The following is a 57,671-nucleotide window of genomic DNA, read 5'->3' on the forward strand; positions in this document are numbered from 1 at the left end:
GCGCCGCGGGGCGGGTCGGTGCGAGCGTCGCGGGGGGGCCCCGGGGGGGGGGGGGGGGGGGGGGGGGGGGGGGGTGGGGGGGGGGGGGGGGGGGGGGGGGCGGGGCGCGCCCCCCCCCCCCCGGGACCCGTGAGCGCACGAAAGGCATTTGGCAGGGGGCGCTGACCAGATCTTTCGACGCAAGGGGTGCTAGAGCGACATGACAACCACCGACTACTCGACTCCCGTCGCCTATCGAGAGGTGACGGACCACAACGGCCGTGTGTACCGCGTCGGCGAGTCCGACGTCGACATCATGGGGCGCAAACGCGCGTGGATGGTCTTCCTGCCCTGGGCGGGCATGCTGGGCATCAGCTCCGCCGAGTACGCGTTCACCTCGGCGGAGGACACGCTCCACAAGGCCCACCTGTGGAGCAGCGGACACATCTTCTGGCTGATGGGCGTCTGGGTCTTCTTCCAGGCGGCCGTGGCCTTCCCCGCCGGGCAGCTCCGCGAGAGCGGCAGGCTCCCGGCCCGTACGGCGATGCTGCTGGGCGCCCTGGGCACCCTGCTCGGCTATGTGGCGCTGGCGTTCGCCCCGCACGTGATCGTCGCCTATCTCGGCTTCGGCATGTGCAGCGGCATCGGAGCGGGCCTCGTCTACGCGACCTGCGTGAACATGGTCGGCAAGTGGTATCCGGAACGCAAGGGCGGCAAGACGGGCTTCGTCAACGGCGGTTTCGCCTACGGCTCCGTGCCCTTCGTCTTCCTGTTCACCTCGTACATGGACCTGGGCAACTACAAGGGCGTCCTGGTGGGCGTCGGTCTCCTCTGCTGCGCGGTGGTCGCCACGGCCGGCTGGTTCTTCAAGGACCCGCCGAAGGGGTGGTGGCCGGCGAACGTCGACCCGCTGAAGGTGTCCGACGACCCGAAGGTCCGGCGGGCGCTGGAGAAGAACCCGCCGGCTGCGAAGCAGTACACCCCCAAGGAGGCCTCGCGTACCCCTGTCCTGTGGATGATGTGGTTCTGTCTGCTGTGCACGGCCGGGATCAACATCTTCGGCATCGCCTTCCAGGTGCCGTTCGGCAAGGACATGGGCTTCGCCGGCGGGATCGTGGCCACGGCCATGTCCCTGAAGGCCATCGTCAACGGCACCGGGCGCGGTGTCATCGGCTGGATCTCCGACAAGTTCGGACGGCGCAACACGCTGATCATCGTGTGCCTGGTGCTCGGGACCGCGCAGTTCGGCGTCCTGATCTCCGGCCAGATGGGCAGCATGCCGTTCTTCCTGTTCTGCTCCATGGTCTCCGGCTTCGGCGGCGGCGCGATCTTCCCGCTGTTCGCGGCCATGACGGCGGACTACTTCGGTGAGAACAACAACGCCTCCAACTACGGCATGGTCTACAGCTCGAAGCTGATCTCGGGCCTGCTGGGCTCCGGCATGGGAGCGGTCGTCGTCGGCGCGTGGGACTACGAGGGGGCCTTCGTGCTCGCCGGGTGCATCGGCCTGGCGTCCGCCGTACTGGCCCTGTTCCTCAAGTCACCGGGCCGGCCGGGGGCCCGGACCGTCGTCCCCAATCCGCAGCCGCTGGGCGAGGAGATGGCGTGACCCGCGGTTGACGACCGCGAGCGCGTGGCGAACGTCCCGGCCGTACGAGGGAGCCCTCCCCGCGAATCAACGGGGAGGGCTCCCTCGTGTGCCGTGCCCTGCCGTGCGGCGGAGCGTCGGTCAGTCGTTGCCGCCGAACGCCGCGTCGAAGGAGGCCGACGGGGGTTCGAAGTCGTACCTCTTGAGGAACTTCAGGGCCTCGGGCGCGCCCTGGAGCCGGTCCATTCCGGCGTCCTCCCACTCGACCGAGATCGGGCCCGCGTAGTCGATGGAGCGGAGCATGCGGAAGACGTCCTCCCAGGGGACGTCGCCGTGGCCCGCGGACACGAAGTCCCAGCCGCGGCGCGGGTCGCCCCAGGGCAGGTGGGAGCCGAGCCTGCCGTTGCGGCCGTCGAGGCGCTTGCGGGCCTCCTTGCAGTCGACGTGGTAGATGCGGTCGCGGAAGTCGTGGAGGAAGCCGACCGGGTCGAGGTCCTGCCAGACGAAGTGGGACGGGTCGAAGTTGAGACCGAAGGCCGGACGGTGGCCGACCGCCGCCAGGGCCCGGTGTGTCGTCCAGTAGTCGTACGCGATCTCGCTCGGGTGGACCTCGTGCGCGAACCGGACGCCCTCGGCGTCGAAGACGTCCAGGATCGGGTTCCAGCGGGTCGCGAAGTCCTCGTAGCCGCGCTCGATCATCGACTCGGGAGCGGGCGGGAACATCGCGACGAGGTGCCAGATCGCCGAGCCGGTGAACCCGACGACGGTGTCGACGCCGAAGGCGGCCGCGGCGCGCGCGGTGTCGGCGATCTCGGCGGCGGCGCGGCGCCGCACCCCCTCGGCCTCGCCGTCGCCCCAGATGCGGGCGGGCAGGATGGCCCGGTGGCGTTCGTCGATGATGGCGTCGCACACGGCCTGGCCGACCAGATGGTTGGAGACGGCCCAGCACTTGAGGCCGTACTTGTCGAGGAGGGAACGGCGGGAGTCGACGTACGACGGATCGGCGAGCGCCTTGTCGACCTCGAAGTGGTCTCCCCAGCAGGCGAGTTCGAGACCGTCGTAGCCCCAGTCGCGGGCCAGGCGGCAGACCTCCTCGAGGGGCAGGTCGGCCCACTGGCCGGTGAAGAGCGTGAAGTTGCGCGGCATGACGGGCCTCCTCAGACCGCTATGGGGGTGTATACGGAGTTCTTGGCGGCGCTCTCCTCGACGGCGGCGAGGACGCGCTGCACCTGAAGTCCGTCGGCGAAGGACGGCGTGGGCGGCCGGCCGTCCGCGATGGCCCGGACGAGGTCGCGGGCCTGGTGGGCGAAGGTGTGCTCGTAGCCGAGGCCGTGTCCCGGCGGCCACCAGGCGTCGAGGTAGGGGTGGTCGGGCTCGGTGACGAGGATGCGGCGGAAGCCCGCGTGCGTGGCGGGCTGGGTGTGGTCGTGGTACTCGAGTTCGTTGAGGCGCTCCAGGTCGAAGGCCAACGAGCCGCGTTCGCCGTTGAGTTCGACGCGCAGGGAGTTCTTGCGCCCGGTGGCGAAGCGGGAGGCCTCGAAGGAGGCCAGGGCTCCCGAGGTGAAGCGGCCGGTGAACAGGGCCGCGTCGTCGACGGTGACGGGACCCGAACCGGGCCCGTCCCCCTCGACCGGCTCGCCGGCCCGCGGGGCGGCCGACAGCCCGCTGGACGTCCGCGCGGGCAACGGCCGTTGCCGTACGAAGGTCTCGGTGAGGGCGGAGACCCCGCCGAGCGGCTCCCCCGTCAGATACTGGGCGAGGTCGATGATGTGGGCCCCCAGATCACCGAGGGCTCCCGAGCCGGCGCTCTCCCTGCGGAGCCGCCAGGTGAGCGGGAACTCCGGGTCCACCAGCCAGTCCTGAAGGTACGTCACCCGCACGTGCCGCAGCGTTCCGAGGCGTCCCTCGGCGACCATGGAACGGGCCAGTGCCGTGGCGGGGAGCCTGCGGTAGTTGAAGCCGACCATCGCCATCTGGCCGCGCCCGGCGGCTTCGGCCGCCGCCGCCGTCATCGCCTCGGCCTCCTCTACCGAGTTCGCGAGGGGCTTCTCGCACAGCACGTGCTTGCCCGCGGCCAGCGCGGCGACGGCGATCTCGGCGTGGCTGTCGCCGGGTGTGCAGATGTCGACGAGGTCGATGTCGTCCCGGGCGATCAGCGCGCGCCAGTCGGTCTCGACGGCCCCCCAGCCGTGCCGGTCGGCCATCGCCCGCACCGCCTGTCCGTCCCTGCCGCAGACGGCGGCGAGGACCGGGCGGCGCGGCAGGTCGAAGACGTGGCCCACGGTGCGCCAGCCCTGTGAGTGGGCGGCGCCCATGAACGCGTAGCCGACCATGCCCACGCGCAAGGGCGGCTTCGCGGCCTCTTCGCCCTGGTCCGACTCTCCCATGCGGATGTCCTCCTCGTCGTCGTGGCTCGGTGGGGATGGGGCCCGGCCCCCCGAACCGGGCCCCTGGAACCGGCGGCTCACTTGAAGCCGGTGGCCATGTACTGCTCGACGTTGTCCTTGTCGACGACGGCCGAGTAGAGCGTGAGCGACGCGGGGATCTCGAACTCGGCGAGTCCCCCGACGCCCTTGCCCTGCCCGAGCGCGCGGGCGAGGTCGATCGCGGAGGCGGCCATGGTCGGCGGGTACAGGACGGTCGCCTTCAGGACGCTGTCGTCGGCGTCGATGGCCTGGAAGGCGGAGAGCGCACCGGCCCCGCCGACCATCAGGAAGTCGTCGCGTCCGGCCTGCTTGATCGCCCGCAGCGCTCCGACTCCCTGGTCGTCGTCGTGGTTCCACAGGGCGTCGAACTTCGACTGCGCCTGGAGGAGCTGGGACATCTTGGCCTGGCCGGACTCGACGGTGAACTCGGCCGCCTGGCGGGCGACCTTCTTGATGTTCGGATAGTTCTTCAGGGCCGCGTCGAAGCCCTCGGTGCGCTGCTTGGTGAGTTCCAGGTTGTCGAGTCCGGCGAGCTCGATGACCCGGGCGTTCTTCTTGTCCTTGAGCTTCTCGCCGATGTAGTGGCCGGCGCTCAGTCCCATCCCGTAGTTGTCACCGCCGATCCAGCAGCGGTACGCCTGGGGCGAGTTGAAGATCCGGTCGAGGTTGATGACGGGAATGCCCGCACGCATCGCCTTGAGGCCGACCTGGGTGAGGGCCTTCCCGTCGGCCGGCAGCACGACCAGGACGTCGACCTTCTTGTTGATCAGCGTCTCGATCTGGCCGATCTGCGCGGCGGTGTCGTTGGAGCCTTCGGTGATCTCCAGGCTGACGTCGGAGTACTTCTTCGCGCGGCTCTTCGCGTTGTCGTTGATGGCGTTGAGCCAGCCGTGGTCGGCCTGCGGTCCGGCGAATCCGATGGTGACGTGCTTGCCGGGCTTGTCGTCGGCGGCCGACTGATCGTTCGCGGCCGGCTTGTCGTCCTTGGTCTCGTTGCTGGTACAACCGACGAGGAAGGCACCGGCCGATACGGCGGCGGTCCCGAAGAGCAGTCCTCTGCGGCTGGTCAGGCTCATGGGTTCTGGCATGGCGGTGGGCCTTTCCCGTGTCAGGTCGTACTTGCGGTGCGCCGCTGGACCAGGACCGCGGCGACGATGATCGCGCCCTTGGCGATCTGCTGGACGTCGCTCTGGAGGTTGTTCAGCGCGAATATGTTGGTGATCGTCGTGAAGATCAGGACGCCGAGGACCGAGCCGGTGATGGTGCCGCGGCCCCCGCTGAGCAGGGTTCCGCCGATGATCGCGGCCGCGATGGCGTCGAGTTCGTAGAGGTTGCCGTTGGTGTTCTGGCCGGAGCCGGACAGGATGATCAGCAGGAAGGCGGCGATGCCGCAGCACAGTCCGGAGAACAGGTAGAGGTACAGCCGCTGACGTCGTACGTCGATGCCGGCGAGCCGTGCGGCCTCCGCGTTGCCGCCGACAGCGACGGTGCGGCGGCCGAAGGTGGTGCGGTTGAGGGCCAGCCAGCCGATGACGGTGACGACGGCGAAGACCAGGACGAGCGGCGGGACGCCGAGCACGTAGGAGTCGCGCTCGCCCAGCTTGAGGAGGCTGTCCACCGACACGATCTGGGTCCTGCCGTCGGTGATCTGGAGGGCCAGGCCGCGGGCCGAGGCGAGCATCGCGAGCGTCGCGATGAACGGGACCATCCCGCCGTACGCGATGAGCAGTCCGTTGACCAGACCGCAGGCCAGGCCGACGAGCACGGCGGTGAAGAGGATGCCCGCGAAGCCGTACTCCTGGGTGGCGACCGTCGTCGCCCAGACGGAGGCGAGCGCGACGATCGCGCCCACCGACAGGTCGATGCCGCCGGAGGTGATGACGAAGGTCATGCCGACGGTGACGACACCGATCACCGAGGCCTGGGTCAGCACGAGTTGGAGGTTGCGGGTGTCGAGGAACTCGTCGGGCCTGGTGACGCCGCCGATCACGATCAGGGCGGCGAGGACGCCGAGGAGCGAGAGGGTGCGGACGTCCGCGCGGGCCACGACCGTGCGCCACCCGGGGAGTTCACCCGTCGAGGGCATCTTGTCGGTGCTGTCCCGGGGCGGGGACACGTGCTGCGTCATGACGCGGGGCTCCCTTCACTGGCCACAGGGCTTCCTTCCATGACGAGGTCGAGTACGCGGTGTTCGTCGAGTTCCCGGGCGGGTGCGGTGTGCACGACGCGCCCCTCGCGCAGCACCAGGACGCGGTCGGCGAGCCCGAGCACCTCGGGCACTTCACTGGAGACCAGCAGGACGGCGAGCCCTTCGTCGGCGAGCCGTCGGATCACCGCGTACAGCTCGGCGCGGGCTCCGACGTCGACGCCTCGGGTGGGTTCGTCGAGGAGCAGGACGCGGCAGCCGCGCAGCAGCCAGCGCGCCAGCACGGCCTTCTGCTGGTTCCCGCCGGACAGGGTCCTGACCGGCGCCGCGGGGTTGTCGGGGCGCAGGGACAGCTCGCGGGTGGCCGCCCGTGCCGCGTCGCGTTCGGACCGCCGGTCGATCCAACCCCCGTAGGCGAAGCGGGACATGGAGGACACCGAGACGTTGCGGGTGACCGACTCCAGCATCAGCAGGGCCTGCGCCTTGCGTTCCTCCGGAGCCAGTCCGAGTCCGGCGCGTACGGCGGTCCGTACGCTGCCGGTTCGCAGCGGCCGTCCGTCCACGCTGACCCGGCCGGTCGTCGGTCTGCGCGCCCCGTAGATCGTCTCCAGGATCTCGGAGCGGCCCGAGCCGACGAGTCCGGCCAGCCCGACGATCTCACCGGGCCGTAGTTCTAGGTCGAGTTCCGCGAACTCCCCTTGCCGGGACAGTCCTTGCACCGCGAGAACGGGGTCGCCCGACGCCGGTTCGCGGGGCCGGTCGGGGAAGACGTACTCGACGTTGCGCCCCGTCATCAGCGCCACCACCTCGCGGGTGGGCGTCGACCGGGCCGGCAGCCCGCCCGCCACGGCGCGCCCGTCCTTGAGGACGGTGACCCGGTCGCCGATGCGCCGGATCTCCTCCAGGCGGTGCGAGATGTAGACGACGGCGACGCCGTCCGCGGTCAGGTCGCCGACGATGCGGAAGAGGTTGTCGACCTCGTCGGGGTCGAGGGCGGCCGAGGGCTCGTCCATGACGATGAGGCGTACCTCGTGGGAGAGGGCTCGCGCCATGGAGACGATCTGCTGCTGGGCCGCCGACAGGTCGCCGACGAGCCGTGCCGGGTCGATCTCCGGATGGCCGAGCCGCTTGAGCAGCAGGGCGGTCGCCGCCTTGGCCGCCTTGCCCCGGACGACGAATCCGGCGGCGGTGGGTTCATGTCCGAGGTGGACGTTCTCGGCGACCGACAGTCCCTCCACCAGGTCGAGTTCCTGGTAGATGGTGGCGATGCCGAGGCGCATGGCGGCGATCGGGGACTTGAGGGTGACGGGTTCGCCGCGCCAGGTGATGGTGCCGTCGTCGGGTTGGTGGGCGCCGGCCAGGACCTTGATGAGCGTGGACTTCCCGGCGCCGTTCTGGCCGAGCAGGCAGTGCACTTCGCCGGTCCTGACGTCGAGGTCGACGCCGTCGAGGGCCCGGACTCCCGGGAACGACTTGGTGATGCCGGACATGGTGAGCAGGGGTGGTTCTGGTGCCATGGCGGTTCCTCTGGCAGGCGTGCGGGCCGGTTGCCGGGCGGTGCGTGTACGGGGCGAGCGTTTTCGGGCACGGCGGAGCCGGGGCTCGGCGCCGGTGGTGCGATCGCCGGTGGTGCGATCGCCGGTGGTGCCTTACGCGGTCGAGAAGAGGTGGTCGCTGATCAGCCGGGCCCCGCCGATGACTCCGGCGTTCGGTCCCAGCTCCCCGAGGACGATGGGCAGATTGCCGGTCGCGAGCGGAAGCGACTGGCGGTAGACCTGTGTGCGGATCGCGGCGAGCAGGGTGTGGCCGAGTCCGGTCACACCACCGCCGATCACCACCAGGCCGGGATTGAAGAAGCTCACGAGTGCGGCGATGACCTGGCCGGTCCGGTTGCCGCCCTCCCTGATCAGGTCGAGCGCGGTGGCGTCGCCGGCGGCGGCCGCCGCGGCGACGTCGACGGCACTCAGCCCGCCGTTCGCCTCCAGCATCGAGGCGAGTTCGGCCGACAGTCCCTGGCGGGCCGCCTCCTCGGCGTCCCGCGCGAGCGCGGCACCGCTGAAGTGGGCTTCCAGGCAGCCCCGGTTGCCGCAGGCGCACGGTCGCCCGTCGGGAACCGCCTGGATGTGCCCGATGTCGCCGGCGCTGCCCGTCGCCCCGCGATGGACCTCGCCGCCGACGACGATGCCGCAGCCGATACCGGTGCCGATCTTGACGCAGAGGAAGTCGTTCACGGAGCGGGCCACGCCCGCGTGCTGCTCCCCCATGGCCATCAGGTTCACGTCGTTGTCGACCATGACCGGGCAGCCGAGTTCCTGACTGAGTGCCTCGCGGACCGGGAAGCCGTCCCAGCCGGGCATGATCGGCGGGGCGACCGGGACGCCCTCAGGGAACCGGACGGGTCCCGGGACGCCGATGCCCGCGCCGTCGAAACCCTCGGCGAATCCCGACGCCTTCAACTTCGCGGCCATGGACAGTACTTGCTCGAACACCGCGATCGGGCCCTCGCGTACGTCCATGGGCTGGTTGATGTGGCCGAGGATGTCCAGCTCCGCGTTGGTGACGGCCACGTCGATCGAGGTCGCTCCGATGTCCACGCCCAGGAAGCGCAGTGTCGGCGCGAGCCGGATGTTGTGGGACCGGCGCCCGCCCCGCGAGGCGGCGAGTCCGTCGGCCACCACGAGCCCGGTCTCCATCAGCCGGTCCACCTCGACGGCCAGTTTCGACCGTGAGAGGTCGACCTGATCACCGAGCTGGGCACGGGAGTTGGGGCCACCGTCACGCAACAGCCTGAGCAGTCGCGTCTGATGTGCGTTAGCGGGTCGCGCCGTCATACGTCTCACGAACCCCTCCCCGCCTCGATCGGCTTGCAACCGTCACGTTCCGGCCACCCGCACCGGTCGTGCTTTCGGGGGGAACGTAGCAGTGGCTGCCCGGACTTGGAAGAAGTCGTGCAGGAATTTCTCTCCACTTTCCCCACTCCCAGGACAAAGGGCGATCGACGACCGGAGAACCGGGCGCCGGACGGGACGGCCGCATACGATCTCCGGCATCGGGCCGTCACGGGGGGACACATGAGCGGAGCAAGGAACGAAGCGGGCCGCACGCGGGGCGACGAACCGGCGGTGCCGACCGCGCGGAGGATGCCGAGGCCCCTCCCGACCGGGGTCCCGGCTGAACACCCGGGCGGACATACGGGCGGCCGTCCGGGCGTGCCCGCCGGTGAGGACATGGGCGGGGACCCGGGCGGGGCGGGGCGCAGGGTCAGCACCCTGGAGCTCTTCTTCGACCTGGTCTTCGTCTTCACCCTCACCCAGCTGACCGTGCTGCTCGCCTCGGACCTGTCGTTCGCGACGGCGGCGCGCGTGGCGCTGATCTTCGTCGTGCTGTTCTGGATGTACGGCGCGTACGCGTACCTCACCAACCAGGTTCCGCCCGACCGGCCTTCACGGCGCCTCCTGCTGCTGCTGGGGATGGGCGGCTTCCTGGTGTGCGCGCTGGCCATCCCGCGCGCCTTCGACGACGGCGGGGTGGTCTTCGGCCTCGGATTCCTCGCTGTCGTCCTCGTGCACAGCGCGCTCTACACCCGCGGCCACGGTCGCGACGTCGTCTGGTACGCGGTGCCGAACGCGCTGGCCGCGCTGGCGGTCACGGCGGCCGGGCTGTTCGACGGCCCGCGCGCCGACGCGCTGTGGCTGCTGGCGCTGGCGCTGCAGTTCGTCACACCGTTCCTCGCCGAGCACGGTCCCCGGCGCCGCAACGGACGCGAAGCCGCGGCGCTGCGCGCCCAGTTGGGAGCGTTGGACCCGGCCCACTTCGTCGAGCGGCACGGACTGCTGCTCATCGTCGCGTTCGGCGAGTCCGTCATCGCGATCGGCATCGGCATCGGGAACCTGCCGCTCACCGCGGACCTGTTCGTCGGCGCCTTCCTCGCTCTCGCGCTGGCCGGCGCCCTGTGGTGGACGTATTTCGTGCGTGACGAGCACGGAGCGGAGGCGGCGTTCACGGCGGCGCCGCCCGACCGGCGCTGGCGCCTGGCGATGAACGCGTACTACTACGCCTTCCTGCCCATGCTGCTCGGCATCGCCTACTGCGCGGCGGGGGTCAAGAAGACGCTCGGGCACCTCACCGAGCACCTGCACACCGGACCGGCCCTGGCACTGGCGGGCGGGGTCGCGCTGTTCCTGGCCGGGGACGTGGCGTTCCGCGCGGTGCTGCGACTGTGGCCGGTGACCTTCCGCGCCGCCGCGGTACCCGTCGCGGCGGCCACCGCGCTGCTCGGCATCCATCTGTCCGCGGTCACCGAACTGCTCGCCCTCGTCGCGGTGTTGGTGGTGATGCTCGGCGCGGAGGCGCGCTGGGCGCCGTCGGGCAGCGCACCGCGCCACACCGCGGGAAGCCGGGACCTCGCCGCCGGAACCGCCCCGGATCCGGACCCGGATTCCGACTCGGACTCTGCCCTTGCTTCCGGCTCCGGCTCCGGCTCCGGCTCCGGCTCCGGCTCCGGCTCCGGCTCCGGCTCCGGCTCCGGCTCCGGCGAAGTCTCCGTCGGCTGACTACTTCTCGCGCTCGTGGTACATCTTCCGCGTGTGCTCCGTGTGGGCCCGCATGACCGCGGTGGCGCGCTGTTCGTCCCGGTCGGCGATCGCGGCGATCAGTTCGCGGTGTTCCGTCCAGGACTGCAGGCCGCGCTGCCGGGCCACCGGTGTGTAGTACCAGCGGACCCGGCGGTCGACCTGTGCCGCGAGTTCGGCGAGGACCGTGTTGCCGGCGAGTTCCATCACCTTGGCGTGCAGCCGCGCGTTCGTCGCGACCGCGCCGTCGACGTCGTCCGCGGCGACCGCCCGCTCGCCCTCGGCGCACAGGCCTTCGAGCGCCGTGATGGCGGCGGCGCCCGCGTTGGCCGCGGCGAGCCGGGCGGCCTCGGCCTCCAGGAGTGTGCGGACCGTGAGCAGCTGGTCCGCCTCCTCCTCGGTCGGCTCGTGCACGAACGCGCCCTGGGCGGGCCGCAGATCGACCCAGCCCTCGGTGCTCAGCCGCTGCAGGGCCTCACGCACCGGCTGCCGCGACACCCCGAGATGACCGGCGAGTTCGCTCTCGACGAGATGTTGGCCGGGCTGCAGGGCGCGGGTGGTGATGAGCTCCAGCAGCGCCTCGTAGACACGGTCACGCAGCGGCCCGGGCCGCTCGAGCCTGGGTACCGCTCCCTGAGGCAGTCCTGTCGACAACATCACGGTCCCTCCTGGGCAGCGCCGTCGCCGCGATAGGAAAGTCGATTGTCAATTGTCTTTCGCCTACAGTCTACGGCGCACAAACGCCTACAGGCACAGGGAGTTGGGCTTGTCACACCCGGGTGCGCGAGGGCCGGACGGGCAGCTCAGGGCGCCTCACGGGCAGCGGACGACCTGGCCCGCGTACGACAGGTTGCCGCCGAAGCCGAACAGCAGGACGGGGTCCCCGGTGGAGATCTCGCCGCGTTCGACGAGCTTGGAGAAGGCGAGCGGGATGCTCGCTGCGGAGGTGTTCCCGGAGTCGACGACGTCCCGTGCGACGACGGCGTTGACCGCGCCGATCTTCGTGGCGAGGGGTTCGATGATGCGCAGGTTGGCCTGGTGCAGGACGACTCCGGCGAGGTCCTCGGGCGCGAGACCGGCCCGCTCACAGGCCTGCCGGGCGATCGGCGGCAGCTTGGTGGTGGCCCAGCGGTAGACGCTCTGGCCCTCCTGGGCGAACCGCGAGGGGGTGCCCTCGATGCGTACCGCGTGCCCCATCTCGGGCACCGAGCCCCACAGCACCGGCCCGATGCCGGGCTCCTCGCCGGCGGGACAGGCCTCGACGACCGCGGCTCCCGCGCCGTCCCCGACCAGGACGCAGGTCGTGCGGTCGGTCCAGTCCGTCACGTCGGTCATCTTGTCGGCACCGATGACCAGCGCGCGGGTCGCGGCACCGGCGCGCACGGTGTGGTCGGCGGTGGCGAGGGCGTGGGTGAAGCCGGCGCAGACGACGTTGATGTCCATGGCCGCCGGCGAGGGGATGCCGAGCCGGGCGGCGACCCGGGCGGCCATGTTCGGGGAGCGGTCGACGGCCGTGGACGTGGCGACGAGCACCAGGTCGATGTCGGCCGGCGTGAGGCCCGCGGCGGCGAGCGCCTTGGCGGCGGCGTGCGCGGCCAGCTCGTCGACCGGTTCGTCGGGCCCGGCGATGTGGCGCGTCCGGATGCCCACCCGGCTCCTGATCCACTCGTCGCTGGTGTCGACCAGGCCCGCCAGGTCCTCGTTGGTGAGTACCTTGGCGGGCTGGTAATGGCCTACGGCGGCGATCCGAGAGCCGTTCATGAGTGGTCCCCCTCGTGTTTCGGTAGCGGGATCCTCCAGTCTGATCAATGACTCACGAGTACGACGGCAGGTGATGCCACAGGATTGGGACGCCAGGCTTGTCGGCTTCTGTCAGCCCCTTGGGTGCCCGAACGGTTACGCTTTGAACAGTTGTGTCGCTTTCTGGATCAGCTCGTAGAGGCCGTAGCCCAGCGGGGCTCCCACCCACAACCAGGCGAGGGCGATCAGCGGTCGGCGGTCAGGCGGACTCGGGCTGCTGTCGTGCGACATCTACGGCCTCCCTCGGTGCGGGGATGTGGTGGCGGGCGTGGACGGGCCGGACGAACTCGTTCGCGACGAAGCCGACGGCGAGCAGCCCGATCATGATCAGGAACGACATGCCGTACAGGGACGAGCCGTGTCGGCCCGCCGCCTCCTGGTGGTCCGCGATCCGGTTGACGATCAGCGGGCCGAGGACTCCGGCGGTGGACCAGGCGGTGAGCAGCCTGCCGTGGATGGCGCCGACCTGGTAGGTGCCGAAGAGGTCCTTCAGGTACGCCGGGATGGTGGCGAAGCCTCCTCCGTAGAAGGAGAGGATCACCAGCGCGCTCAGGATGAACAGCGGTTTGGAGGAGTCCCCCAGCCACGCGATGAGCGCGTACATCAGCGCCCCCACCCCGAGGTAGACCCGGTAGATGTTCTTGCGCCCGATCACGTCGGAGGTCGAGGACCAGCCGATCCGGCCCGCCATGTTGGCCGCGGACAGCAGGGCGACGAACCCGGCGGCCGCGGACACGGAGACCGGCGTGGAGGTGTCCGCGAAGAAGTCCGTGATCATCGGCGCGGCCTTCTCCAGGATGCCGATGCCCGCGGTCACGTTCATGCAGAGCACGATCCACAGGCACCAGAACTGCGGAGTGCGTACGGCGTTCCGCGCGGAGACCTGGACGCCTTCGAGCGCGCTCGGCCCGGCCGCCTGCGGCTTCTCACCGCGCGGCACCCGCACCAGCAGCACCCCGAGGGTCATGAACACGGCATACGTCAGCCCGTGCACGAGGAAGGCGAGCGCGATGCCCGAGGAGTCGGAACCGAACGACTTCAGCATCTGGGCGGACCAGGGCGAGGCGATCAGCGCGCCGCCGCCGAAGCCCATGATCGCGATGCCGGTGGCCATGCCGGGCCGGTCCGGGAACCACTTGATCAGGGTGGAGACGGGGGAGATGTAGCCGATGCCGAGGCCCGTCCCGCCGACGAAGCCGTAGCCGAACACGATCAGCCAGTACTGCTCGGTGGCCGCGCCGAGCGCCGCGAGGAGGAAGCCGGAGGAGAAGCAGACGAGGGCGACGGTCATCGCCCAGCGGGGTCCGTTGCGCTCGACGAGCGTGCCGCCGAACGCGGCCGACAGGCCGAGCATCACGATGGCGACCTGGAAGGGCAGCGCGCTCTGCGTGCCGCTGAGATCGAGCGCGGATTCGAGCGGCGGCTTGAAGACGCTCCAGGCGTAGGCCTGGCCGATGGACAGGTGGACCGACAGGGCGGCGGGCGGGACGAGCCAGCGGCTCCAACCCGGCGGTGCGACAGGAGGGCTCATGATCGGGACGATAGGAAGCGGTTGCCCGGCTGTGAACCCGCGCGGCGGGAACTCGTCGACCGTGTGCGATGAGCGGTCACCCTGACGCGACGAACGGTCGCCTCGGGCACGTACGGCCGGTCGCGCGGACAGCTCCGACCGACCTCGCCGTCCGACCCGGCGGGCTCCCCGATCCGACCCGGCGGGCTCCCCGATCCGGCCCCGCGCGCCTCACGGCCGGGTGCCGCCGCCTCCGCGCCGCGCACGCGTGTGGCCCGGTCCCGGTCCCGCCCCAGCCCCCGCACCGCACCGCACCCGCACTCCCCGTCACCATCACGGTGGCCGTCACCATCGCCGTGGCCGTGGCCGTCGCCGTAGCCGGGACTCTTGCCCTCACTCATTCCATCCTGTAGACAATATTTCGTCGACAGAATTGGAAGTTCCTCGGTACCCTCGACCGAACGGAGCGCCACCCAGTGAGAGTCGCAGTTCTCGGCGCCGGCGCGATCGGCGCCTACGTCGGCGCCGCGCTGCACCGCGCCGGCGCCGACGCGCACCTCGTCGCCCGTGGACCGCATCTCGCGGCCATGAGGCAGCACGGCGTCCAAGTCATCAGCCCGCGCGGGGACTTCACCGCGCACGTCCACGCCACCGACGACCCGGCGGACATCGGCCCGGTCGACTACGTCTTCCTGGGCCTGAAGGCCAACTCGTACGCGGCGTGCGGGCCGCTCATCGAGCCGCTGCTGCACGGCACCACGGCGGTGATCGCCGCCCAGAACGGCATTCCCTGGTGGTACTTCCACCGGCACGGCGGACCCCACGACGGCCACCGGGTGGAGAGCGTGGACCCGGGCGGCGCCGTCAGCGCGGTGCTGGCACCGGAACGGGCCATCGGGTGCGTCGTGTACGCCGCGACCGAACTGGAGGGACCCGGCGTCGTACGCCACCTCGAAGGCACCCGGTTCTCGATCGGCGAGCCCGACCGGTCGGTCTCGGCCCGCTGCCGGGCCTTCGGCGAGGCCATGCGGGAGGGCGGGCTGAAGTGCCCGGTCGAGCCGGACCTGCGCAATGACATCTGGCTCAAACTGCTCGGCAACATCTCCTTCAACCCGATCAGCGCGCTCGCGCGGGCCACGATGCGACAGATGTGTCTGCACGGCGGGACGCGCAAGGTCATCGAGATCATGATGACCGAGACCCTGAGGGTCGCCGAGGCCCTCGGCTGCGAGGTGGGCGTGTCCATCGAGCGGCGGCTCGCGGGGGCCGAGCGCGTCGGCGACCACCGCACCTCCACGCTCCAGGACCTGGAGCGCGGCAAGCCGCTGGAGCTCGACGTGCTGCTCGCGGCCGTCGTGGAACTGGCGGAGATCACGGAGGTGCCGGTACCGACGCTGCGTACCGTGCACGCCATCTCGGACCTGCTCGCCCTGCGGACCGCGGCATGACCCGCGGAGCGGGCCGCCCGCCTCCGCGCCATGCGGCCCGCTCCGCGCATGCAGGACAATGAGCACGTGAAGGTCACCTCCCCCACGACGCCCGGTGACCCGCACGGCGACAGCCGATCGAAGGGCCGCTCCGGCCAGCCGCACGTAAAGAACCGGGACTGATCAGGACATGGGACGAGTCACGGAACGACGCAGGGTGATCCGTATCCGGGACGGAGCCGAGAGCACCCGTCCCGACACGCTCGTCGCCGAGGAACCGCTGGAGATCCGCCTGAACGGGAAGCCCCTGGCGATCACCATGCGCACCCCGGGCGACGACTTCGCGCTCGCCGCGGGCTTCCTGGTGAGCGAGGGGGTGCTGGGCCGTGCCGACGAACTCCAGAACATCGTGTACTGCGCGGGGGCCACGGTGGACGGCTCCAACTCCTACAACGTCGTCGACGTGCGGACGGCGCCCGGCGTCGTCATCCCCGACATCACGCTCGAACGCAACGTGTACACGACGTCCTCCTGCGGGCTGTGCGGCAAGGCGAGCCTGGACGCGGTCCGTACGACGGCCCGCTGGGCGGTCGACGACACGGAGGGCGGCACCACTCCCCCGGTGCGGCTGGAGCCCGGGCTGCTCGCGGAGCTCCCCGACCGGCTGCGCGCCGCCCAGCGGGTCTTCGACCGGACCGGGGGCCTGCACGCGGCGGCGCTGTTCACGGAGGAGGGGGAGCTGGTCGACGTCCGCGAGGACGTGGGCCGGCACAACGCGGTCGACAAGCTGGTCGGTCGCGCCCTGCAGAGCGGCTCGCTCCCGCTCTCCCGGACGGTCCTGCTGGTGTCCGGCCGGGCCTCCTTCGAGCTGGCGCAGAAGGCGGTGATGGCGGGCATCCCGGTGCTCGCGGCGGTCTCCGCCCCGTCGTCCCTGGCCGTCGACCTGGCCGTGGAGACCGGCCTGACCCTGGTCGGCTTCCTGCGCGGCGCCAACATGAACGTGTACGCGGGCGAGCACCGCATCGCTCTGCGGGCCGCGGCCGCCCAGGGCTGACACCGGCTCCCCGCTGCACGGCGGCGGGGTCCCGGACGGCGGGGAGCGCCCCCTGCGCCGGACGGGCCCCGCCTCAGCCTCGGGCCCCCGCCACCTGGGCGAACGCCGCCGACCCGGCCGACGCACCGGTCAGAGGCGCGCGGCGGCCCGTCGTTCCGGAGCGGGTGGCGCAACCACCTGTTCCGCCCCGGACGAGACCGGGGCCGGCTCCGCGGCTCACCGGACCGGACCGGGGCAGGGGCCGCTCCGCCGTCAGCGGCTCACCCGGTCGGGAGACCCGTCCCGCGCGGAGTCCCGCCCCGAAACACCCGTCGCGGCTCATCCCGCGACGAAGCACACCTCCGCCGCCGACACCACCGTGCCGAGGCGCGGGAAGTCCAGGCGGACGGAGGCCTCGTGCTCGGGGGCGGTGAACGCGGCCATGGCGTCCTGGACGAAGACGAGGTCGTAGCCGAGGTCGCCGGCGGCGCGCGCGGTCGACTCGACCCCCAGGTTGGTGGCGATGCCCCCGAACACCAACGTGGAGACACCGCGTTCACGCAGCCGCTCGTCGAGGCCGGTGCCCTGGAACCCGCCGATGGTCCGCTTCACGATCTCCACATCACCGTCCGCGACGAGCCCGGGGACGAGTCCGCTTCCGGGCGGCTGCTCGGGGACCCCGGACCGCTCGACCCGGACGAGCACGACGGGAGCCCCCGCCTTCCGGAAGGAGGCCGCCAACTCCTGCGAGGTGGCGAGGACTTCGGTCCCCTTGTACGGCGCCAGGGGCAACGCCACGATGCGCTCCATCAGATCGACGAGCACAAGGGCCGTGCGGGTCGGGTCGAGGGCGAGGCGGGGTTCGGCTTCGGGTGCGGTCATGACGGAACGTTAGCCCGCATCAGCCGTCCGTACCGGAAATCCGGATCAACAAGCCCGTGAACTGCTTTCGTTCGGCCGCGCCCCGGCGGCACGGTCGGCGTGTCGCGGACCCGAACGAACCGGCGGGACGCCGCCTCGCCCCTCTCCAGCTCCAGCTCCAGCTCCAGCTCCAGCTCCAGCTCCAGCGGAGGGTTCCTGCGACCCACGTGCCGTACGGCCCCTCACGCACGGGCGAAAGCTGGCGTGAACACGACCGGTGCTGACTTCTTGTGAGCTGTCTGAGGGCCAAGTAGCGTCTGGGCGCGAACGTTGGACGTGGGATGTCCGGAGCATCCGGATTGCCCAGCCGTACGAAGGGCAGGTCGCACCATGCCGTTACGCCTCCGCACCCGTCCGAGATCCGCGTCGGCCGCCCGGCCGGGGCCCGGCACCGGCCCGCAGAGAGGACGGCCGTCACCCACCCGGCCGAGCCCCCGCACCCGGCTCAATGCCACCCTGACCGTCGTTCTCAGCATCGCCGCGCTGCTCGCGCTCCCCGGTACCGCTCGCGCCGAACCCGCGGCCGCGAACGCCGTGTTCGAGCAACAGGTTTTGTTCAAGGCCTCCCGGGATCCCGGCTACGCCTGCTTCCGCATCCCGTCCGTCGTGCGGACGACCGAGGGAACCCTGCTGGCGTTCGCCGAGGGACGGGTCCTCAACTGCGGCGACGCGGCCGACATCGACATCGTGGTGAAGCGCTCCACCGACGGCGGGCGCACCTGGAGCCCTCTCCAGGTCGTCAACGAGGGCGGCGGGGACACCCACGGCAATCCCGCCCCGGTCGTGGACCGTGCCACCGGCCGGATCGTGCTGGCGGAGACGTACAACACCGGCCGTACGGACAGCGCGAGTTGCTCGGTCCCGTGCGACCGCACCCCGCATCTGCAGTACAGCGACGACGACGGTCTCACGTGGTCCGAGCCGCGTGACCTGAGCGACGAGATCCTGCCCCCGGACTGGAACTCCTGGTACGCCACCGGCCCGGTGCACGGCATCCAGCTCACCCGCGGACGGCACGCGGGACGACTCGTCCTCTCCGTCAACACCGAGACCTGGAACGGCGGTCGGGTCACGGCCGACAACGCCGCGCTCGTCACCAGCGACGACGGCGGCGACCACTGGGACATCGGTGCGACCGACTCCTGGCCGATCGCGGACGACGGCACGTTCCGGCAGAAGCCGTCCGAGATGACGCTCACCGAACGCGCCGACGGTGCCGTCCTGGTCAGCGGCCGCGAGCAGGACGGCACCGACCTGGGGCACCGCACCCAGGCCATCAGCCGGGACGGCGGCGACAGCTTCGCCTCCTCCTTCCGTGACCTCCCGGACCTCTACGCGCCCCAGGTGCAGGGCTCCACCCTGCGCGTCGGCGACCGGATCCTGCTGTCCTGCCCGGGCGACCCGGACCGCCGCAGGACCATGATGATCCGCTCCTCCTACGACGGCGGCCGCACGTGGGACAGCGTGGACCGCGGCACGGTCGTCACCTCCGACTGGTCCGGCTACTCCGACCTGGTGCGGATCGACACGGACGCCGTGGGCCTGATGTACGAGGGCGGCGCGGTCGACGCGCGCGACGAGATCCGCTTCGCCCGTTTCACCGAGGACTGGCTCCGGCCGCGCCGGGGCCCGGACCCGACGACGGCCGACCTCGCTCCGCACACCCGGCGGGCGACGGTCCTCGGCGGGCCGACGCCGACGGCGGGCGTCCTCGGCGGCGCGCTGGAGTTCGACGGCGCCGACGACGCCGTACGACTTCCTTACCAGGACCGGCTTCCGCTCGGGACGAAGGACTTCACCGCGTCCCTGTGGTTCCGCTACACGGCCACCAGCGGTGAGCAGCCGCTGCTGTGGATGGGCGGGATCGGTACGACGCAGCCCCAGGTGTGGCTGCGCGCCGAACCCGCGTCCGGCCGGATCACCGGGCTCGTCACCACCAGGAACGGCGCCGCCGCACCGAAAACGGCGTCCGTGCGTACCGCGGGCTCCTACAACGACGGCCGGTGGCACCACCTGGCGCTGCGCCGCGGCGGAGGACGGCTCTCGCTGTTCGTCGACGGGACGACCGTCGGCGCGGCGGACGTGCCCGGATCGGTGAGCCGGAACTCGCCGTTCGGGGTGCACGTCGGCCAACGGATGGACAGCCGGGCGTATTTCACCGGCGCGATCGACGACGTACGTGTCTACGAAAGGGTGTTGAGCGACGAGGAACTGTCGGCGGCGCCCGCGCGGCAGGTGACCCGGGACACCGTGCTGTGGCTGCCCCTGGACCGGGTGAGCGGGCACCACTGACCTCGCGTCCACGCCCCGGGACGCACGAGCGCTCCGGCGGAACGGAACCGGGTCCGGCGGCGTGCCGGCCTGGTCCCGGAGACCTGCCGCTCGCCTCTCAGCGGGAGGGCGATGGAGCAGGCTCCCGCGGGTGGGTTCGGCTCAGCCGGAACGGGTCGCCGTAGGGACCGCGACGGGTGACGCGACGGCCGGGGAGACCCGGGGCGTGGTGGGGCCGCCGGAACCGCCCGCGCCGCCGGCCTTCCGTGCCGTGCCGGCCGTCCCCCCTGTCCCGGACGGCCGGACCGGACCGGCGGGACCGGTCGCCTCGGGGTCGCGGGCGCGACGCTTGGCGATCACCGCGCACACCATCAACTGCATCTGGTGGAAGAGCATCAGCGGAAGCACGGCGAGCGAGGCGTGCGCGCCGAACAGGACGCCGGCCATGGGGAGTCCGGAGGCGAGCGACTTCTTGGAGCCGGCGAACTGGATGGCGATCCGGTCCGCCCTGCCGAACCGCAGAGCCTTGGCTCCGTACCAGGTCAGGGCGAGCATCACCCCGAGCAACAGCGCCTCGACGACGAGGAGGCCGGCGAGCCGGACGGCGCTCACCTGGTGCCAGATGCCCTGCACCATGCCCTCGCTGAACGCGGTGTACACGACGAGCAGGATCGAGCCGCGGTCGACGTGGCCGAGCACCTTCTTGTGCCGTGCGATGAAGGCGCCGATCCAGGGACGCAGCAACTGCCCCGCCACGAACGGCACCAGGAGCTGGAGCACGATCCTGACCAGCGAGTCGGCGGAGAACCCGCCGCCGCTGTTGCCGAGGAGGGCCGCCGCGAGCAGCGGGGTGAGCACGATGCCCGCCAGCGACGAGAAGGAGCCCGCGCAGATCGCGGCGGGCACGTTGCCGCGGGCCATCGAGGTGAAGGCGATCGACGACTGGATCGTCGACGGGACGAGCGTGAGGAAGAGGAGGCCGGTGTAGAGGTCGTGCGTCAGCAGCGCCGGCTCCAGGGCGCGGGCCGCGAGCCCGAGCAGCGGGAACACCACGAAGGTGCAGACCAGCACCGTGCCGTGCAGACGCCAGTGCTTGAGGCCCTCCATCGCCTCACGGGTGGAGAGGCGGGCGCCGTACAGGAAGAAGAGGAACGCGATCGCGGCCGTGGCCGCACCGGAGGCGACGTCCGCTCCCTTACCGCTCGCCGGGAACAGCGCGGCGAGGCCCACGGTCCCGAGCAACAGCAGGATGTACGGGTCGATCGGCATCCAGCTCGGCCACTGCAGGCGTTTCACGGTGCTCCACTGCTCGTTCGGTGCGCTTGCCCGGTGCGGTCGTTCGTGGTGCTCGTTCGCCGTACCCGTTCGGTGCGCCTGCTCGATGTCGTCGTGCGTCGTTCGTCGTGCGTCGTGCTCGTTCGCTTCGGTTCGCGGGCCGTTCGGTCCGACCCGTTCGGGACGGACCTCGCGTACGGCGCTGCCGTCGCGCGCGGGCGGCTCGTGCCCTCTCCATCGTCCTCTTCCGGGCCCCGATCGGGAATCCGTCATACCGTTCTGACTGTCATCACGTTTCGCGATAGCGAGGTCCCATGTACGACCCGTCCCAGTTGCGTACGTTCCTGGCAGTGGCCCAGACGCTGAGCTTCACGCAGGCCGCCCGGCGGCTGGGGGTCCGCCAGTCCACGGTCAGCCAGCACGTGCGGCGGCTGGAGGACGCGGCCGGGCGCCAGCTGTTCTCGCGCGACACGCACTCCGTCGAGCTCACCGAGGACGGCGAGGCGATGCTCGGGTTCGCCCGCCGGATCCTGGAGGTGCAGGAGCAGGCGGCGGCGTTCTTCACCGGGACGCGGCTGCGCGGCCGGCTGCGCTTCGGCGCCTCCGAGGACTTCGTGCTGACCCGCCTGCCGGAGATCCTGGAGGGCTTCCGCTCCGACCATCCCGAGGTGGACCTGGAGCTGACGGTCGAGCTCTCGGGCACCCTCCACGAACAGCTCGCCGCGGGACATCTCGACCTGGTGCTGGCGAAGCGGCGGCCGCAGGACCCACGCGGCGAGCTGGTCTGGCACGACCGCCTCGTGTGGATCGGCGCCCAGCGTCTGAGACTGGACCCGGACCGCCCCGTCCCTCTGATCGTCTACCCTCCCCCGGGCATCACCCGCGCACTCGCCCTCGAAGCCCTGGAACGCCAGGGCCGGCCGTGGCGCATCGCGTGCACCAGCGGCAGCCTCAACGGCCTCCTCGCGGCGGCCCGAGCGGGTCTGGGCGTGATGGCCCATTCGCAGGGGCTGGTGCCGCCGGGGCTGGTCAGGGTGACGGAGCGGGCGGGACTCCCGGAACTGGGCGAGGTGGACTTCGTCCTGGTGCACGGGCGTCGGCGGCAGTCCGCGCAAGGGGCCGCGGACGCGCTCGCGGCGGCGATCCTCGCGGGCGGGGACCGGCTGCACCGGGGACGACGGGGGTAGGGACACCGGGTGGCGACGAGTGCCCGCGCGGCCGTCGGCCTCGGGACGGCGGAGTTCGGATCCGGTGCGGAAGACGTCCGGGCCGGCCCCGGAATCAAATGTTCCGAATCGGCCTCCCGCGGCGCCCGAGCACCCGCTCGGGGTCGTACAGATTCCGTGGAGATTACCGACACGAAGCCTACGGAACCTACGGAACCGTAAGGAATTCTGTCCGACCTCTCCCCTTGTGAGGGCATTTCCCCGACTGACCAGTGGTGACGCGGGGCCGGTCGACGGGTCGAAGCCCCTCCCGCCCGGTCGAACGGTGGGGTAGCTTTCACGGCGCTGTACGGAGGGCACGAGGAGCGGTATTGCGCGAGTTCACCAACCCCCCCTTGGCGTCGGCGCCGCCGGTGGGCGGCCTGGCCGACGTCGTGTTCGAGTATGCCCACATAGATCCGCTCCACATCGCGCTCGGCCGCAAGGACGAGCGGGGAGAGTGGCGCGACGTCACCTCGGCCGAGTTCCGCGACGAGGTCCTGGCTCTCGCCAAGGGTCTGCTCTCCCAGGGCATCCGTTTCGGCGACCGGGTCGCCATCATGTGCCCCACGCGCTACGAGTGGACGCTCTTCGACTTCGCCCTGTGGACGATCGGCGCCCAGGTCGTGCCCATCTACCCCACCTCCTCCGCGGAGCAGGTCTTCTGGATGCTGCACGACGCCCAGGTGTCGGCGGTCATGGTGGAGCACGAGGACCACGCGATGACCATCGCCACGGTCGTCGACCGGCTGCCCCAGCTGCACAAGCTGTGGCAGCTCGACGTGGGCGCCGTGCACGAGCTGTACGAAGCGGGCGCGCACCTCGACGACGAGGTGGTCCACCGGCACCGGCGGGCGGTCACGCCCGAATCGACCGCGACGATCATCTACACCTCCGGCACGACCGGCCGCCCCAAGGGCTGTGTCATCTCGCACGCGAACTTCATGTTCGAGGCGGACACCGTCATCCAGCGCTGGGAGCCCGTCTTCCACTCCAAGCGCGGGGACGAGTCGTCGACCCTGCTGTTCCTGCCGCTCGCGCACGTCTTCGGACGGATGGTGCAGATCGCGGCGTTCCGCGGGAAGGTCAAGTTCGGGCACCAGCCGCAGCTGAACGCGGCCGCGCTGCTGCCGGACCTGGCCGCCTTCCGGCCCACGTTCTTCCTGGCCGTGCCGTACATCTTCGAGAAGGTCTTCAACGCCGCCCGCCGCAAGGCCGAGAAGGAGGGCAGGTCGGGACCCTTCGAGAAGGCGGTCGACGCCGCCGTGCGCTACGCGGACGCCATCGAGGCCAAGGCCTGGGGCACCGGCCCCGGCCCCTCGGCGAGCCTGCGCATGCAGCACCAGGTCTTCGACAAGCTCGTCTACTCCAAGGTGCGGGCCGCGATGGGCGGCCGGGTCAGACACGCGATGTCGGGCGGCTCGGCGATGGACCGGCGGCTCGGGCTGTTCTTCGCGGGCGCGGGCGTCACCATCTACGAGGGGTACGGGCTCACCGAGTCCACCGCCGCGGCGACCGCCAACCCGCCCGAGCTCACCCGGTTCGGCACGGTCGGCCAGGCGATCCCCGGCACCACGGTGCACATCGCGGACGACGGGGAGATCTGGCTGCACGGTGGCAACGTGTTCCAGGGCTATCTCAACAACGACAAGGCCACCGACGCCACCCTGCACGACGGCTGGCTGGCCACCGGCGACCTCGGTTCCCTGGACGAGGACGGCTACCTCACGATCACCGGGCGCAAGAAGGAGATCCTGGTGACCTCCGGCGGCAAGAGCGTCTCGCCGGGCGTACTGGAGGAGCGGGTGCGCGACCATCCGCTGGTCGCCCAGTGCATCGTGGTCGGCAACGACCGCCCGTACATCGCCGCGCTCGTCACCCTCGACGCCGAGGCCGTCGAGCACTGGCTCCAGATGCGCGGCAAGGCACACCTGCCCGCCGGTGATCTGGTGCGCGACCCCGATCTGGAGACCGAGGTGCGGCGCGCGGTGGTCGCCGCGAACACGCTGGTCTCGCAGGCCGAGTCGATCCGCACGTTCCGGATACTGGCCAACCAGTTCTCCGAGGAGCACGGCCTGCTGACACCGTCGCTGAAACTGAAGCGCAAGGCGATCGAGAAGGCGTACTCGACCGAGGTCGAGGCGCTCTACCAGACGTAGCCGCGGGCGGGGTCCGGCACCGGCCCAGGCCGGGTGCGCAGGCCCGACCCGGTCCTGAGCGGCGGGCACGCAGACCGGGCCCCTCCGAGGAGACGTACGGCGGGCGGCACACCGCACGCCCCGCTCCCGAGTCCGCCGATGCGCCGCTCCCGGGCAACGATCCGTCCGGCTCCGGATCGACGGGCGGATCGAAGGCCGTGACTACGGCCGGATCAAACGGCCAGGCACGAGCGAACGGACCCTTTTCGGCCAATCCGCGATTCCTCGTACCGGGGGCCCGGTCAGGAATGCTTCACGGCCCGTGATCGTTGACGATGTGAGAATCACCCGACGACTGAAGGATCGAGAGCTCGTGAGCAAGGTCCCCCCGATCATCCTGAACAACGGCGTCGAGATGCCGCAGCTGGGCTTCGGCGTCTGGCAGGTGCCGGACGACGAGGCGGAGCGGGCGGTCGCCACGGCGCTGGAGTCCGGGTACCGCAGCGTCGACACCGCGGCGATCTACGGCAACGAAGAGGGCACGGGCAAGGCCATCGGCGCCTCCGGCATCGCCCGCGAGGAGCTCTTCGTCACCACCAAGCTCTGGAATAGCGACCAGGGGTTCGACTCCACCCTGCGCGCCTTCGACACCTCGCTGGAGAAGCTCGGCCTGGACTACGTCGACCTGTACCTGATCCACTGGCCGACGCCGGCCCGGGGCACGTACGTCGACACGTACAAGGCCCTCGAGAAGATCCACGCGGACGGCCGCGCCAAGGCCATCGGCACGTCCAACTTCCTCCCGGAGCACCTGGCGGAACTGATCGACGCGACGTCCGTCATCCCGGCCGTCAACCAGATCGAGCTGCACCCGCACCTCCAGCAGCGCGCGGCCCGCGAGTTCCACGCGGAGCAGGGCATCGCGACCGAGGCCTGGTCGCCGCTGGGCCAGGGCAAGGGCCTCCTCGAGGTCCCGGCGATCGTCGCCATCGCCCAGAAGCACGGCCGGACCCCGGCGCAGATCGTCCTGCGCTGGCACCTCCAGCTGGGCAACGTCGTGATCCCGAAGTCCGTGACCCCGTCGCGGATCAAGGAGAACATCGCCGTCTTCGACTTCGCCCTGGACGCGGAGGACATCGCGGCGATCTCGGCACTGAACGAGGACCGCCGGCTGGGCCCGGACCCGGCCACGTTCGACATCGGCTGACCGACCGCCCCCTCGCAGGACCCGCATATCACCGTCATCACTCGCATCACCCGCCGGCCCGGACGCTCACCGCGTCCGGGCCGGCGGCGTTTTCGCGTCCTTGGACCGGACCAACCCCGCACAAGGTCTTGACGCGGCCATGCAAGCAGGGCCAGTTTGTACGGGAACCCGGTAAGGAAAGTTTCCTAACAGAAGGGTCCCCCACAGTGCGCACTCGAACACTGACCCTGTCCGCGGCATCCTGCGCGGCCTTGCTCGCCGCCCTGACGCTCCCGGCCCACGCCTCGGGCACCGTCGAACCCCGCTCGGCACAGGAGGGTTCGGTCAGCGCGGCCGCCCTGCTCGCCAAGGTGACGTCCTGTTCACAGATATCGAACGGCAAGTACCGGACGGACGAGGAGACTTCGGCCACCGTTCCCGTCTGCGGCAAGAACGGCGCCGTGTTCTGGAAGGCCGACATGGACATCGACTGCGACGGCCAGGTCACCGCCAGGTGCAACGGCGACACCGACCCCTGGTTCCAGGACGACACCGCGTTCCACCAGTCCAACGGCCAGGCACTGCGCGCCGATTCGCTGCCGTACGTCGTGGTGCCGAGCACCAGCGGCATCTGGAAGTACACGAGTTCGGGCATCAAGGGCGGTGGCGTCGTCGCCGTCGTCTACAACGGCAAGGTCGAGTACGCGGTGGTGGGTGACACCGGGCCGACGGCGATCATCGGCGAGGCGTCGTACGCCACCGCGACCGCGCTCGGCATCGACCCCGACCCGGAGACGGGCGGGACCGATGCCGGCGTGACGTACATCCTGTTCAAGAACTCGCAGGTGTCCCCCATCGAGAGCCACAGCGCGGCCGTGTCCCTCGGGGACTCGCTGGCCAAGCAGTTCCTCCAGAACAACTGAGAGGGACACGACCGGCGGAAGGTCCGGTGCCCCCGGCGCGGGACACGGATCGGACGGGCCGGCCGGGCGGGCGGACGACCACGGTGTTCACGTCGACGCCCGTCGGCCGGTCGATCGCCCGGACGATCGAGTCGGCAAGCTGCTCCGCCGTCAGGAGCTGCCCCGGGGGCAGGCTGCCGCAGCTGTCCCAGAACGGGGTCTCCACCCGGCCGGGCGAGATCAGGGTCACTCCCCCGCCGTACTCGGTGACCTGGCGCCTGGTCGTACTCGGCCGCGCGGCCGATGACCGTCAACAGCTCCTCGGGATCGCCTAGTTCCTCGGCGAAACCGCGCAGCCGCTCCGCACCGCGACCGGTGACGGCCACCCGCCGCCCGGCACCGAGCAGCTGGCGGGCGACCGCCGCACCGATGCCGCTTCCGCCTCCGGTGATCAGCGCGACAGGAGAGGCGGTCATGGTGTGCCCCCAGGACTGTCCGGCCCGGATCGGGCCAAGTATGCGACGAACTAAGGGAGTTCATCACTCGGAGCACACTCGACGTCAAGGTCCGTCGCGCGCCCGCGGGGCCGCGCAGTGGTCGTCCCGCGGCGCGCGTCACTCCGGCTTGACGCCCACGTACAACGTCATCGCCGTCAGGAGGAACACGTCCGTGCGGTGGTGCACGCCGGCCTTGTCCTCCGGGTCGAGAAGCCGGTCGAGGGTGGCGAGGTCCTCCGGGTCGAGCCCTTCGGCGAGACCGTTCCTCCGGTGGGTGAGAGAGGTGACGACGAAGGCGCGGGCCTCGTCCGAGAGCGGGGCCGGAAGGTCGACGAGGAACGTGCGGGTCGCCGCGTGGCGCAGGCCGACGGCGTCGAGAAGCGCGGGCCAGTCCTCCGTCTCCGCCACCGATCCGGGCAGCTCGGACCTCATCCGGGTGAACCACTCGTCGTGCACCGCGTCGACGCGGGCCTGGAGGCCGGGCCGGCCGATGCCGATGTCACGCGGGAGGAACCGGGTGGGCAGGCCGCCTTCGAGGAGGGCGAGGGTGCCGCCGGGCGCCAGGCCCCGGACGAAACCGGCGAGGGCGGCGCGCTGGTCACCGACGTGGTGCAGCGACCTGCTGGCCCACACCAGGTCGGCGGGGTACTCGACGTCGCCGATGCCGTCGGAGAGCTCGGCCTCGACCGTACCGAACCGGTCGGCGAACCCGAGCCGCTCGGCGCGCGCCCGGGCCTCCGCGAGCAGGGGCTCCACGCCGTCCACGGCGACGACCCGAGCGCCGGGGAACCTCTCGGCCAGCAGGCAGGAGATGACACCGGGGCCGCTGCCCGCGTCCACGATCAGGCCCGGCTCGGGCTGCCGCTCCCGCAGCCAGTCGGCCGCCGCGACGTACGCCGGGGTGAACAGCTCCGCCTCCTGCACCAGCATGGGCAGCATCTGGGCGAAGTCCATCTGGGTGTGGTCGTGCCCGTGCCCCTGCGTGGGGCCGTGGTCCTGGGCCGGGCCGTGGTGGTGGTCGTGGTGGTGGTCCTGTGCCATGGGACAAGCCTCTCTCGGGGATGGGGACAGCGTGCGCCGGCACTCCCGGAAACGGCCAGTCGTGTTGCTCGAACGGCAAAAAAGCACGGCGGGCGGAGGGGGGACCGGCGGCGTCACGGAGCGACGCGGCCGGTCCTCCTCCCGCGGGTGCGGTCGGTGGTGGAGTGCGCGGTCCGCCAGGGGCCTGGGAAGGGCGGGGAAGCCTGCCCCCGGCGGGCCACGCGCGGTCAGCCGGTCACAGTGCCGGGTACGCGTTCTTCATGAGCTCCTGGAACTGGGCGGAGAACCAGTGTCCGGAGAGCGGGGCGTTCGGCAGCGCGCCGGAGAGGCTGTTGCCGTTGCGGGCGTTGCCCGTGTAGGTGGGGTCGCACATCCGGTCGAAGCCCTTGCCCTCGTCGTTCGCGATCGCCGAGCTGGAACCGTCGGACTCGCCCGGCGGCTTCATCCACACGTAGGCGTCGATGCCGGTGGCCGGTGCCGCCTTCGGACGTTCACCGAGGCCCGCTCCCGACTGGTTGCACCAGTTGCCCATGTGGATACGACGGTCGTAGCGCCCGCCGTCGACGTACGTGTCGACGCTGGTCGTCGCGCCGGGACCGGCCGGCCGCGCGGTACCGCCCCAGCCGTTCCTGGAGGTGTCGATCAGCATGCCGATACCGGAGTTGAAGCCGACCGAGACGAGCTGGGTGCGGAAGCCCTGGGCGTAGGACAGCTCGTCGACGTACCGGTTCCAGTCGACCCACTTGGACTGGCGCACGGAGGTGCCGTTCACCGTGTCGTTGATGGTGAAGTTGTTCTCCTTCAGGGCGCTGTAGTTCGCCGTGTTGGTGATGAACCCGTGCACGTCGTCGACGGTCGCGCCCTCGCTGGTCGCGGCCTGCTTGAATAGGGTGGCCGAGGGGGCGAAGTTGTCGTCCCAGCCGAGCCAGCCGTGGTGACCGGCGTCGATGTAGTTGTAGACGTTGGGGATCGCGCCGAGCTTGGCCAGGGCGTAGCCGACGCCCTTCACGTAGTTGCCGTTGGCGAGCATGGTGTCGCAGGCGGGGGTGGCGGTGGCGCGGCTGCCGGTGTTGGTGACGAGGTTCGGCAGCGAGTCGATCTCGATGGTCGTGACGATCCGCAGCCCGGCGTACTTGCTGTCCGCGAGGATCGCCGCGATCGGGTCGATGAACTGTGTCTTGTACTTGCCGATCTCCGTCGGGCCGAGTTCGCCGTTGGAGGCGAGTGCGGCGCAGTCGCGTCCGGGCAGGTCGTAGACCACGAGCTGGACGACCTCTTCACCGCTGCCCTTCTGGGCGAGCGCCGCGTCGAGGTGGGCTCGCAGGCCCATGCTGGTGGACGAGCCGTTGATCGCCGCGATCCGGTCGAGCCAGACGCCGGTGGGCTGGCTGGAGATCCGGCTGCCGCCGGTCTCCGCGGCGGCCTTCGCCGACCATTCCGGGTTCACGTAGACCTTGGCGCCGGAGTACGGGTTGTCGACCTTGCCCGAGGGGTCGGGATCGGGATCGGTGCCTCCGCCGCCACTGCCGTCGTCGACGTTGCAGGTCACACCGTCGAGGGTGAAGGAAGTGGGCAGCGCGTTGGTGCCGCTGTAGGAGCCGTTGAAGCCGAAGCTGGTCGAACTCCCGGTTCCCAGCGTTCCGTTGTACGACTCATTGGCGGCGGTGACGGCGGCGCCGCTCTGGGTGATCTTCGCGTTCCAGCCGGAGGTGACCTTCTGGTTCCCGGCGTACGACCACTTGACCGCCCAGGAGGACTTGGCGGCTCCGTTGTTGGTGATGGTCACGGCGGCGGTGAAGCCGGTGTCCCACTGGCTCTGCACCTTGTAGTCGACGGTGCAGGGGATCGCGGCGACGGCCTCGGCGGGGACGGCGGCGGCGGCTCCTCCCGACCCCGCTGCGATCAGGGCGAGCGCCCCGAGAATGGCTGTTCTTGCACGGCTCATGTGCGGGTTCCTTATCCGTTGAGGGCGCGCAGGTGGTCGCGCAGCCCGATGCCGTAGGAGGTCGGAGTTCCGTCGTAGTTCGAGATCAGCGACGGACCGGAGGAACAGTCCCAGGTGTTCCAGGTCCAGCCGAGGTAGGAGAGCCCCCGGTCGTCGAACCACTTCATGACGGTGTCGACGAAGGAGTGGGAACAGGTGTTCTCCCCGATCTCCCCTGCCACCAGAGGTACTTGGGCGGCCACGGGGGCGAGCGTCGAGTTCCAGCAGCTCTCGCTCGCGCAGGTGTTGAAGTTGTAGACGTGGTACGCGGCGACGAGATTGCCCGTCGGGTCACTGGGCTTGTACGTCAGCCACTGGCTCAGGTCGTTGGAGTACGCGAGCCCGCCGGCCAGGATCAGGTTCTTGGCGCCGGTGCCGCGTACCGCGTCGACCAGGTCCTGCATTCCGGCGACCTCGTAGGAGATGCCGGGACAGGTGCCGCCGTCGCGCCAGCAGGTCCACGCCTGGGTGGTCGTGGAGGTCGCGCGGTCCGGGTAGGGCTCGTTGAACAGGTCGAACGCGACGGCCGGATCGTCCTTGAAGGTGTTCGCGACCGAGGCCCAGAAGGACGGGGTGTACTGCGCGTCGGGCATCGGCTTCTGGCAGGTGGCGTGCACGTCGGAGCAGCCCGCCGAGTTGCCGGTGTACTGGCCGTAGGTCCAGTGCAGTTCGACCAGCGGGGTCATGCCGTGCGCCTCGACCTTGGCCACCAGGCTCTTGACCGCGGCGACGTAGTTGGCGCCGGAGTACTCCGGTTTGATGTTGGCCAGGCCCAGCCAGCACTCCTCGTTGAGCGGGATGCGGACCGTGTTCACCTTCCAGTCGGCGATCGCCTGGACCGAGGCGTCGTCGACGGGACCGTCGAAGAAGCCGTAGCCCTGGACGCACATGAACTCGCCGCCGGAGCGGTTGACCCCGAGCATCCTGCGGGTGGCTCCGGCGGAGTCGACCAGCTTGTTGCCCGAGACGTGCAGCTTCGGCGCCTCACCGCCGGTCGGCGGCGGGTCGGTCGGGGTGGGCGTGGGCGTCGGATCGACGTCCACGTTGCAGGGGGTGCCGTTGAGCTTGAAGGCCGACGGCACCGCGTTGCTTCCCGACCAGGAGGCGAGGAAGCCGGCGCTGACGCTCGCGCCGGTGGCCAGCGAGCCGTTCCAGCTCTCGTTGGCCGCGGTCACCGTCGTACCGGACTGGGACCACTTGGCGTTCCAGCCCTGGGTGACTTTCTGGCCGTTGGAGAAGCCGAAGCCGAGGCTCCAACTGCTCAGTGCCGCCATGTTGTTGGTGATCTTCACGGCGCCCTGGAAGCCGGTGTCCCACTGGCCGGTGACCGAGTACTCCACCGTGCACGCGGGGGTGGCTCCGGAAGCCGTGACGACCGGCGCGACCGCGGTGCCCACGAGGGCGACCGCGGCGCCGATGACTAAAAGAGACAGACGCGGGGGGTGACGCATGAAGCGACTCCTTGCAGATCTGGCGCGCCGTTACGGACGCGTCGACTGATGGAACCGCTCCCACTGGTGCGGATGAAGCTAGCGCCAAGTTCCGCCGTTGGACAGAGGAGCCGCACAGTTGATCAATCGAATCATTTCGACTCTTCAAGCACCTTGACCACTCACACCCCTCTCCCCAAGATGGGAGCGCTCCCACTGGTTCAAGGCTTGTTGCTCCTCCCCCCATTCTCCGAGCCGCAAGGAGGAACCAGCACCATGCACTCCAGCCCACGATGGATACGTCTTCGCAGGTCAAGGCGCCTGTGGACGGCTGTGGTCGCCGCCCTCGCCCTCCCGCTCACGACTCTGGCGACCGGTACGACTCCCGCACACGCGGCCACGGTTCAGTGCAGTGTCGACTACAAGACCAACGACTGGGGCTCCGGTTTCACCGCGGATCTGACGATCACCAACCGGGGCACCGACGCCATCAACGGCTGGACCCTGACCTACGCCTACACCGGCAACCAGACCCTCACCAACGGCTGGAACGGGACCTGGTCCCAGTCCGGCAAGACGGTGACCGCGAAGAACGCCGGGTGGAACGGGACCATCGCCGCCGGAGCCGCCGTGACCGCCGGCGCGCAGTTCACCTACAGCGGCACCAACACCGCTCCCACCTCCTACGCGGTCAACGGCACGACCTGTGCCGGGGCGCACCAGCCGCCGGTCACGGTGCTGACCAGTCCCGCCGCGGGCGCCGTCTACACCCAGGGCGACGCGGTACCGCTGGCCGCGACCGCGGCGGCGGCCGACAACGCGACGATCAGCAAGGTCGAGTTCTACGACGACACGACCCTGCTCGGCACCGACACCAGCTCGCCGTTCACCCTGTCGGCCTCCACGCTGGCCGTGGGCAGTCACTCACTGCTCGCGAAGGCGTACGACAGCCTGGGCGCGTCGGCGGACTCCACGCCGGTCGGCATCACCGTCGCCTCGGGTCCCGCGGTGGTCGCCTCTCCGACCCAACTCGGCGTGCAGCAGACCAAGTCGGGGACGTTCGGGGTGAAGCTCTCGACGCAACCGAGCGCGAACGTGACGGTGGCCGTGGCCCGCACGGGCGGCAACACCGGCCTGTCCGTCACCGGCGGTTCCAGTCTCACGTTCACGCCGTCCAACTGGAACACGGCCCAGAACGTGACCGTCACCGCCGACGCCTCGGGCACGGGATCCGCGACCTTCACGGCCTCGGCGACCGGGCACGCCAAGGCCACCGTCACCGTGACGGAACTGGCCGCCTCGAAGGCGTACGACGCCCGGTTCCTGGACCTCTACGGCAAGATCACCAACCCGGCGAACGGCTACTTCTCCCCCGAGGGCATCCCTTACCACTCGGTGGAGACGCTGATCGTCGAGGCGCCGGACCAGGGACACGAGACGACGTCGGAGGCGTACAGCTATCTGATCTGGCTCCAGGCGATGTACGGGAAGGTCACCGGCGACTGGTCGAAGTTCAACGCCGCGTGGACGACCATGGAGACGTACATGATCCCCACGCACGCCGACCAGCCGACGAACTCCTTCTACAACGCCTCCAAGCCGGCCACCTACGCGCCCGAGCTGGACACTCCGAACGAGTACCCGGCCAAGCTCGACACCGGTGTCCCGGTCGGTTCGGACCCGATCGCGTCCGAGCTGAAGAGCGCGTACGGCACGGACGACGTGTACGGCATGCACTGGCTCCAGGACGTGGACAACACCTACGGCTTCGGCAACGAGCCCGGCAAGTGCGAGGCGGGTCCGACCGCCACCGGTCCGTCGTACATCAACACCTTCCAGCGCGGGGTGCAGGAATCGGTGTGGGAGACGGTGCCGCAGCCGACCTGTGACGCCTTCAAGTACGGCGGCAAGAACGGGTACCTGGACCTCTTCACCGGCGACTCCTCGTACGCGAAGCAGTGGAAGTTCACGAACGCTCCGGACGCCGACGCACGCGCGGTGCAGGCCGCGTACTGGGCCGACGTCTGGGCCAAGGCCCAGGGCAAGAGCGGTGACGTGTCGGCCACGGTCGGCAAGGCGGCGAAGATGGGCGACTATCTCCGCTACGCCATGTACGACAAGTACTTCAAGAAAATAGGCAGTTGCGTCGGCCCCTCGACGTGCCCGGCGGGCACCGGCAAGGACGCCTCGCACTATCTGCTCTCCTGGTACTACGCCTGGGGCGGCGCGACCGACTCCTCGGCGGGCTGGGCCTGGCGCATCGGCTCCAGCCACACCCACGGCGGCTACCAGAACCCGCTGGCCGCCTACGCGCTCAGCAGCAACGCCGACCTGAAGCCCAAGTCGGCCACGGGCGCATCTGACTGGGCCACCTCGCTGACCCGGCAGCTGGAGTTCTACCGCTGGCTCCAGTCGAGCGAGGGCGCCATCGCCGGCGGCGCCACCAACAGCTGGGCGGGCCGCTACGCGACACCTCCCACCGGGACGCCGACCTTCTACGGCATGTACTACGACCAGCAGCCGGTGTACCACGACCCGCCGTCCAACCAGTGGTTCGGCTTCCAGGCGTGGTCCATGGAACGGGTCGCCGAGTACTACCAGCAGACGGGGAACGCGAGCGCCAAGGCGGTCCTCGACAAGTGGGTCGCGTGGGCGCTGTCCAAGACCACGATCAACCCGGACGGCACCTACCAGATCCCCTCCACGCTCCAGTGGTCCGGTGCGCCGGACACCTGGAACGCGTCGAGTCCCGGCGCCAACACGGGACTTCACGTCACCGTCGCCGACTACACGAACGACGTCGGGGTCGCCGCCGCGTACGCCAAGACCCTGTCGTACTACGCCGCCAGGTCCGGCAACACCCAGGCGAAGACGACGGCGAAGGCGCTGCTCGACGGCATGTGGGCCAACTACCAGGACGGCCTGGGCATCGCCGTCCCGGAGACCCGCGCCGACTACAACCGCTTCGACGACAGCGTGTACGTGCCGAGCACCTTCACCGGCACGATGCCGAACGGCGACGCGGTCAACTCCTCCTCGACCTTCGCCTCGCTGCGGTCCTTCTACAAGAACGACCCGGCCTGGTCGAAGATCGAGAGCTATCTGGCGGGCGGCGCCGCGCCCTCCTTCACGTACCACCGGTTCTGGGCGCAGGCGGACATCGCCCTCGCCATGGGCTCGTACGCGGAGCTTCTCGAATAGTCCCCGCTATGACTCCGCGTACGCGGCCCTGTCCCTGACGGCAGGGCCACCGGCCGGGCGGTCCCTCACCTGCACCGAGGGCCGCCCGGCCATCACGGCCACCGGTCACCCGCTCACTCCCCCTCGCAGGCCCGAGCCCCGAACTCCCCCGGAATCCCTCGCACTTCCCCGTACTCCCCGCTCTCTCCGATCTCCCCCGCCCCGCCCACCACCACGACGACGTGCTCCCTCTTCCTTCCCCCCTTCGTTCCAGGAGAGGACCCCACCGTGCGAAGAGCCCGCATCCTCACGGCCGTACTCGCCCTCGCCGCCGGACTGCTGGCCGGCACCCCGCCCGCGGTGGCCGCGAGCACTCCCGAGGCGGCCACCACGGCGGTCGCGGCCGACACGTACACCTGGAAGAACGCCCGCGTCGACGGCGGCGGCTTCGTCCCCGGCATCGTCTTCAACCGCTCCGAGAAGAACCTCGCCTACGCCCGTACGGACATCGGCGGCGCCTATCGCTGGGTGCAGGCCTCCAAGAGCTGGACCCCGCTGCTCGACTCGGTCGGCTGGAACGAGTGGGGCCACACCGGCGTCGTCAGCCTCGCCTCCGACGCCGTCGACCCGGACAAGGTGTACGCGGCGGTCGGCACGTACACCAACAGCTGGGACCCGACGAACGGGGCCGTCCTGCGCTCCGCCGACCGCGGCGCCAGCTGGCGGAAGGCCGACCTGCCCTTCAAGCTGGGCGGCAACATGCCAGGACGCGGCATGGGCGAGCGGCTGGCCGTCGACCCGAACCGGAACAGCGTGCTGTACCTCGGCGCGCCCAGCGGCAAGGGCCTGTGGCGGTCCACCGACTCCGGGGCGAGCTGGTCGCAGGTCACCGCCTTCCCGAACGTCGGCACCTACGTGCAGGACCCGACCGACACCAGCGGCTACGCCTCCGACAACCAGGGCATCGTCTGGGTCACCTTCGACGAGTCGACCGGCATCTCCAAAAGCCCCACGCAGACCATCTACGTGGGGGTCGCCGACAAGGACAACGCGGTCTACCGCTCGACCGACGGCGGCGCGACCTGGTCCAGGCTCGCCGGCCAGCCGACCGGCTACCTCGCCCACAAGGGGGTCCTCGACGCGGCGAACGGCTACCTCTATCTCGCCTACAGCGACAAGGGCGGACCGTACGACGGCGGCAAGGGGCGGCTGTGGCGGTACGCGACCCGGACCGGGACGTGGACGGACATCAGCCCGGTGGCGGAGGCCGACACCTACTACGGCTTCAGCGGGCTGACCGTCGACCGGCAGCACCCCGGCACCGTGATGGCGACGGCGTACAGCTCGTGGTGGCCGGACACCCAGATCTTCCGGTCCACGGACAGCGGCGGCACCTGGACGAAGGCCTGGGACTACACGTCGTACCCGAACCGCTCGAACCGCTACACGACGGACGTCTCCTCGGTGCCCTGGCTGACCTTCGGCGCGACCCCCTCACCGCCCGAGCAGACCCCCAAACTGGGCTGGATGACCGAGGCGTTGGAGATCGACCCGTTCGACTCCGCCCGGATGATGTACGGCACGGGCGCCACGATCTACGGGACCAAGAACCTCACCGACTGGGACGGCGGAACCCAGTTCACCGTCAAGCCCATGGTCCAGGGCCTGGAGGAGACGGCGGTCAACGACCTCGCCTCTCCCCCGTCGGGCGCTCCGCTGCTCAGCGCGCTCGGTGACATCGGGGGCTTCCGGCACACGGACCTCACCAAGGTCCCCTCCATGATGTACACCTCACCGAACCTCACCACCACGACCAGCCTCGACTACGCCGAGAGCAACCCGGACACCGTGGTCCGCGTCGGCGATCTCGACTCCGGTCCGCACATCGGCTTCTCGACGGACAACGGCGCCAACTGGTTCTCGGGCAGCGACCCTTCGGGGGTCACCGGCGGGGGCACGGTCGCCGCGGCGGCGGACGGCAGCCGCTTCGTGTGGAGCCCGGCGGGCGCCGGTGTGCAGTACACGACCGGCTTCGGCACGTCGTGGTCCGCGTCGAGCGGTATCCCGGCCGGTGCGGTCGTCGAGTCGGACCGGGTCGACCCGAAGACGTTCTACGGCTTCAAGTCCGGCAAGTTCTACGTAAGTTCGGACGGCGGCGCGACCTTCACGGCGTCCTCGGCCGCCGGTCTGCCCAGCGGGGACAGCGTGCGCTTCAAGGCACTGCCCGGCACCGAGGGGGACGTGTGGCTCGCGGGCGGCGCGAGCGACGGCGCGTACGGTCTGTGGCACTCGACGGACGGCGGCGCGACCTTCACCAAGCTGTCGAACATCGAGCAGGCCGACACCATCGGCTTCGGCAAGGCCGCGCCCGGCGCCTCGTACCAGACGCTGTTCACCAGCGCGAAGATCGGGGGCGTCCGGGGGATCTTCCGCTCGACGGACGAGGGGGCGACCTGGACGCGCATCAACGACGACGCGCACCAGTGGGGCTGGACGGGCGGGGCCATCACCGGGGACCCGCGGATCTACGGGCGGGTGTACGTCTCGACCAACGGGCGCGGGATCGTCTACGGAGACAGTCCGGGCACCGGGGACGGAGGGGGCGGCGGTACGGATCCGACACCCCCGCCGACGGGAGCCTGCACCGTGAACTACCGGATCACGAACCAGTGGTCGGGAGGTTTCCAGGCCGACGTGTCGCTCGCCAACACCGGCTCGGCCGCCTGGCACGGCTGGACGCTGGGCTGGACCTTCCCGGACGGCCAGAAGATCACCCAGCTCTGGAACGCCGACCACAGCCAGTCCGGCGCGGCCGTCACGGCGAAGAACCTGACCTGGAACGCGAACGTGGCCCCGGGGTCCTCGGTGAGCTTCGGCTTCACCGGGAGCTGGACGGGGGCGAACACGAAACCGGCGGCGTTCAAGCTGGGAAGCGAGAGTTGCGCGGTGAGTTGACCTCTCCGCGGTTCTCCCGAAGGGACGCGTGGCCGGTCGGGTGCGCGCCCCTTCGCCGGCCCCGGCCCTGTCCTCCTCACCGTCACCCTCACCGTCCCCGGGCGGCACCGCGCCGTAAGCCCACCGCGCGGCGGGCTTACGGCCGCCGGGGGGCGAGCGTGGTGATGCGGGTGACGGCCTCGAGGGTGAGGGCGCGGTCGTGGGGTTCCGTGTCCAGCGCGCGGTGCAGGGTCAACCCTTCGATGAGGGCGTCGAGTTGGCGGGCGGTGTCCGGGTCGAAGTGCCGCTCCAGATGGCTCCGGCTGCGGGCCATCCAGGTGTGGGTGAGTTGCCGGTAGGCGGGCCGGCGGGCGGCGAGGGTGTACAGCTCCTGGGTGAGGACGAGGTCGCGCGGGCTGCCGTCGGACAGGGCGTGGATCAGGTCGGTCACCGCCGCTCTCGCCTGGTCGGGATCGGCCGGGGCGGCGAGGTGCTCGTCGAACAGCTCGACGAACCCGTCGGTGAAGTGGCGGAACGCCTCCCGCAGCACTTCGTCGATGCCGTCGAAGTGGTAGGTCATCGACCCCAGGGGCACGCCGGCCCGCGTGGCGATCTTCCGGTGCGAGACGCCGGCGACGCCTTCCTCGGCGATGAGGTCGAGGGTCGCCGCGATGATCCGTTCGCGGCGCTGTGGATCGGTGTGTCCGGTAGCCATGGCCGGGCCTTCAGAGAGTGCGGACGGGACGGGCGGGGTTGCCGACGACGACCACACCCGGGGGTACGTCCTTGGTGACGACGGATCCGGCGCCGATCACCGAGTCGTCCCCGACGGTCACACCGGGCAGCACGATCGCGCCTCCGCCGATCCACACGTTGTCGCCGATGGTGATCGGCTTCGCGGCCTCGAGCTTGTCGCGCCGGGGCCCGGGTTCCAACGGATGCGTCGGGGTGAGCAGTTGCACGTTGGGCCCGATCTGGCAGTCCTCCCCGATGGTGATCGCGGCGACGTCCAGAGCGGTCAGGTTGTAGTTGACGAACGTGCGCGCGCCGATCGTGATGTTGCTGCCGTAGTCGACGTACAGCGGCGGCCTCACCTCGACCTCCTCCCCCACCGAGCCGAGGAGTTCGGCGAGGACGGGTCGCGCCGTGTCCGCGTCCTCGGTGTGGGCGGCCTGGTAGCGGGCGGCCAGCCGCACGGCCCGCCGCTGCCGGTGGACGATCTCGGGATCGTCGGCGATGTAGAGGTCACCCGCCTCCATGCGCTCGAGGTTGGTGCGGGGGTCGTTCGCGAAGTAGTCGGTCGGCATGGGGACGAGCCTACTCCGACGAGCGTACGATCGTACGCTCCCCGCTCCCCGCGCGGCGGGCGGCGGGCGGCGGGCGGCGGCTCGCCGAAGCGGCGTTGGAGGGAGGGGTGGTGGGCCGAGGCGGGCGACCGAGCCTGTGCTCACGGCCTCCGCGCCGCTGTTCGCGGGGCCGAACACCCCAGGGCTGGTCCCGCCCCGCGAACAGCGGCGCGGGGACAGCCCTTGACGGTCGGAGGCGGGGGGTGGATGCACGGCATGACATCTCCAGGCCCGAGCCGGCCGCCGGGGCCTGTCCGACCCACCCCCCGTGGCCGCGAGTCCCTCACGATCTCCGTCCGGCCCATCGACGCGCACACCGTATCCCGCGCCACGACAACGCGACCGGCCGTGGGCGCGCGCTCAGCGGCGGCGGGCCTGGAGCACTCCCGACAGGAGGACCGTGAGGACTCCGGCGAGGGGGATCACCAGCAGGCCGACGCGGAGGCCCGCCGTGTCGGCGACGAGCCCGACGACCGGCGGGGAGACCAGGAAGCCCAGGCGCATGAGCCAGGAGACGATCGTCAGCCCCGAGCCGGGCTTGAGGCCGGGCAGGGCGTCGGCTTCGTCCATGGCGGCGGGCACCAGCGTCGCGACCCCGAATCCGGCGGCGGCGAAGCCGAGGACGGTTCCGGGCAGCGTGGGAACGGCCAGCGCCAGCCCCATGCCCGCCGCGGCGATCAGACCGCCGGTACGGGCCACCGTCCGCTGCCCGAATCGGTCGACGAGCCGGTCGCCGATGATCCGGCCGATGAACTGGGCGCCCACCAGGGCGATGTAGCCGGTCGCGGCGAGCGCCGCGGAGGCGTGCAGGGAGTCGGAGAGGTACAGGGCGGCCCAGGAGTTTCCGGCGTCCTCCACGAGCGTGCCGGCGGTCGCGATGAGCACGAGGGCGGCCAGTACGTACGCCGTACGGCGAGAGGGGCCCGCGCGGTGAACCGGTTCTGCCTCCCCGGACCCGACCTCGGCCTCGACGTCGGGTCCGGGGAGGCAGAACCGCAGCGCGACACAAGCGGCGACGGCGAAGACGGCCGCCGAGATCGTCAGATGGACACCCCGCGTCAGATGCAGCGCCATGGCTCCGGCGGCCATGACGCCCCCGGTGACGGCGCCGATCGACCAGATCGCGTGGAAGGAGTTGATGATGGACCGCCCGTAACGGCGCTGCACGCGCAGGCCGTGCGCGTTCTGCGCGACGTCGGTGAGCGCGTCCATCGCTCCCGCGAGGAACAGCGCCGCCGCGAACAGCGGCACCGAGCCGGCGAGACCGGCGGCGAGGACGCCCACGCCGGTCAGCAAGGTGCCGACGACCGCCACGCGCGCGGAGCCGAACCTGCGGACGAGCGCTCCGGCCGCCGGCCCGGCGACCATCGCGCCGGTCGGGAACGCCGCCACGGCCAGGCCGTAGACGGCGTTGCCCATCCCCAGATCGCCCTTGATCTGCGGATACCGCGGCAGCAGGTTGGCGAACAGGGCCCCGTTCGTGAGGAACAGCACGGCGACGGCCGCACGGGCCCGACGCTCGGCCACGGAGGGCCGGACGGATATGTCGACAGTCATGCGCGTGACCTTACATTTGAAGTGTACGAACGTACACTCCTGGTGGGGCGGGATTCTCGGACCGCGAGGAGAAGGCGGGGAAGCCCGGAGGGAGTCCGGAGGGAGTCCGGAGGGAGTCCGGGAGAAGTTGCCCCCAGAGGAGGGCGCCCACGAAAGGTCACGGACCTCCACGCCGGCCGCGAAAAGGAATCGATCGCCGCATTCGCCCGATCCGCACGATCACGAATGCACCACCACCCCCACCTTCCGCTCACATTTCCTTCACAACTCCCGCTAGGGTCACCCCACCACGAACTTCCCTGGGGGGACCATGTCGTACAACCAACCGCCGCCACCGCCGGGATACGGGCCGGGATCCATGCCGCCCGCCCCCGCACCGCGGCCGGCCGGACGGTGGGCGCGGAAGCGCTTCGTGCTCCCCGCGATCGGTTTCGCCTTCTTCCTCGGTCTCGGCGCCGGCGGCAGCGACAACAGCGACACCGTCGGCAAGACCGGCGACACGACGAAGGTCGCGGCCGACAAGGCTCGGCCCACCCCCACCGTGACCGTCACCACGACGGCCACCGCGACGGCCACCGCGAAGCCGGAACCGGCCCCCACGGTGACCGCGACGAAGACGGCCAAGGTGAAGGTGACCGTCACCGCGAGAGCCGCACCGGCCGGCGGCAGCAGCGGTGGCGGTGACGGTGGCGCGGACACCACCGGGACCTGCTCGATCGTGTCCAGCTCCGGCAACTGCTACGCGGCGGGCCAGTTCTGCCGCAACAGCGACCACGGAGCCAGTACGACCAACGCGAGCGGCACCAGGATCACTTGCTCGTACCGCTCCAACGCGTGGCGCTGGACCTACAGCTGACGGCGGCGCCCGGCGACCACACCCGACGACCCGTGCCCCCTGGCGGCAGCGGGCCCCGCACCGGGCATCACTCCGGGCGGGGCCACAGCAGCATCCCCGACTTGGTCGGAACGGATGCTTGCCGGACCAGCGTATCGACCGGCACCGACAACGGCGGCGGGTCGCCCGCGGGAGCAGGCGACCCGAGGGGCCGGCATGGCGCGGGCACCAGCCGCAACTCGTCAACGGGCAACACGGGCCACTACGTTGAGCGCGAAACCACTCCGAGCAGCAGGGACGAAGCACCTCATGACACACCAAGAGGCTCTCGCACAGTCCGTCCGGGCCCTCGGCGGCACCTGGGACACGCAACGGGCGGTGACCGCGCTCCGTGACGCCGGGGTCGGTGAAGGGGACCGGATACAGCTGGAGAAGCGGGCCCGGAAGGCGCTCCGCGACGTCGCGGCGACCGGCCTCATCGTGAAGACCGACCCGGACAGCGCCACGTACCGCATCGCCGACCAGTAGCCACCCGCGGTCGCCGCCCGCCCCGAAGGACAGCCGGGCCGGACCGGCCGGACGGGCGCGAGCCGACACAGCGGAGTACAGAAGGGCGTCCGGGCAGCCGCGAAGCCTCCCGTGGGGAGCCGGGAGGAGCGGCGGGACCCGTCGACCTCGCGGTTCCGGACAGGACCCATGCGGAGGCCGTCGTCCGAGATCTCCGGAACCCGCAGACCCAACGATGCACCACAATCGGCCACCCGGAAAGACCATGGCCGGAAGTCGCTGTCGGTGCGCACTCACGAAGGCCCTCGACGAGGCCGAACGTGAGGTCGGACGCGGGGCCGCCCGCCCGTCACCAGGCCTCTCCGGCCCGCGGCACCGGCGTCCGGCCCGCGTCGCAGTCGGGCCGGACGCCGGCACCCGCGAGCCTGCAAGGCGGCGCCGTCACCGGGCCCGCGGACGTGGACATGGGCCCTCGCGGCTCCCGATCACGCCTCCACATCCCCTGTCCGGGGTCAGGTCTCCAGGTGACGTCCCTCAGTCACGTCCTGCGGTCACGTCCTGTGGTCACGTCCTGTGGTCACGTCCCGTCGTCCGCCGCGAACGGCGCGGGCGAACTCGGGCGAGAGGAGGCGGAGGAAGCCATGTACTGCAACGTGCGCGTCTTCGGATGACGGGGACTCCAAGCCTCGGCCAGACTCAGCCGAGCGCGTCCACCGCGGACTTGTACTCGGCAGCCTGTTCCGGCGTGAGGTAGTGGGAGACGCGGACGAGAACGGTCCCGTTCACGTAGTCGTACTCCGTGAGTGCCGGCATCCCCTTGGTGACGTCCTGGATGTACGTCGCGCGGGTCTTCGCGTCCGCCGCGGTGGCGAACACTTCGATGGAGCCACCGCGTTCGACGCCATCCTTCTCCGTGCCACTCACATCGTCGGCGGAAATCCTGCTGTCCGAGAACGTGACCTTCGACGTGTATTGGTGAGGCCGTCCGAGCAGGTCGTTGGGGTCGTCCTCCGCGGTGACGGTCCCGGAGAGCTTCACGGCGGGGACCGCCCGGGAGATCCCTGTGAATGCCGAGGCGGCGGTCAGCGGCTCGCCGACCGCGCTCGGGCTCGCGGAGGCGCCGGACTTGGCCGAGGAACGCGGGGTGGCCGCCGCCGTGCCGGTCTTGCCGCTACTGCACGAGGTGAGGCCGAGGAGCAGGGCGGCGGCCGCGACCGCGGTGGCGACGGTTCTGTTCATGAGGGTGATCATGACTCTTGTGTGCGAAATACGGCTGCCGCGTGCCCGAGTCGTGATGCGCTGTTCGACAAATGCGGATGATGACCCGATCATCCGCTATAACAATTCCGGATGATCAGCGCCAAGGCCATCGCGGTGAGAACCCTCTCCGACTGCGGTCACCCGAAGCGAATAGTCCCGGTTCATTGACACTCGCGAATTAATAACCAGATCTTCCAGCCGCTCGTACTATGCTCCGCCGCGAGCGCGCTCGATCGATCGTCGCTCACCCGCTCGACAGGAGGCCCGATGATCGGCGTGCTCGTGACTTTCACGCAGACCGACAAGTTCGATCGTTCAGCTGTCGCAAAGATCGCCGACGAACTCCGAGGACCGTTCGAAGGCATGGCCGGCCTTCGGTTCAAGAGCTTCACGCTCGACGAGGACGGGGTCCGGGCAAGGAATTTCTACGTGTGGGACGACGAGGAGAAGGCCCGCGCCTTCTTCACGCAGGAGATCGTCGACAAGGTGACGGGGATCTATGGCGTCCCGCCCGAAATCGAATTCCTCGACATCGTGGGGCTCGTCGACAACTCCGGCACCTGAATCGGATCTTCTCGATCGCCCCCAGATCCTCCCGGATCCTCCCCGGCACCGATTGAACGAGCCTTTCGAGGCCCGTCCCCGGGGCCTTCGGCCCGCTTGCGCCGAAGGCCCCGGGGACCACCGCTCTACCCGCTCACGGCGTGTACACCGACGGCCGCGGGGCCGTCGGCATTCCGTTGCCGAGGAAGAAACTCGGGTGCGGCGGCTGGTTGTAGGCCGTGTTCTGCCAAGCCAGGGCCGTGCGGTACTGGGTGTCGTGGAGGAGGGTCGTGATCCTCGTGGTCGTCTCGTACGGGGTGGAGTAGATCCGGAGGGCCGTGTTGTTCGCCGTCGGCCAGACGACCTCCTCGCGCCAGTCGCCGAACAGGTCCCCCGACAGTGACGGCGTCGCCTTGGTGCCGTTGTTCGAGTGGACTCCCGACCCGGTCAGGAGGCGGGTGTCGGAGGACGTGCCGTACTTGTCGATGTGCGTGTCGTCGAGGAGTTCGCGCACGGTGTCCCCGTCCCACCAGGACAGGAAGTTGACGCTGCCCGGCTTGCGGCTCGCCACCACGGCGCCCTTCGGGTCGCGGACGCCGTCGGCGCGGGAGGACCAGGACTCGGCCCCCGCGCTGCCCGCCCACACGTCGCCGGACACGCCTCGGCCGTTGTCGCCGTTGGCGGCCGTCGACCACAGGACGGCGCCGGTCCTGGCGTCCGCCATCCACGACGAGGGCTTGGTGGAGTCCTCGTCGACCTTGAACTCCTCGAGGCCCGCGCGGGACGGATCGAGATCGCCGACGTGCATCGCGTCGCCGTGGCCGTTCTTCGTGGTCCACAGTCCGGAGCCGTTGTCGTCCACGGCCATCGAGCCGTACATGATCTCGTCCTTGCCGTCGCCGTCGACGTCGGCCACGGACAACTGGTGGTTGCCCTGGCCGTCGTACCCCTTGCCGCTGTTGGTCGAGGAGCTGGTGTCGAAGGTCCAGCGCCGGGTGAACTCGCCGCCCCGCCAGTCCCAGGCAGCGAGCACCGTACGGGTGTAGTAGCCGCGGGCCATGATCAGGGACGGCCGGGCGCCGTCCAGATACGCGGTTCCGGCGAGGAAGCGGTCGACCCGGTTGCCGTAGGAGTCGCCCCAGGCGGAGACCGTTCCGCGCGCCGGGACGTAGTCGACCGTGCCCATGGCAGCGCCCGTGCCACCGTCGAACATCGTCAGGTACTCGGGCCCGGACAGCACGTATCCACTGGAGTTGCGGTAGTCGGCGGAGGAACTGCCGATGACCGTGCCCCGGCCGTCCACGGTCCCGTCCGCCGTCTTCACGGCGACCTCGGCCTTGCCGTCGCCGTCGTAGTCGTACACCTGGAACTGGGTGTAGTGGGCGCCCGAGCGGATGTTCCTGCCCAGGTCGACGCGCCACAGGCGGGTGCCGTCGAGCTTGACGCCGTCGACGATCGTGTTGCCGGTGTAGCCGGACTGGGAGTTGTCCTTGGCGTTCGTCGGCTGCCACTTGAGGACGAGGTCGAGTGCGCCGTCGCCGTCGAGATCACCCACGGAGACGTCGTTCGCCTCGTAGGTGTACGCGACGCCGTCGGGAGTGGTGCCGCCGGCAGGCGGGGTGAGGGGGACGTCCTTGTAGCCCGTACGGAACTGGACGGCGTGCGCCGAGTCGCCCTGCTCCACGCCGTTCACGATCGCGCGGACCGTGTAGTCCGCCTGCGCGGGCGCGCCGGAGTGGAAGAAGTTCGTGGAGCCGCTGATCGGGGTGGAGTTGACCAGGGTCCCGGCGCGGTAGACGTTGAACGACACGGCGTTCGGGTCGGTGCCCAGCCAGCGCCAGCTGACCAGGTTGCCGCTGTCGGTGTGGACACTGACGACGCCCCGGTCCAGGGCTTCGACCTGCCGGGCCGTGGCGGCCTGGGCCGAACCGGCGCCCAAGGCGGTGAGTCCGGCGGCGACCAGGGTGGCGGCCGCCGCCATGGCCGAGCCGATGACGCGTCCGCGGTGCCGCCGTTGCGGGTGCTGCACGAGGGGTACCTCCTTGGAGGGCGAAGTGTTTCCGTCCTCAAGTCGCCGCCGCACACAAGGGAGTTGCCGCCTCGCAGCAAGCGCTCTCTATGTGTATCTGCGTGCCAGCTCGGCGATCGTGGCGGCGATGCGGGAGCGCAGTTCGGGCGGCTCCAGGACTTCGACGGACGTACCGAGCCGCAGAAACTCGTCGTGGGCCCGCTCGACGGACTCGATGGGGACGGTGACGGTCGTCCAACCCTCCTCGTCCGCACCTCCGTCGACCGTCACCGCTCGCGCCGCCGTACCGCCGAGCCGGATTCCGGGAGCGACCCGTACGACCGCCTCCTCGCGGTACAGCCTTTCGTGGAAGTCCCGTTGGTGGTCGGCCCAGTACGCGGCCAGATCGAAGCCCTCGGGGCGGGGGAACTCCTCGGCCGAGACGGTGAGTTCGAGGATCTGGTCGATCCTGAACGTGCGGGGCCCCGGTCCGGCGACGACGTACCAGCGCCCCGCCTTCAGGACGAGGCCGTACGGCTCCAGCCGGCGCTCCACGTCCGTGGGTTCGCGCCAGCGGCGGTAACGCACGTGCAGGACACGGCTGTTCCATACGGCGTCGGCGACCGCCGGGAGGTACGGGGTCTCGTCGGCGTCCGCGTACCAGCCTGGCGCGTCCAGATGGAAACGGCCGCCGACCCGGTCGGCGTGTTCTCGCAGCGCGTCCGGAAGGGCCGCGCGCACCTTCAGCCGGGCCGCGGCGAGCACCGGACCGAGGCCGAGTTCGGCGGCGGGTCCGGGGGCCCCGGCGAGGAAGATGGCCTCCGCCTCCTCCGCGGTGAGCCCGGTGAGGCGGGTGCGGTAGCCGTCGAGGAGCCGGTATCCGCCGGCGTGTCCCGCGTCCCCGTACAAGGGAACGCCCGCGGCGCCCAGCGCCTCGACGTCGCGGTACACCGTCCGCACCGACACCTCCAGCTCCTCGGCGAGCTGGGCGGCAGTCAGTCTGCCCCGGGTCTGGAGCAGCAGAAGGATCGAGACGAGACGGCTGGACTTCACTGACACAGGATGTCAGTGGAGTCGGCCTAACGTCCGGGCATGGCTTCAAGGACCTCCACCACGTCATCCGCGTCGACCGGCCCCGCGTCCGCCGTCGCCTTCAGGGAGAAGTTCCTGACGGTGCCGCCTCCCATCGAGGTGGCGGGCCGGCGGATCAAGCGCTATCACGTCACCGCGGACCCGGGCGGCATCGAGCCCGAGGTCGAGCGGGCGGCGTACGCGATACTGCCCCGGCTGCTTCCCGAGCCGGACGGCACCCCGCCCGCCACGTTCGTCGTCCTGCACCGGGGCGGCGACGACGGCGCCTATCTCAACGCCTACAGCTGGGTGTGGGACAACGTCCTGCACTTCCGGGGCGCGGCCGCGGGCCAGCCGGTACTGGGCTGCCCCGACCAGGACCCGACACACTTCATCACCCCGGAGCTCCCGTGGATCGGCTGCGTCTGGGAGCTGCCGCCGATCCTGCACGAACGGGACGCCTGGGTACGACACCTTCTCGCCTCCGAAGTACCGGATCTGGAGGCCTACTTGACCGACTCGCTGGCTGAAGGCACCACGGGGGACCGGACATGAGCGACACCCAGGACAGCACCGTCGCCGCCCGTGGCTTCGGCTTCCTCCACGGGGACTGGGACGTCGTCAACCGGCGCCGTACCGACTTCCTCGACCCGGAGAGCGACTGGGACGAGTTCCCCGCCACCAGCCGCTGCTGGGGCCTGTTCGACGGGGCGGCGAACATCGACGAGATCGACGTCCCGAGCCGGGGGTGGAAGGGGCTGACCCTGCGGCTCTTCGACGTGGAGACCGGTGAGTGGTCGCTGAACTGGTCGTCCAGTCGGAGCGGGAAGCTGTTCCCGCCGGTCTCCGGGCGGTTCGGGGCGGACGGGCGGGGCGAGTTCCACGGCGAGGACACCCACGACGGGAAGGACGTCCGGGTGCGGTTCCTGTGGTCGGGGATCTCGGAGACGACGGCCCGCTGGGAGCAGGCGTTCTCCCTGGACGAGGGGAGCTCGTGGCTGACGAACTGGACCATGGACTTCACGCGCCGAAGCGACGTGTGACGGCCGTCCGGCCCGGCCGACCGGGGCCGGCCCCTCGCGGAGATCCTGGGTTCAGGTGTTGCGAGGTCTTGGGAACAGCCTTTGAGAAGGCGCCCGGGTTCAGCCTTTGCACAGGTCCCGGGGTTCAGCCTTTGCGGAACGCCCGCAGGGTGAATTCGGGTTCCCTGCGTGGGACGTCCGGACCCGGCAACATCTCCATGCGGTCGGCGAGTTGGGGGCCGCCGGCCGCGTAGAGCCGACCGGTCCGGATGTGGTGGGCGACCCGGCGGGGTGTCCGGCCCTGACCGTGGCCCCGGAAGAGGGCGGTGCCGCTCGGGGTCAGACCGTGCTCGGCGGCGTACGCCGTGACACGCTCGCTCCCGTCAGTGGGGTGCTCAACGCGATAGGGCGCGGCCAATGCGTCTATGTCGCTGCCGACCAGGTGGGCGGCGTCCTTGTCGACGGTGGTGACGAACACCCCGCCGGGGCGCAGGACGCGTGCCGCCTCCGCGACGACGGGGCCCGCGTCGTCCAGCAGGTGCAACAGCCAGACGGCGGAGACGGCGTCGAACGAGCCGCCGGGGAAAGGGAGTCGGCGGCAGTCGGCGCGGACGACGGCTCCCGGGAGGCGCGAGGCGGCCCGGCGCGTCATGCCGTGGGCGGCGTCCGCGCCGGTCACGCTGAGACCCGGCCGGCCGGCGGCGAGCCGACGCGTCACGATCCCGGTGCCGCAGGCCAGGTCGAGCAGGCTGCGGGCGTCCTCGGGGAGCAGCGCGAGCACGGCCGCAGAGGCCGCGGCGGCTCGTGGCTCGCCGCCCCGCGTCACGTCGTACCCGTCCGCTTCCTTGTCGTAGTCCAGCACAGCGGTCAGTCTGCCCCGTGTCCCGGCGCGAGGTCCCGCACCCTGCGGGCGAGTTCGAGGTCGAGCGCGGTGACGGCGCCGCCGACGCTGTGCGTGTTCACGCTGAGGGAGACCGTGTTGTAGCCGAGGGTGAGGTCGGAGTGGTGGTCCAGCTCCTCCTGCACCTGCGCGATGTGCACGACCATCGCGGTCGCCGCGAAATGCGAGCCGAGCCGGTAGGTACGGGCGAGCCGGTCGCCCTCCAGCGACCAGCCGGGGAGCTCCGCCAGTCCTTCCTCGATCTCCTTGTGCGCCAGCGGTGCGACGGCCATGGACGTGATCCCTTCTTACGACGGGTGAGCTGCGCGGGGCGGGACCGGGCGGACGGCTGCCACACGGACGGGCAGGGGATACACGTCCCGGTCACAGGGTTCGGGGTCCTTTGCACGGGGTCCGCCGCACGGTGCGAACCCACCGCCCCAGCCTGCCACAGCGGCCCCGGTCGGCACGGGAGGACGCGGCTCACCGCCGGCGACCGACCGCTCCCCGCACGCCGTCGCGAGGCCGGCCACCAGGACCCTGATCGCGGAGCGCCCCTTGATCTCTCCGGCCACTCCCCCTGGGGCGGGGGCGCCGTGCCGGGCGTCGACGGGGTTCCCGCAGAGGCTCGGCTCGGAGGACTCGGCCTTCTCAGCCGGAGGGCTTCCTCAAAAGCGAGGTCGAGGCCTTTGAGCCGTTCGTGTGCGGACGCCTGATGAAGCCTCTCCACCGTCAACAGCGTCATCCGGGTGTCGTCGCCGAGCCAGCCCACCACCCCTTCCGCGGCGGGACCGACCCCGAGCACTCCACCCACCAAGCAGCCGCGGCGCATACCCGGGAGACGATCTTCCCGGCTCCCGAGACAGGAGCCCAGCTCGTTCGTGTGTCCTTTCTCGACTACCGTCGTCGTATGAGCGTTGTCCCGTCCAGTGCTGTCGCCACCTCAAGTGCCCCCGTCGGGGCGGGTGTCGGTCCGTTGCTGCGGGGCTGGCGGGAGCAGCGGCGGGTGAGTCAGCTGGAGTTGGCGCTGCGGGCGGGTTCCTCGGCCCGTCACATCAGCTTCGTGGAGACGGGTCGGTCGCGCCCCAGCGAGGAGATGGTGCTGCGGCTCGCCGAGCATCTCGACGTACCGGTCCGGGAGCGCAACGCGCTGCTTCTCGCGGCCGGTTACGCCCCGCACTATCCGGAGACGCCGCTCGACGATCCCTCGATGGGCGCGCTGCGGGAGGGCGTGGAGCGGCTGATCCAGGGCTACGAGCCGTATCCCGCGCTGGTGGTCGACGCCCGGTACGACGTCCTCGCCGCCAACCGTGGCATCGCCCTGCTGCTGGACGGTGTCCCGGACCGGCTCCTCGTGCCGCCGCTCAACGCGATGCGGCTGACCCTCCACCCGGAGGGCCTGGCACCGCGCATCCGCAATCTGCGCGCCTGGCGGGATCATCTGCTCGCCCAGATGGACCGGCAGATCGCACTGCTTCGCTCGGCGCCGTTGCGCGCACTGTACGAGGAGGTGGCGGCGTATCCGGTCCCGGAACGGGACCCGGCCGAGGACGGCGGGTCCACCGGCCCCCCGCTCCCCTTCGCGCTGCCCCTGCGGATCGAGCACGAGGGCCGGGTGCTGTCGTTCGTCTCGTCCATCTCGACGTTCAACACCCCGATGGACGTGACCGTGGCCGAACTGGCCGTCGAGACGTTCCTCCCGGCGGACCCGGCGACGGCCAAGTACCTTCATTCGCTGCATCCGTGAGATCCCGTCGTGTTCTCCGCGCGGTGTCGAGCCACGGGTGATCCGGGTGGGGGCCGAGGGCATGCCGTCAGGCGTGTCGCCAGGCCTGCCGTCCGGCGATTCGCGCCTCAAGTCGCTCTGGTTGTAGATGTGTTGAGGACAACCCCTGAGGGTTCTGCACGAACATGGCACACTGCACGCATACTTCGGCGCTGGGGAGGCGTGGCGTGAGTGAGCGGCGACCCGCGCCCACGGTGGGACAGGTGGTTCTGGGGCGGCGGCTTCAGGAGCTGCGCGAGGCCACGGGCCTGAAACGCGAAGAGGCGGCCCGCGTCCTGCATGTCGCCCCCGCGACCGTGCGGCGGATGGAGATGGCCGAGGTATCCCTCAAGATTCCCTACGTGCAGGTGCTGTTGACGACCTACGGGGTGGCCGACGACGAGGCCGCCGCCTTCGTGGCGCTGGCCGAGGAGGCCAACCAGCCGGGCTGGTGGCAGCGGTACCACGACGTGCTGCCGGACTGGTTCAGCATGCACGTCAGCCTGGAGGGCGCCGCCGAGCTGATCCGCTCCTACGAGCCGCACTTCGTACCCGGGCTGCTGCAGACCGAGGAGTACGCGCGGTGCGTGCTGGAGGCGGGAACGGTCGGGCAGACGGGCCCGGACGCCATCGACCGGCATGTCGCGCTGCGCATGAAGCGGCAGGGGCTGCTCACGCGCGAGAACCCGCCCCACCTCTGGGTGATCATGGACGAGACGGCGTTGCTGCGTCCGGTGAGCATCCACGGCGAGGTCATGCGCGACCAGATGGACCGGCTCCTCGAATGGCTCGAGCTCGACCATGTCACGCTCCAGGTCGCCGAGTTCGCGAACGGCCCGCATCCGGGGACGTACACCCCCTTCGCGATGTTCCGCTTCGCCGAGCCGGAGCTGCCGGACATCGTCTACAGCGAGTACGTGTCCGGGGCCCTGTATCTCGACGCGCGCGAGGAGGTGGCCCTGCACCTGGAGGTGCTGGACCACATGTCGGCCCACGCCGCCTCCGCCCAGCGCACTAAGGAGCTCCTGCGCGAGTTCCGCGAGAGCTACTGAGCGCACGCCCCGGACCGGGCATCCCCCCGCACAGGATCGCCGCACCCGGACACCCGAAGACGACCGAGGAGCAGAAGCATGACCGGACCCGACGCCGCACCCACCAAGATCGACACCAGTCGGCCCCATCCGGCCCGTGTGTACGACTGGTGGCTGGGCGGCAAGGACAACTACCCGGTGGACGAGGATCTGGCCCGCAAGATCCTCGCGGCGGACCCGACCGCCGTGCGCGGGGCGCGCGCCAACCGCCGCTTCATGCACCGCGCGACGCGGGCCGCCGCGCAGTCGGGGATCCGGCAGTTCCTGGACATCGGCACGGGTATCCCCACCCGGCCCAACCTGCACCAGGTGGCCCAGGAGGTCGCACCGGACGCGAAGGTCGTCTACGCGGACAACGATCCGATCGTGCTGCGGCACGCGGAGGCGCTGTTGCACGGCTCGCCCGAGGGCAGTACCGACTACGTGCACGCCGACGTCCGCGACCCGGAGACCATCCTGCGGCTGGCCGGCGAGTGCCTGGACCTGAAGCAGCCCGTCTCGCTGTCGCTGGTCGCGCTCACCCACTATCTGAACGCCGACCCCGACGGCGACGACGTCCACGGCCTGCTGGAGCGGTACGTCGACGCGCTCGCCCCCGGCAGTCGTCTCGTCCTGTCGCAGGTCACCGCCGACATCAGCCCCGAGGGCGTCGAGCGGGCCGCCGAACTGTTCCGGCGCAGCGGCACCCCGTTCTTCCCCCGCGGGCGGGCCGAGTTCACCCGGTTGTTCGACGGTCTGGAGCTCCTCGACCCCGGGGTCGTCCCGGTCTTCGACTGGCGTCCGGAGGCGGAGGACCTGGCCGCCGCCGAGGAGGGCGTCGCGCCCCTGTACGCCGGGGTGGCCCGCAAGGACTGACCGCCCCGCGCGTGAAGTCCGAGGTCCCCGCGAGCACCGACCGGCCCGCGGGTACCTCGAAATCCCCGGGGCCGCCCGGCGCGACAGGGCACGGCCGGCCGGAGTGACGCCACCGAGGCCGACGGCGTCGGTGCGGTCGATGTCGCGCCGAGCGCGTCGTCTAGGCGGCGCCGTCCTCAGGGTTCCGGCCACGGTCCTCGTCCACGATCTCCGCCTCCACCACGCCCTCGTCCTCGCCGGGCGCCTGCTCGGTGGGCTGACCCTCCTGCGGGGACGTCTGCCGGGACGCGTACATGGCCTGGCCCATCTGCTGGCTGACGGTGGCCAGTTTCTCGATGGCGCCGCGCAGGGCCGCCGTGTCGGTGGAGTCGTCCTCCAGGAGCCGTTTCAGTTCGGTGGCCGCCGAGCCGACCTCCGCCTTCGTCTCGGCCGGGATACGTTCGTCGTTCTCCCGGACGAACTTCTCCGTCTGGTAGACGAGCTGCTCGCCCTGGTTGCGGGTCTCCGCGGCCTCCCGGCGGCGCCGGTCCTCCTCGGCGTACTGCTCGGCCTCGCGCATCAGGCGGTCGATGTCGTTCTTGGGCAGCGCCGACCCGCCGGTCACGGTCATCTTCTGCTCGCGCCCGGTCGCGAGGTCCTTCGCCGAGACGTGCATGATCCCGTTGGCGTCGATGTCGAACGCGACCTCGATCTGCGGAACCCCGCGCGGCGCGGGCGGCAGACCGGTGAGGTCGAAGACGCCGAGCTTCTTGTTGTACGCGGCGATCTCGCGCTCGCCCTGGTACACCTGGATACCGACCGACGGCTGGTTGTCGGCTGCCGTCGTGAAGATCTCCGAACGCCGCGTCGGAATGGTGGTGTTGCGTTCGATGAGGGTGGTCATGATGCCGCCCTTGGTCTCGATGCCGAGCGACAGCGGGGTGACGTCGAGGAGCAGGACGTCCTTCACGTCGCCGCGGATCACACCGGCCTGGAGGCCGGCGCCGACGGCCACGACCTCGTCCGGGTTGACGCCCTTGTGCGGGTCCTTGCCCGTGAGTTCCTTCACCAGGTCGGTGACGGCCGGCATCCGGGTGGATCCGCCGACGAGGATGACGTGGTCGACGGCGGACAGTTTCACCCCGGCGTCCTTGACGGCTTGGTGGAAGGGGGACTTGCAGCGGTCGAGCAGGTCGGCCGTCAGCTCCTGGAACCGTGTGCGGGTCAGCGTCTCCTCGAGGTGCAGCGGGCCCTCGGCGGTGGCGGTGATGTAGGGCAGGTTGACGCTGGTCTCGGTGGACGAGGACAGCTCGATCTTGGCCTTCTCGGCGCCCTCGCGCAGTCGTTGCAGCGCCATCTTGTCGTGGCCGAGATCGATGCCGTGCGACGCCTTGAAACGCTGCGCGAGGTGCTCGACGATCCGCTGGTCCCAGTCGTCGCCTCCGAGCCGGGTGTCCCCGTTGGTCGCCTTGACCTCGATGACGCCGTCGCCGATCTCCAGGAGCGACACGTCGAAGGTGCCGCCGCCCAGGTCGAAGACGAGGACGGTCTGCTCCTCGCCGCGGTCGAGCCCGTACGCCAGAGCGGCGGCCGTGGGCTCGTTGACGATCCGCAGGACCTTCAGGCCGGCGATCTCGCCCGCCTCCTTGGTCGCCTGCCGCTGCGCGTCGTCGAAGTAGGCGGGCACGGTGATCACCGCGTCCGTGACGTCCTCGCCGAGATAGGCCTCGGCGTCCCGCTTCAGTTTCTGCAGCACCCGCGCGGCCAGCTCCTGGGCGCGGTAGCGGGCGCCGTCGACGCTGCCCGTCTCCGGAAAGCGCCAGTTCACATCGCCCATGTACCGCTTCGCGGACCGCGCCGTGCGCTCCACGTTCGTGACCGCCTGCCGCTTGGCGACCTCGCCGACCAGCACTTCCCCGTTCTTCGCGAAGGCCACCACCGAGGGCGTGGTGCGCGCTCCCTCGGCGTTCGCGACGACCGTCGCCTCACCGCCCTCCAGGACGGCCACCACCGAGTTCGTCGTACCGAGATCGATTCCGACCGCACGTGCCATGTCCGTCCCCTTCCGCAAGGGCTCTGCCCGCCCTCAAGCACAAGACGCGCGTTCCCGCTTGTCAATGGCGCGGGGTGGCCGGGCGGGGGCGGACGCACCGGTGCCGCGCCCCTCGGGGAGGACGCGGCACCGGCGTACGGAACGTCAGGCGAGCTTCGCCGACAGGGTGATCGTCGTACCGGTCAGGGCCTGGCTGACCGGGCAGTTCTTCTTGGCGTCCTCGGCCGCCGCGACGAAGCCGTCGTTGTCGAGGCCCGGCACCGTGCCCTCGACCGTGAGGTGGATGCCGGTGATGCCCTCGCCGGGCTGGAAGGTGACGTCGGCGTTGGTGAGGAGCTTGGTGGGCGGGGTGCCGGCACCGGCCAGGGCGTGCGACAGCGCCATCGAGAAGCAGCTGGAGTGGGCGGCCGCGATGAGTTCCTCGGGGCTGGTCTTCCCGTTCGCGTCCTGGGCCCGCGACGCCCACGTCACCGGCTGCTGGCCGATGCCGGAGGAGTCGAAGGTGACGACGCCGTTGCCCTCGAGCAGGTTGCCTTCCCACACGGTGTGTGCGGTGCGCGTGGTTGCCACGATGATTCCTTTCGGGTGGGGACCCTTTGCCGGGTTCCGTGCCTCCCATCCGATCACACCTCGTCCCGCCGCACCCAATGGTCGGGGGGCGACCTGCCGGGTCGTGTCGGGATGTGTCCGACGCGGCCCGGGATTCACCCTGCTGACATACCGTCGACGGCCTCAGGACACCCGGAAGACCGGTCCGCGCGCGGTGAACGGGAGCCGCGCGTCACGCGGGATCAGATAGGCGTGCTCGCGCCGCACCCGCAGCACGTCGCAGTATCCGTCCGTGATGACGAGGACGGGCGCGCCCGGCGGGAAGTCGTCGGCGCGGTGCAGCAGGTCGACGCCCGGTTGCAGCACGGTGCCGCCGCGCCCGTGCACCCGCACGCGTCCGGCGATCTCGGTGACCGGCAGGTAGCCGGCGTCGTGCGGGGCCGCGTCGCAGAACACGACGCGGGCGGCCGGTACGTCCCGGGCCTCGGCGTAGGAGGCGATGGCGCCGAGGGCCTTGCCGAGCAGGGTGCGGTCCATGGATCCGGAGGTGTCGAGCACGACACCGAAGGTGCAGCGGGCGATCTCCTCGGGCGGGAACCAGCGGCCGGCGCGCGGGATGTCGGGGGTGGCCGCCTGCCGCCGCGACGGACGCGCGTACGACCGCAGGGGCTCGGGCCGGGGCACGAACTCGTCGAACCAGCGGGCGAGTCGGGCGTCCCAGGGCAGCGGCGGGTGGCTGAGGGCGCGGATCTCCTCCACGAGGCCGCCGGGCAGGAAGCCCCGCTCCTGCCGCTGGTGCAGGTCGAGGCCGCGGGCCAGACCCCGGCGGTAGAACTCGTCGAGGTCGACGTAGTCCCTGGGCGAGCCGAGCGGTCCGCCCAGGATGTCGCCGGTCCCCCTGCCGCGCAGCGTGGCGAGGCGGCGCATCCGGCGCAGATCTCCCGCGATCCGGTCGTAGACCTCCTCGGCGGACAGGTCCTTCAGCTCCGCGTCGTACAGCAGCCCGTCGGGCATGGTGCCGATCTGCATCTCGCGCAGCCAGCCGTTGATCACGTAGTCGGCCGCGACATTGAAGAGGTACGGGTCACGGGTGCCGCAGCGGTCGCCGTGCCGCAGGGCGGCGTGCAGCATCTCGTGCGCGAGGACGAACCGCCATTCCTCGTCGCTGAACACGCGCAGCGGGTTGATGTAGATCTCGGCGGCCCCGGTGTCGACGGCGGCGACGGAGATGTCGTGGGCGCGGGCCAGTTCGGCGTCGGCGACGAGGGTGACGCCGGCCGCGACGCCGCCGAGCAGCGGGTAGGAGGAGACGAACCAGCTCAGCGCCCGCTCCCAGGGCTGGAGCCGGGTGGGCCCGCCCCGCATGGACGCGCGCCGGCCGCCCGCCACGTCCATCGCGGTGGCCATGGTGCGGGTCAGGGCGTGCGCGAAGGCCACCTGCCAGTCGGGCGGGGTGCCGCCGCTCCAGGCGTTCCAGGGCACCAGCACCTGGTCCGGTTCGCCGCCCGCCGTACCGCAGTGCTCGTACAGGGGAGGGATTCCGTCGCGGCGCCAGCGCGCCGCGAGCCGTTCCTCGTCGCCGCCGGGGTAGTCGCTCGGGAGGTCGTCGGGGGTCCGGCCCACCGGGAAGCCGAGCAGGAAGCGGTTCACCACCACACAGCGGGCGGCCAGGTCGAAGCGGTCCGGCTGCTCGCGCGACCCGGTCGCGGCCGGGACATGACCGAAGCCCAGGTGGATGGCGGCGTGCGCCACGGCCCAGGCCCAGTCGGCCGGATCGGCGCGCCGGTCGGGGCGGACGTGCAGCGTCCCGCCGGAGTCGACGCTCACCAGCCCGTCGCGGGGCGCCATGGTGCAGGTGTCCTGCCGGCAGACGCTGAAGCCGATCGCGGCGAGCGCCCGGTTCGCCCGTACCAGCCGCATCCCCTCGGCGAACGCCTCGGCGGCGGGGTCGGGTCCGGGCTTGGCCCCGGGCTTACGGGTACCGCTCATCGGGCGGCCTTTCGTGTACGGCTCATCGGGCGGCCCCGGTGTCCGGGAGGAGCGCCGCGTCCTCGCGTACGGGGGCGGGCGGGGTCACCGGCGCGCCTCCACCAGGCGCGGCATGTCCCGGGCCGCCTCGACGAGGAACCACGCGGGCAGGACCGGGTTGCCGTCGGCGTCGGCGGCGATGACGCTCTGGGCGACCTCGACGGAGATCTCGGCGAGCTGGACCAGGAGGGACTTGGCGCGGTACGACATCCGGCGGGCGTTCTCCGAGAGGTGCTCCTTGGAGGCGGGCAGCTCCTTGACCAGCCGTCCCCGGAAGGACTCCGCGAGGAAGTAGAGCAGGTCGCGGTCCTCCGTGCGGGACGGCCAGCGGGCGTCACCCTTGAGGACGGCCTCGATCCCGAACCTGCTGCGCACGACCTTGACGTAGCCGCAGAAGGCGACCGCGTGCGCGGGCGTGAGCGTGCCGTGGGCGATGACCTTCAGGGTCTCCTCGTCGACCGCCGGTCCGAAGGAGTCCAGCGCGTCGGAGAGCATGTGCCAGGAACGCGGGGTGGAGAACGGCTCCTCCGTCTTCGGCGGCTTGGACCACAGGTGGTCGGGCCGGTCGGTGAGGTGGTCGACCACCCAGGGGTGGATGCCGTTGGCGGCAGCCCAGACCAGCCAGTCCTTCGGGGAGGCTTCCAGGTGTACGTGGGTGAGGCGGTTGACCAGCGCCGAGGCGATCGGGCGGGCCAGCGCGTTGTCCGTCGCGCGGTTGCCCGCGCCGATCACGATGGAGCCCTTCGGCAGCTCGTACTCGCCGATGCGGCGGTCCAGGATCAGCGAGTAGAAGGCCTTCTGCACATCCGGGGTGGCCGCGTTCAGCTCGTCCAGGAACAGGCAGTAGGGCTCGTCGCGGGCGATGGCCTGCGGCGGGC

At 70.8% G+C, this 57,671-nt stretch carries 45 protein-coding genes and 1 pseudogene (1 of these 46 running past the window's edge); 19 read left to right on the forward strand and 27 right to left on the reverse strand.

Annotated features, from left to right (window positions below; translation table 11 throughout):
* The first annotated feature begins 199 nt into the window (after positions 1-199).
* Positions 200-1,588 carry an OFA family MFS transporter gene (locus ACFYW7_RS14440; RefSeq protein ID WP_389501799.1) on the forward strand — a complete coding sequence of 463 codons (1,389 nt, stop codon included), beginning with the start codon at positions 200-202 and terminating at the stop codon, positions 1,586-1,588.
* Between the two features lie 120 nt (positions 1,589-1,708).
* On the opposite strand, the gene ACFYW7_RS14445 is transcribed toward ACFYW7_RS14440, so the two are convergent.
* The 6 genes from ACFYW7_RS14445 to ACFYW7_RS14470 all read right to left on the reverse strand — a co-directional run bounded on the left by ACFYW7_RS14445 (position 1,709) and on the right by ACFYW7_RS14470 (position 8,970).
* Positions 1,709-2,713: a sugar phosphate isomerase/epimerase family protein gene (locus ACFYW7_RS14445; RefSeq protein ID WP_389501801.1), complete on the reverse strand. Its 1,005-nt coding sequence runs from the start codon at positions 2,711-2,713 to the stop codon at positions 1,709-1,711.
* Positions 2,714-2,724: 11 nt separating this feature from the next.
* Entirely contained in the window at positions 2,725-3,954 is a 1,230-nt protein-coding gene (locus tag ACFYW7_RS14450) for a Gfo/Idh/MocA family protein (protein WP_389501804.1), read from the reverse strand.
* Between the two features lie 77 nt (positions 3,955-4,031).
* Complete coding sequence (locus ACFYW7_RS14455; protein ID WP_389501807.1) at positions 4,032-5,081, reverse strand: substrate-binding domain-containing protein; 1,050 nt, start codon at positions 5,079-5,081, stop codon at positions 4,032-4,034.
* A 20-nt stretch (positions 5,082-5,101) separates the two neighbouring features.
* Positions 5,102-6,121: an ABC transporter permease gene (locus ACFYW7_RS14460; RefSeq protein ID WP_389501809.1), complete on the reverse strand. Its 1,020-nt coding sequence runs from the start codon at positions 6,119-6,121 to the stop codon at positions 5,102-5,104.
* On the reverse strand, positions 6,118-7,656 hold the full coding sequence (locus ACFYW7_RS14465; protein ID WP_389501811.1) for a sugar ABC transporter ATP-binding protein: 1,539 nt from the start codon (positions 7,654-7,656) through the stop codon (positions 6,118-6,120). Before ACFYW7_RS14465 ends, ACFYW7_RS14460 begins: the two co-directional genes overlap by 4 nt.
* Positions 7,657-7,788: 132 nt before the next feature.
* Positions 7,789-8,970 (reverse strand): ROK family transcriptional regulator, encoded by a 1,182-nt coding sequence (locus tag ACFYW7_RS14470; protein ID WP_389502696.1) that lies wholly within the window; start codon positions 8,968-8,970, stop codon positions 7,789-7,791.
* Positions 8,971-9,348: 378 nt separating this feature from the next.
* Between ACFYW7_RS14470 and ACFYW7_RS14475 the strand changes: the two genes are divergently transcribed.
* Positions 9,349-10,692: a low temperature requirement protein A gene (locus ACFYW7_RS14475; protein ID WP_389501812.1), complete on the forward strand. Its 1,344-nt coding sequence runs from the start codon at positions 9,349-9,351 to the stop codon at positions 10,690-10,692.
* Here ACFYW7_RS14475 and ACFYW7_RS14480 read toward each other — a convergent pair whose 3' ends face one another.
* The 3 genes from ACFYW7_RS14480 to ACFYW7_RS14490 all read right to left on the reverse strand — a co-directional run bounded on the left by ACFYW7_RS14480 (position 10,693) and on the right by ACFYW7_RS14490 (position 14,041).
* Entirely contained in the window at positions 10,693-11,367 is a 675-nt protein-coding gene (locus tag ACFYW7_RS14480; RefSeq protein ID WP_389502698.1) for a GntR family transcriptional regulator, read from the reverse strand.
* A 156-nt stretch (positions 11,368-11,523) separates the two neighbouring features.
* Positions 11,524-12,471: a beta-ketoacyl-ACP synthase III gene (locus ACFYW7_RS14485; protein ID WP_389501815.1), complete on the reverse strand. Its 948-nt coding sequence runs from the start codon at positions 12,469-12,471 to the stop codon at positions 11,524-11,526.
* Positions 12,472-12,709: 238 nt separating this feature from the next.
* Complete coding sequence (locus ACFYW7_RS14490) at positions 12,710-14,041, reverse strand: OFA family MFS transporter (RefSeq protein WP_389501817.1); 1,332 nt, start codon at positions 14,039-14,041, stop codon at positions 12,710-12,712.
* A gap of 455 nt (positions 14,042-14,496) precedes the next feature.
* Between ACFYW7_RS14490 and ACFYW7_RS14495 the strand changes: the two genes are divergently transcribed.
* Together ACFYW7_RS14495 and fdhD are read left to right on the forward strand one after the other, a co-directional pair.
* Entirely contained in the window at positions 14,497-15,468 is a 972-nt protein-coding gene (locus tag ACFYW7_RS14495; RefSeq protein WP_389501819.1) for a 2-dehydropantoate 2-reductase, read from the forward strand.
* Between the two features lie 169 nt (positions 15,469-15,637).
* On the forward strand, positions 15,638-16,501 hold the full coding sequence (fdhD, locus tag ACFYW7_RS14500; protein ID WP_389501821.1) for a formate dehydrogenase accessory sulfurtransferase FdhD: 864 nt from the start codon (positions 15,638-15,640) through the stop codon (positions 16,499-16,501).
* A 318-nt stretch (positions 16,502-16,819) separates the two neighbouring features.
* Here the strand turns inward: fdhD and ACFYW7_RS14505 are convergent, their stop codons facing one another.
* Positions 16,820-17,362, reverse strand: coding sequence for an isochorismatase family protein (locus ACFYW7_RS14505; RefSeq protein ID WP_389501823.1), 543 nt, complete (start codon positions 17,360-17,362; stop codon positions 16,820-16,822).
* Positions 17,363-17,731: 369 nt separating this feature from the next.
* Here ACFYW7_RS14505 and ACFYW7_RS14510 point away from each other — a divergent pair, with 369 nt between their 5' ends.
* On the forward strand, positions 17,732-19,693 hold the full coding sequence (locus ACFYW7_RS14510) for an exo-alpha-sialidase (RefSeq protein WP_389501826.1): 1,962 nt from the start codon (positions 17,732-17,734) through the stop codon (positions 19,691-19,693).
* A 141-nt stretch (positions 19,694-19,834) separates the two neighbouring features.
* On the opposite strand, the gene ACFYW7_RS14515 is transcribed toward ACFYW7_RS14510, so the two are convergent.
* Entirely contained in the window at positions 19,835-20,968 is a 1,134-nt protein-coding gene (locus tag ACFYW7_RS14515) for a bile acid:sodium symporter family protein (protein ID WP_389501829.1), read from the reverse strand.
* Between the two features lie 293 nt (positions 20,969-21,261).
* Here ACFYW7_RS14515 and ACFYW7_RS14520 point away from each other — a divergent pair, with 293 nt between their 5' ends.
* The 4 genes from ACFYW7_RS14520 to ACFYW7_RS14535 all read left to right on the forward strand — a co-directional run bounded on the left by ACFYW7_RS14520 (position 21,262) and on the right by ACFYW7_RS14535 (position 26,399).
* Positions 21,262-22,134, forward strand: coding sequence for a LysR substrate-binding domain-containing protein (locus tag ACFYW7_RS14520; protein WP_389501832.1), 873 nt, complete (start codon positions 21,262-21,264; stop codon positions 22,132-22,134).
* 350 nt (positions 22,135-22,484) lie between these two features.
* Positions 22,485-24,311, forward strand: coding sequence for an AMP-dependent synthetase/ligase (locus tag ACFYW7_RS14525; RefSeq protein WP_389501834.1), 1,827 nt, complete (start codon positions 22,485-22,487; stop codon positions 24,309-24,311).
* Between the two features lie 394 nt (positions 24,312-24,705).
* Complete coding sequence (locus ACFYW7_RS14530) at positions 24,706-25,497, forward strand: aldo/keto reductase (protein WP_389502700.1); 792 nt, start codon at positions 24,706-24,708, stop codon at positions 25,495-25,497.
* Between the two features lie 206 nt (positions 25,498-25,703).
* Positions 25,704-26,399: a glycoside hydrolase family 75 protein gene (locus ACFYW7_RS14535; RefSeq protein ID WP_389501836.1), complete on the forward strand. Its 696-nt coding sequence runs from the start codon at positions 25,704-25,706 to the stop codon at positions 26,397-26,399.
* 52 nt (positions 26,400-26,451) lie between these two features.
* Here ACFYW7_RS14535 and ACFYW7_RS14540 read toward each other — a convergent pair.
* The 4 genes and pseudogenes from ACFYW7_RS14540 to ACFYW7_RS14555 all read right to left on the reverse strand — a co-directional run.
* A pseudogene (locus tag ACFYW7_RS14540) lies at positions 26,452-26,854 on the reverse strand (SDR family NAD(P)-dependent oxidoreductase); the annotation flags it as partial.
* A gap of 138 nt (positions 26,855-26,992) precedes the next feature.
* Positions 26,993-27,916: a class I SAM-dependent methyltransferase gene (locus ACFYW7_RS14545; RefSeq protein ID WP_389501838.1), complete on the reverse strand. Its 924-nt coding sequence runs from the start codon at positions 27,914-27,916 to the stop codon at positions 26,993-26,995.
* 235 nt (positions 27,917-28,151) lie between these two features.
* The gene (locus ACFYW7_RS14550) at positions 28,152-29,861 is read right to left on the reverse strand and encodes a glycoside hydrolase family 6 protein (protein WP_389501840.1); all 1,710 of its coding nucleotides are present in this window, start codon (positions 29,859-29,861) and stop codon (positions 28,152-28,154) included.
* Between the two features lie 11 nt (positions 29,862-29,872).
* On the reverse strand, positions 29,873-31,351 hold the full coding sequence (locus ACFYW7_RS14555) for a cellulase family glycosylhydrolase (protein WP_389501842.1): 1,479 nt from the start codon (positions 31,349-31,351) through the stop codon (positions 29,873-29,875).
* Between the two features lie 255 nt (positions 31,352-31,606).
* Between ACFYW7_RS14555 and ACFYW7_RS14560 the strand changes: the two genes are divergently transcribed.
* Positions 31,607-34,531: a glycoside hydrolase family 48 protein gene (locus tag ACFYW7_RS14560; protein WP_389501844.1), complete on the forward strand. Its 2,925-nt coding sequence runs from the start codon at positions 31,607-31,609 to the stop codon at positions 34,529-34,531.
* A gap of 267 nt (positions 34,532-34,798) precedes the next feature.
* Positions 34,799-37,465, forward strand: a complete 2,667-nt coding sequence (locus tag ACFYW7_RS14565; RefSeq protein ID WP_389501846.1) for a cellulose binding domain-containing protein — start codon at positions 34,799-34,801, stop codon at positions 37,463-37,465.
* 136 nt (positions 37,466-37,601) lie between these two features.
* Here the strand turns inward: ACFYW7_RS14565 and ACFYW7_RS14570 are convergent, their stop codons facing one another.
* The 3 genes from ACFYW7_RS14570 to ACFYW7_RS14580 form a co-directional block, all read right to left on the reverse strand.
* Positions 37,602-38,159 carry a TetR/AcrR family transcriptional regulator gene (locus tag ACFYW7_RS14570; protein WP_389501848.1) on the reverse strand — a complete coding sequence of 186 codons (558 nt, stop codon included), beginning with the start codon at positions 38,157-38,159 and terminating at the stop codon, positions 37,602-37,604.
* Positions 38,160-38,169: 10 nt separating this feature from the next.
* Entirely contained in the window at positions 38,170-38,751 is a 582-nt protein-coding gene (locus ACFYW7_RS14575; RefSeq protein ID WP_389501850.1) for a sugar O-acetyltransferase, read from the reverse strand.
* Positions 38,752-39,150: 399 nt separating this feature from the next.
* Positions 39,151-40,347, reverse strand: a complete 1,197-nt coding sequence (locus ACFYW7_RS14580; protein WP_389501852.1) for an MFS transporter — start codon at positions 40,345-40,347, stop codon at positions 39,151-39,153.
* A gap of 358 nt (positions 40,348-40,705) precedes the next feature.
* Between ACFYW7_RS14580 and ACFYW7_RS14585 the strand changes: the two genes are divergently transcribed.
* Together ACFYW7_RS14585 and ACFYW7_RS14590 are read left to right on the forward strand one after the other, a co-directional pair.
* The gene (locus ACFYW7_RS14585) at positions 40,706-41,203 is read left to right on the forward strand and encodes a hypothetical protein (RefSeq protein WP_389502702.1); all 498 of its coding nucleotides are present in this window, start codon (positions 40,706-40,708) and stop codon (positions 41,201-41,203) included.
* 288 nt (positions 41,204-41,491) lie between these two features.
* The gene (locus ACFYW7_RS14590; protein ID WP_389501854.1) at positions 41,492-41,710 is read left to right on the forward strand and encodes a hypothetical protein; all 219 of its coding nucleotides are present in this window, start codon (positions 41,492-41,494) and stop codon (positions 41,708-41,710) included.
* 675 nt (positions 41,711-42,385) lie between these two features.
* Here the strand turns inward: ACFYW7_RS14590 and ACFYW7_RS14595 are convergent.
* The gene (locus ACFYW7_RS14595) at positions 42,386-42,928 is read right to left on the reverse strand and encodes a hypothetical protein (RefSeq protein WP_389501856.1); all 543 of its coding nucleotides are present in this window, start codon (positions 42,926-42,928) and stop codon (positions 42,386-42,388) included.
* Positions 42,929-43,216: 288 nt separating this feature from the next.
* Here ACFYW7_RS14595 and ACFYW7_RS14600 point away from each other — a divergent pair, with 288 nt between their 5' ends.
* Positions 43,217-43,513: a hypothetical protein gene (locus ACFYW7_RS14600; RefSeq protein WP_389501858.1), complete on the forward strand. Its 297-nt coding sequence runs from the start codon at positions 43,217-43,219 to the stop codon at positions 43,511-43,513.
* Between the two features lie 133 nt (positions 43,514-43,646).
* Here the strand turns inward: ACFYW7_RS14600 and ACFYW7_RS14605 are convergent, their stop codons facing one another.
* Together ACFYW7_RS14605 and ACFYW7_RS14610 are read right to left on the reverse strand one after the other, a co-directional pair.
* Positions 43,647-45,473 (reverse strand): rhamnogalacturonan lyase, encoded by a 1,827-nt coding sequence (locus ACFYW7_RS14605; RefSeq protein WP_389502704.1) that lies wholly within the window; start codon positions 45,471-45,473, stop codon positions 43,647-43,649.
* 135 nt (positions 45,474-45,608) lie between these two features.
* Positions 45,609-46,553 carry a helix-turn-helix transcriptional regulator gene (locus ACFYW7_RS14610; RefSeq protein WP_389501860.1) on the reverse strand — a complete coding sequence of 315 codons (945 nt, stop codon included), beginning with the start codon at positions 46,551-46,553 and terminating at the stop codon, positions 45,609-45,611.
* Between the two features lie 39 nt (positions 46,554-46,592).
* On the opposite strand from ACFYW7_RS14610, the gene ACFYW7_RS14615 reads away from it, so the two are divergent.
* Together ACFYW7_RS14615 and ACFYW7_RS14620 are read left to right on the forward strand one after the other, a co-directional pair.
* Complete coding sequence (locus ACFYW7_RS14615; RefSeq protein WP_389501862.1) at positions 46,593-47,126, forward strand: hypothetical protein; 534 nt, start codon at positions 46,593-46,595, stop codon at positions 47,124-47,126.
* Positions 47,123-47,614: a hypothetical protein gene (locus tag ACFYW7_RS14620; protein ID WP_389501864.1), complete on the forward strand. Its 492-nt coding sequence runs from the start codon at positions 47,123-47,125 to the stop codon at positions 47,612-47,614. The genes ACFYW7_RS14615 and ACFYW7_RS14620 overlap by 4 nt, the downstream gene beginning before the upstream one ends.
* 124 nt (positions 47,615-47,738) lie before the next feature.
* On the opposite strand, the gene ACFYW7_RS14625 is transcribed toward ACFYW7_RS14620, so the two are convergent.
* Together ACFYW7_RS14625 and ACFYW7_RS14630 are read right to left on the reverse strand one after the other, a co-directional pair.
* Complete coding sequence (locus ACFYW7_RS14625; RefSeq protein ID WP_389501866.1) at positions 47,739-48,455, reverse strand: class I SAM-dependent methyltransferase; 717 nt, start codon at positions 48,453-48,455, stop codon at positions 47,739-47,741.
* A gap of 5 nt (positions 48,456-48,460) precedes the next feature.
* Positions 48,461-48,766, reverse strand: a complete 306-nt coding sequence (locus tag ACFYW7_RS14630) for a 4a-hydroxytetrahydrobiopterin dehydratase (protein ID WP_389501868.1) — start codon at positions 48,764-48,766, stop codon at positions 48,461-48,463.
* A gap of 617 nt (positions 48,767-49,383) precedes the next feature.
* Here ACFYW7_RS14630 and ACFYW7_RS14635 point away from each other — a divergent pair.
* The 3 genes from ACFYW7_RS14635 (at position 49,384) to ACFYW7_RS14645 (ending at position 52,184) form a co-directional block, all read left to right on the forward strand.
* Entirely contained in the window at positions 49,384-50,220 is an 837-nt protein-coding gene (locus ACFYW7_RS14635) for a helix-turn-helix domain-containing protein (protein WP_389501870.1), read from the forward strand.
* A gap of 206 nt (positions 50,221-50,426) precedes the next feature.
* Positions 50,427-51,290: a helix-turn-helix domain-containing protein gene (locus ACFYW7_RS14640; protein WP_389501872.1), complete on the forward strand. Its 864-nt coding sequence runs from the start codon at positions 50,427-50,429 to the stop codon at positions 51,288-51,290.
* Between the two features lie 78 nt (positions 51,291-51,368).
* Positions 51,369-52,184: an SAM-dependent methyltransferase gene (locus tag ACFYW7_RS14645; protein ID WP_389501874.1), complete on the forward strand. Its 816-nt coding sequence runs from the start codon at positions 51,369-51,371 to the stop codon at positions 52,182-52,184.
* Between the two features lie 160 nt (positions 52,185-52,344).
* Here ACFYW7_RS14645 and dnaK read toward each other — a convergent pair whose 3' ends face one another.
* The 4 genes from dnaK to ACFYW7_RS14665 all read right to left on the reverse strand — a co-directional run.
* Positions 52,345-54,216, reverse strand: a complete 1,872-nt coding sequence (gene dnaK, locus ACFYW7_RS14650) for a molecular chaperone DnaK (protein ID WP_389501876.1) — start codon at positions 54,214-54,216, stop codon at positions 52,345-52,347.
* A 144-nt stretch (positions 54,217-54,360) separates the two neighbouring features.
* The gene (locus ACFYW7_RS14655; protein ID WP_261705012.1) at positions 54,361-54,786 is read right to left on the reverse strand and encodes an OsmC family protein; all 426 of its coding nucleotides are present in this window, start codon (positions 54,784-54,786) and stop codon (positions 54,361-54,363) included.
* 162 nt (positions 54,787-54,948) lie between these two features.
* Entirely contained in the window at positions 54,949-56,754 is a 1,806-nt protein-coding gene (locus tag ACFYW7_RS14660; protein ID WP_389501878.1) for a hypothetical protein, read from the reverse strand.
* Between the two features lie 84 nt (positions 56,755-56,838).
* On the reverse strand, positions 56,839-57,671 hold the 3' portion of the coding sequence (locus ACFYW7_RS14665) for an ATP-binding protein (protein ID WP_389501880.1). The gene runs 229 nt beyond the window's last position; the window shows 833 of its 1,062 coding nt (coding positions 230-1,062); its start codon lies off the right edge, out of view; it ends in the stop codon at positions 56,839-56,841.

Origin of the sequence: Streptomyces sp. NPDC002580 (genome assembly GCF_042889485.1) — a bacterium.
In the GTDB taxonomy this organism is placed as follows: domain Bacteria; phylum Actinomycetota; class Actinomycetes; order Streptomycetales; family Streptomycetaceae; genus Streptomyces.

Excerpts from the sequence above, each read along its gene's own strand:
- ACFYW7_RS14440 (WP_389501799.1), top strand. The coding sequence starts at position 200 with ATGACAACCACCGACTACTCGACTCCCGTCGCCTATCGAGAGGTGACG.
- ACFYW7_RS14445 (WP_389501801.1), bottom strand. The coding sequence starts at position 2,713 with ATGCCGCGCAACTTCACGCTCTTCACCGGCCAGTGGGCCGACCTGCCC.
- ACFYW7_RS14450 (WP_389501804.1), bottom strand. The coding sequence starts at position 3,954 with ATGGGAGAGTCGGACCAGGGCGAAGAGGCCGCGAAGCCGCCCTTGCGC.
- ACFYW7_RS14455 (WP_389501807.1), bottom strand. The coding sequence starts at position 5,081 with ATGCCAGAACCCATGAGCCTGACCAGCCGCAGAGGACTGCTCTTCGGG.
- ACFYW7_RS14460 (WP_389501809.1), bottom strand. The coding sequence starts at position 6,121 with ATGACGCAGCACGTGTCCCCGCCCCGGGACAGCACCGACAAGATGCCC.
- ACFYW7_RS14465 (WP_389501811.1), bottom strand. The coding sequence starts at position 7,656 with ATGGCACCAGAACCACCCCTGCTCACCATGTCCGGCATCACCAAGTCG.
- ACFYW7_RS14470 (WP_389502696.1), bottom strand. The coding sequence starts at position 8,970 with ATGACGGCGCGACCCGCTAACGCACATCAGACGCGACTGCTCAGGCTG.
- ACFYW7_RS14480 (WP_389502698.1), bottom strand. The coding sequence starts at position 11,367 with ATGTTGTCGACAGGACTGCCTCAGGGAGCGGTACCCAGGCTCGAGCGG.
- ACFYW7_RS14485 (WP_389501815.1), bottom strand. The coding sequence starts at position 12,471 with ATGAACGGCTCTCGGATCGCCGCCGTAGGCCATTACCAGCCCGCCAAG.
- ACFYW7_RS14490 (WP_389501817.1), bottom strand. The coding sequence starts at position 14,041 with ATGAGCCCTCCTGTCGCACCGCCGGGTTGGAGCCGCTGGCTCGTCCCG.
- fdhD (WP_389501821.1), top strand. The coding sequence starts at position 15,638 with ATGGGACGAGTCACGGAACGACGCAGGGTGATCCGTATCCGGGACGGA.
- ACFYW7_RS14505 (WP_389501823.1), bottom strand. The coding sequence starts at position 17,362 with ATGACCGCACCCGAAGCCGAACCCCGCCTCGCCCTCGACCCGACCCGC.
- ACFYW7_RS14510 (WP_389501826.1), top strand. The coding sequence starts at position 17,732 with ATGCCGTTACGCCTCCGCACCCGTCCGAGATCCGCGTCGGCCGCCCGG.
- ACFYW7_RS14520 (WP_389501832.1), top strand. The coding sequence starts at position 21,262 with ATGTACGACCCGTCCCAGTTGCGTACGTTCCTGGCAGTGGCCCAGACG.
- ACFYW7_RS14530 (WP_389502700.1), top strand. The coding sequence starts at position 24,706 with ATGCCGCAGCTGGGCTTCGGCGTCTGGCAGGTGCCGGACGACGAGGCG.
- ACFYW7_RS14545 (WP_389501838.1), bottom strand. The coding sequence starts at position 27,916 with ATGGCACAGGACCACCACCACGACCACCACCACGGCCCGGCCCAGGAC.
- ACFYW7_RS14550 (WP_389501840.1), bottom strand. The coding sequence starts at position 29,861 with ATGAGCCGTGCAAGAACAGCCATTCTCGGGGCGCTCGCCCTGATCGCA.
- ACFYW7_RS14555 (WP_389501842.1), bottom strand. The coding sequence starts at position 31,351 with ATGCGTCACCCCCCGCGTCTGTCTCTTTTAGTCATCGGCGCCGCGGTC.
- ACFYW7_RS14560 (WP_389501844.1), top strand. The coding sequence starts at position 31,607 with ATGCACTCCAGCCCACGATGGATACGTCTTCGCAGGTCAAGGCGCCTG.
- ACFYW7_RS14570 (WP_389501848.1), bottom strand. The coding sequence starts at position 38,159 with ATGGCTACCGGACACACCGATCCACAGCGCCGCGAACGGATCATCGCG.
- ACFYW7_RS14575 (WP_389501850.1), bottom strand. The coding sequence starts at position 38,751 with ATGCCGACCGACTACTTCGCGAACGACCCCCGCACCAACCTCGAGCGC.
- ACFYW7_RS14580 (WP_389501852.1), bottom strand. The coding sequence starts at position 40,347 with ATGACTGTCGACATATCCGTCCGGCCCTCCGTGGCCGAGCGTCGGGCC.
- ACFYW7_RS14585 (WP_389502702.1), top strand. The coding sequence starts at position 40,706 with ATGCCGCCCGCCCCCGCACCGCGGCCGGCCGGACGGTGGGCGCGGAAG.
- ACFYW7_RS14590 (WP_389501854.1), top strand. The coding sequence starts at position 41,492 with ATGACACACCAAGAGGCTCTCGCACAGTCCGTCCGGGCCCTCGGCGGC.
- ACFYW7_RS14595 (WP_389501856.1), bottom strand. The coding sequence starts at position 42,928 with ATGAACAGAACCGTCGCCACCGCGGTCGCGGCCGCCGCCCTGCTCCTC.
- ACFYW7_RS14600 (WP_389501858.1), top strand. The coding sequence starts at position 43,217 with ATGATCGGCGTGCTCGTGACTTTCACGCAGACCGACAAGTTCGATCGT.
- ACFYW7_RS14605 (WP_389502704.1), bottom strand. The coding sequence starts at position 45,473 with ATGGCGGCGGCCGCCACCCTGGTCGCCGCCGGACTCACCGCCTTGGGC.
- ACFYW7_RS14615 (WP_389501862.1), top strand. The coding sequence starts at position 46,593 with ATGGCTTCAAGGACCTCCACCACGTCATCCGCGTCGACCGGCCCCGCG.
- ACFYW7_RS14620 (WP_389501864.1), top strand. The coding sequence starts at position 47,123 with ATGAGCGACACCCAGGACAGCACCGTCGCCGCCCGTGGCTTCGGCTTC.
- ACFYW7_RS14630 (WP_389501868.1), bottom strand. The coding sequence starts at position 48,766 with ATGGCCGTCGCACCGCTGGCGCACAAGGAGATCGAGGAAGGACTGGCG.
- ACFYW7_RS14635 (WP_389501870.1), top strand. The coding sequence starts at position 49,384 with ATGAGCGTTGTCCCGTCCAGTGCTGTCGCCACCTCAAGTGCCCCCGTC.
- ACFYW7_RS14645 (WP_389501874.1), top strand. The coding sequence starts at position 51,369 with ATGACCGGACCCGACGCCGCACCCACCAAGATCGACACCAGTCGGCCC.
- dnaK (WP_389501876.1), bottom strand. The coding sequence starts at position 54,216 with ATGGCACGTGCGGTCGGAATCGATCTCGGTACGACGAACTCGGTGGTG.
- ACFYW7_RS14660 (WP_389501878.1), bottom strand. The coding sequence starts at position 56,754 with ATGAGCGGTACCCGTAAGCCCGGGGCCAAGCCCGGACCCGACCCCGCC.